Annotated in this window: 54 protein-coding genes and 1 pseudogene (1 of these 55 running past the window's edge); 11 read left to right on the top strand and 44 right to left on the bottom strand. The window is 52.9% G+C overall.

Annotation, left to right across the window (positions count from 1 at the left end):
- On the top strand, positions 1 to 82 hold the end of the coding sequence (locus DZE2538_RS19870) for a 4'-phosphopantetheinyl transferase family protein (RefSeq protein WP_019844262.1). The gene continues 659 nt to the left of window position 1, outside the view; the window shows 82 of its 741 coding nt (coding positions 660-741); the start codon falls outside the window, past its left edge; it ends in the stop codon at positions 80 to 82.
- 93 nt (positions 83 to 175) lie between these two features.
- Here the strand turns inward: DZE2538_RS19870 and DZE2538_RS19865 are convergent, their stop codons facing one another.
- Positions 176 to 1,513: an NCS2 family permease gene (locus tag DZE2538_RS19865; RefSeq protein WP_023641134.1), complete on the bottom strand. Its 1,338-nt coding sequence runs from the start codon at positions 1,511 to 1,513 to the stop codon at positions 176 to 178.
- A 273-nt stretch (positions 1,514 to 1,786) separates the two neighbouring features.
- On the opposite strand from DZE2538_RS19865, the gene yieH reads away from it, so the two are divergent.
- Complete coding sequence (gene yieH / locus DZE2538_RS19860) at positions 1,787 to 2,458, top strand: 6-phosphogluconate phosphatase (RefSeq protein WP_023641133.1); 672 nt, start codon at positions 1,787 to 1,789, stop codon at positions 2,456 to 2,458.
- 30 nt (positions 2,459 to 2,488) lie between these two features.
- Here the strand turns inward: yieH and DZE2538_RS19855 are convergent, their stop codons facing one another.
- The 8 genes from DZE2538_RS19855 to pstS form a co-directional block, all read right to left on the bottom strand.
- A complete protein-coding gene (locus DZE2538_RS19855; RefSeq protein ID WP_038917059.1) occupies positions 2,489 to 3,247 on the bottom strand; it encodes an amino acid ABC transporter permease in 759 nt (252 codons plus the stop codon).
- A 1-nt stretch (position 3,248) separates the two neighbouring features.
- The gene (locus DZE2538_RS19850; RefSeq protein WP_019844266.1) at positions 3,249 to 3,995 is read right to left on the bottom strand and encodes an amino acid ABC transporter permease; all 747 of its coding nucleotides are present in this window, start codon (positions 3,993 to 3,995) and stop codon (positions 3,249 to 3,251) included.
- A 114-nt stretch (positions 3,996 to 4,109) separates the two neighbouring features.
- Positions 4,110 to 4,946, bottom strand: coding sequence for an ABC transporter substrate-binding protein (locus DZE2538_RS19845; protein WP_012886781.1), 837 nt, complete (start codon positions 4,944 to 4,946; stop codon positions 4,110 to 4,112).
- Positions 4,947 to 5,183: 237 nt separating this feature from the next.
- A complete protein-coding gene (phoU, locus tag DZE2538_RS19840; RefSeq protein ID WP_023641131.1) occupies positions 5,184 to 5,930 on the bottom strand; it encodes a phosphate signaling complex protein PhoU in 747 nt (248 codons plus the stop codon).
- A 13-nt stretch (positions 5,931 to 5,943) separates the two neighbouring features.
- Positions 5,944 to 6,720 (bottom strand): phosphate ABC transporter ATP-binding protein PstB, encoded by a 777-nt coding sequence (gene pstB / locus DZE2538_RS19835; RefSeq protein WP_012886779.1) that lies wholly within the window; start codon positions 6,718 to 6,720, stop codon positions 5,944 to 5,946.
- Positions 6,721 to 6,809: 89 nt separating this feature from the next.
- Positions 6,810 to 7,697 (bottom strand): phosphate ABC transporter permease PstA, encoded by an 888-nt coding sequence (gene pstA, locus DZE2538_RS19830; RefSeq protein WP_016941644.1) that lies wholly within the window; start codon positions 7,695 to 7,697, stop codon positions 6,810 to 6,812.
- Entirely contained in the window at positions 7,697 to 8,656 is a 960-nt protein-coding gene (gene pstC, locus DZE2538_RS19825; RefSeq protein WP_019844268.1) for a phosphate ABC transporter permease PstC, read from the bottom strand. The genes pstA and pstC overlap by 1 nt, the downstream gene beginning before the upstream one ends.
- A 133-nt stretch (positions 8,657 to 8,789) precedes the next feature.
- Positions 8,790 to 9,830 (bottom strand): phosphate ABC transporter substrate-binding protein PstS, encoded by a 1,041-nt coding sequence (pstS, locus tag DZE2538_RS19820; protein ID WP_019844269.1) that lies wholly within the window; start codon positions 9,828 to 9,830, stop codon positions 8,790 to 8,792.
- Positions 9,831 to 10,444: 614 nt separating this feature from the next.
- Here pstS and DZE2538_RS19815 point away from each other — a divergent pair.
- A complete protein-coding gene (locus DZE2538_RS19815) occupies positions 10,445 to 12,760 on the top strand; it encodes a sensor domain-containing diguanylate cyclase (protein WP_038917058.1) in 2,316 nt (771 codons plus the stop codon).
- Positions 12,761 to 12,841: 81 nt separating this feature from the next.
- Here the strand turns inward: DZE2538_RS19815 and DZE2538_RS19810 are convergent, their stop codons facing one another.
- The 20 genes from DZE2538_RS19810 to glmU form a co-directional block, all read right to left on the bottom strand.
- Positions 12,842 to 14,071, bottom strand: a complete 1,230-nt coding sequence (locus DZE2538_RS19810; protein WP_038917057.1) for a beta-ketoacyl-ACP synthase — start codon at positions 14,069 to 14,071, stop codon at positions 12,842 to 12,844.
- Complete coding sequence (locus DZE2538_RS19805; RefSeq protein WP_038917056.1) at positions 14,071 to 14,802, bottom strand: 3-ketoacyl-ACP reductase FabG2; 732 nt, start codon at positions 14,800 to 14,802, stop codon at positions 14,071 to 14,073. The genes DZE2538_RS19810 and DZE2538_RS19805 overlap by 1 nt, the downstream gene beginning before the upstream one ends.
- On the bottom strand, positions 14,802 to 15,302 hold the full coding sequence (locus tag DZE2538_RS19800; RefSeq protein ID WP_038914928.1) for an ApeP family dehydratase: 501 nt from the start codon (positions 15,300 to 15,302) through the stop codon (positions 14,802 to 14,804). Before DZE2538_RS19800 ends, DZE2538_RS19805 begins: the two co-directional genes overlap by 1 nt.
- Before the next feature lie 7 nt (positions 15,303 to 15,309).
- Positions 15,310 to 16,467, bottom strand: coding sequence for a beta-ketoacyl-[acyl-carrier-protein] synthase family protein (locus tag DZE2538_RS19795; protein ID WP_038917055.1), 1,158 nt, complete (start codon positions 16,465 to 16,467; stop codon positions 15,310 to 15,312).
- A gap of 1 nt (position 16,468) precedes the next feature.
- The gene (locus DZE2538_RS19790) at positions 16,469 to 17,044 is read right to left on the bottom strand and encodes a DUF3261 domain-containing protein (RefSeq protein WP_023641126.1); all 576 of its coding nucleotides are present in this window, start codon (positions 17,042 to 17,044) and stop codon (positions 16,469 to 16,471) included.
- Positions 17,041 to 19,365, bottom strand: coding sequence for an MMPL family transporter (locus DZE2538_RS19785; RefSeq protein WP_038917054.1), 2,325 nt, complete (start codon positions 19,363 to 19,365; stop codon positions 17,041 to 17,043). Before DZE2538_RS19785 ends, DZE2538_RS19790 begins: the two co-directional genes overlap by 4 nt.
- Positions 19,337 to 19,921 carry a LolA family protein gene (locus DZE2538_RS19780; RefSeq protein ID WP_373565222.1) on the bottom strand — a complete coding sequence of 195 codons (585 nt, stop codon included), beginning with the start codon at positions 19,919 to 19,921 and terminating at the stop codon, positions 19,337 to 19,339. Before DZE2538_RS19780 ends, DZE2538_RS19785 begins: the two co-directional genes overlap by 29 nt.
- 59 nt (positions 19,922 to 19,980) lie before the next feature.
- Complete coding sequence (locus tag DZE2538_RS19775) at positions 19,981 to 20,409, bottom strand: acyl-CoA thioesterase (protein WP_012886767.1); 429 nt, start codon at positions 20,407 to 20,409, stop codon at positions 19,981 to 19,983.
- Positions 20,406 to 22,115 carry a glycosyltransferase family 2 protein gene (locus DZE2538_RS19770; RefSeq protein ID WP_038917053.1) on the bottom strand — a complete coding sequence of 570 codons (1,710 nt, stop codon included), beginning with the start codon at positions 22,113 to 22,115 and terminating at the stop codon, positions 20,406 to 20,408. Before DZE2538_RS19770 ends, DZE2538_RS19775 begins: the two co-directional genes overlap by 4 nt.
- The gene (locus DZE2538_RS19765) at positions 22,106 to 22,471 is read right to left on the bottom strand and encodes a 3-hydroxyacyl-ACP dehydratase FabZ family protein (protein WP_019844278.1); all 366 of its coding nucleotides are present in this window, start codon (positions 22,469 to 22,471) and stop codon (positions 22,106 to 22,108) included. Before DZE2538_RS19765 ends, DZE2538_RS19770 begins: the two co-directional genes overlap by 10 nt.
- Positions 22,458 to 23,855 carry an AMP-binding protein gene (locus tag DZE2538_RS19760; RefSeq protein ID WP_038917052.1) on the bottom strand — a complete coding sequence of 466 codons (1,398 nt, stop codon included), beginning with the start codon at positions 23,853 to 23,855 and terminating at the stop codon, positions 22,458 to 22,460. Before DZE2538_RS19760 ends, DZE2538_RS19765 begins: the two co-directional genes overlap by 14 nt.
- Before the next feature lie 47 nt (positions 23,856 to 23,902).
- Positions 23,903 to 24,493, bottom strand: a complete 591-nt coding sequence (locus DZE2538_RS19755; RefSeq protein WP_019844280.1) for a COG4648 family protein — start codon at positions 24,491 to 24,493, stop codon at positions 23,903 to 23,905.
- Positions 24,480 to 24,734, bottom strand: coding sequence for an acyl carrier protein (locus DZE2538_RS19750; protein WP_012886762.1), 255 nt, complete (start codon positions 24,732 to 24,734; stop codon positions 24,480 to 24,482). The genes DZE2538_RS19755 and DZE2538_RS19750 overlap by 14 nt, the downstream gene beginning before the upstream one ends.
- A gap of 21 nt (positions 24,735 to 24,755) precedes the next feature.
- A complete protein-coding gene (locus DZE2538_RS19745) occupies positions 24,756 to 25,022 on the bottom strand; it encodes a phosphopantetheine-binding protein (RefSeq protein ID WP_012886761.1) in 267 nt (88 codons plus the stop codon).
- Between the two features lie 33 nt (positions 25,023 to 25,055).
- A complete protein-coding gene (locus tag DZE2538_RS19740) occupies positions 25,056 to 25,841 on the bottom strand; it encodes a lysophospholipid acyltransferase family protein (protein WP_023641120.1) in 786 nt (261 codons plus the stop codon).
- Complete coding sequence (locus DZE2538_RS19735) at positions 25,834 to 26,571, bottom strand: beta-ketoacyl synthase chain length factor (RefSeq protein ID WP_038917051.1); 738 nt, start codon at positions 26,569 to 26,571, stop codon at positions 25,834 to 25,836. Before DZE2538_RS19735 ends, DZE2538_RS19740 begins: the two co-directional genes overlap by 8 nt.
- A gap of 74 nt (positions 26,572 to 26,645) precedes the next feature.
- Positions 26,646 to 27,713 (bottom strand): methyltransferase, encoded by a 1,068-nt coding sequence (locus DZE2538_RS19730; RefSeq protein WP_019844283.1) that lies wholly within the window; start codon positions 27,711 to 27,713, stop codon positions 26,646 to 26,648.
- Positions 27,714 to 27,791: 78 nt separating this feature from the next.
- Entirely contained in the window at positions 27,792 to 28,178 is a 387-nt protein-coding gene (locus DZE2538_RS19725; RefSeq protein ID WP_019844284.1) for a hypothetical protein, read from the bottom strand.
- A 295-nt stretch (positions 28,179 to 28,473) separates the two neighbouring features.
- Positions 28,474 to 30,309, bottom strand: coding sequence for a glutamine--fructose-6-phosphate transaminase (isomerizing) (glmS, locus tag DZE2538_RS19720; RefSeq protein WP_019844285.1), 1,836 nt, complete (start codon positions 30,307 to 30,309; stop codon positions 28,474 to 28,476).
- 234 nt (positions 30,310 to 30,543) lie between these two features.
- On the bottom strand, positions 30,544 to 31,914 hold the full coding sequence (gene glmU, locus DZE2538_RS19715; RefSeq protein ID WP_019844286.1) for a bifunctional UDP-N-acetylglucosamine diphosphorylase/glucosamine-1-phosphate N-acetyltransferase GlmU: 1,371 nt from the start codon (positions 31,912 to 31,914) through the stop codon (positions 30,544 to 30,546).
- Positions 31,915 to 32,306: 392 nt separating this feature from the next.
- Between glmU and pelX the strand changes: the two genes are divergently transcribed.
- Complete coding sequence (pelX, locus tag DZE2538_RS19710) at positions 32,307 to 34,511, top strand: pectate disaccharide-lyase PelX (RefSeq protein WP_038914916.1); 2,205 nt, start codon at positions 32,307 to 32,309, stop codon at positions 34,509 to 34,511.
- A 128-nt stretch (positions 34,512 to 34,639) separates the two neighbouring features.
- On the opposite strand, the gene DZE2538_RS19705 is transcribed toward pelX, so the two are convergent.
- The 15 genes and pseudogenes from DZE2538_RS19705 to ravA all read right to left on the bottom strand — a co-directional run bounded on the left by DZE2538_RS19705 (position 34,640) and on the right by ravA (position 49,241).
- Entirely contained in the window at positions 34,640 to 35,053 is a 414-nt protein-coding gene (locus DZE2538_RS19705) for a F0F1 ATP synthase subunit epsilon (protein WP_026357867.1), read from the bottom strand.
- Between the two features lie 29 nt (positions 35,054 to 35,082).
- Positions 35,083 to 36,465, bottom strand: coding sequence for a F0F1 ATP synthase subunit beta (gene atpD, locus DZE2538_RS19700; protein WP_019844288.1), 1,383 nt, complete (start codon positions 36,463 to 36,465; stop codon positions 35,083 to 35,085).
- A gap of 48 nt (positions 36,466 to 36,513) precedes the next feature.
- Positions 36,514 to 37,377 carry a F0F1 ATP synthase subunit gamma gene (gene atpG, locus DZE2538_RS19695; RefSeq protein ID WP_012886751.1) on the bottom strand — a complete coding sequence of 288 codons (864 nt, stop codon included), beginning with the start codon at positions 37,375 to 37,377 and terminating at the stop codon, positions 36,514 to 36,516.
- A gap of 53 nt (positions 37,378 to 37,430) precedes the next feature.
- Positions 37,431 to 38,972 carry a F0F1 ATP synthase subunit alpha gene (atpA, locus tag DZE2538_RS19690; protein WP_012886750.1) on the bottom strand — a complete coding sequence of 514 codons (1,542 nt, stop codon included), beginning with the start codon at positions 38,970 to 38,972 and terminating at the stop codon, positions 37,431 to 37,433.
- 12 nt (positions 38,973 to 38,984) lie between these two features.
- On the bottom strand, positions 38,985 to 39,518 hold the full coding sequence (atpH, locus tag DZE2538_RS19685; protein WP_038917050.1) for a F0F1 ATP synthase subunit delta: 534 nt from the start codon (positions 39,516 to 39,518) through the stop codon (positions 38,985 to 38,987).
- A gap of 14 nt (positions 39,519 to 39,532) precedes the next feature.
- A complete protein-coding gene (gene atpF, locus DZE2538_RS19680) occupies positions 39,533 to 40,003 on the bottom strand; it encodes a F0F1 ATP synthase subunit B (RefSeq protein WP_012886748.1) in 471 nt (156 codons plus the stop codon).
- 64 nt (positions 40,004 to 40,067) lie between these two features.
- Positions 40,068 to 40,307 (bottom strand): F0F1 ATP synthase subunit C, encoded by a 240-nt coding sequence (atpE, locus tag DZE2538_RS19675; RefSeq protein ID WP_004093904.1) that lies wholly within the window; start codon positions 40,305 to 40,307, stop codon positions 40,068 to 40,070.
- Positions 40,308 to 40,355: 48 nt separating this feature from the next.
- On the bottom strand, positions 40,356 to 41,147 hold the full coding sequence (atpB, locus tag DZE2538_RS19670; RefSeq protein WP_012886747.1) for a F0F1 ATP synthase subunit A: 792 nt from the start codon (positions 41,145 to 41,147) through the stop codon (positions 40,356 to 40,358).
- Positions 41,148 to 41,169: 22 nt separating this feature from the next.
- The gene (gene atpI / locus DZE2538_RS19665; protein WP_012886746.1) at positions 41,170 to 41,553 is read right to left on the bottom strand and encodes a F0F1 ATP synthase subunit I; all 384 of its coding nucleotides are present in this window, start codon (positions 41,551 to 41,553) and stop codon (positions 41,170 to 41,172) included.
- Between the two features lie 621 nt (positions 41,554 to 42,174).
- Positions 42,175 to 42,795 carry a 16S rRNA (guanine(527)-N(7))-methyltransferase RsmG gene (rsmG, locus tag DZE2538_RS19660; RefSeq protein WP_012886745.1) on the bottom strand — a complete coding sequence of 207 codons (621 nt, stop codon included), beginning with the start codon at positions 42,793 to 42,795 and terminating at the stop codon, positions 42,175 to 42,177.
- A 76-nt stretch (positions 42,796 to 42,871) separates the two neighbouring features.
- A pseudogene (gene mnmG, locus DZE2538_RS19655) lies at positions 42,872 to 44,762 on the bottom strand (tRNA uridine-5-carboxymethylaminomethyl(34) synthesis enzyme MnmG).
- Between the two features lie 379 nt (positions 44,763 to 45,141).
- The gene (mioC, locus tag DZE2538_RS19650) at positions 45,142 to 45,585 is read right to left on the bottom strand and encodes an FMN-binding protein MioC (protein ID WP_012886743.1); all 444 of its coding nucleotides are present in this window, start codon (positions 45,583 to 45,585) and stop codon (positions 45,142 to 45,144) included.
- 91 nt (positions 45,586 to 45,676) lie between these two features.
- Entirely contained in the window at positions 45,677 to 46,141 is a 465-nt protein-coding gene (gene asnC / locus DZE2538_RS19645; protein WP_012886742.1) for a transcriptional regulator AsnC, read from the bottom strand.
- Positions 46,142 to 46,263: 122 nt separating this feature from the next.
- Positions 46,264 to 47,739: an ATPase RavA stimulator ViaA gene (viaA, locus tag DZE2538_RS19640; protein ID WP_019844291.1), complete on the bottom strand. Its 1,476-nt coding sequence runs from the start codon at positions 47,737 to 47,739 to the stop codon at positions 46,264 to 46,266.
- A 5-nt stretch (positions 47,740 to 47,744) separates the two neighbouring features.
- Entirely contained in the window at positions 47,745 to 49,241 is a 1,497-nt protein-coding gene (ravA, locus tag DZE2538_RS19635) for an ATPase RavA (RefSeq protein WP_038917049.1), read from the bottom strand.
- 258 nt (positions 49,242 to 49,499) lie between these two features.
- Between ravA and kup the strand changes: the two genes are divergently transcribed.
- From kup to rbsR, 7 genes are all read left to right on the top strand, one after another.
- Complete coding sequence (gene kup / locus DZE2538_RS19630; RefSeq protein ID WP_012886739.1) at positions 49,500 to 51,368, top strand: low affinity potassium transporter Kup; 1,869 nt, start codon at positions 49,500 to 49,502, stop codon at positions 51,366 to 51,368.
- A 307-nt stretch (positions 51,369 to 51,675) separates the two neighbouring features.
- A complete protein-coding gene (rbsD, locus tag DZE2538_RS19625; RefSeq protein ID WP_016941663.1) occupies positions 51,676 to 52,095 on the top strand; it encodes a D-ribose pyranase in 420 nt (139 codons plus the stop codon).
- A gap of 7 nt (positions 52,096 to 52,102) precedes the next feature.
- Positions 52,103 to 53,608, top strand: coding sequence for a ribose ABC transporter ATP-binding protein RbsA (gene rbsA, locus DZE2538_RS19620; RefSeq protein ID WP_038917234.1), 1,506 nt, complete (start codon positions 52,103 to 52,105; stop codon positions 53,606 to 53,608).
- Positions 53,609 to 53,615: 7 nt separating this feature from the next.
- The gene (gene rbsC, locus DZE2538_RS19615; protein ID WP_012886736.1) at positions 53,616 to 54,584 is read left to right on the top strand and encodes a ribose ABC transporter permease; all 969 of its coding nucleotides are present in this window, start codon (positions 53,616 to 53,618) and stop codon (positions 54,582 to 54,584) included.
- Positions 54,585 to 54,610: 26 nt separating this feature from the next.
- Positions 54,611 to 55,501: a ribose ABC transporter substrate-binding protein RbsB gene (gene rbsB / locus DZE2538_RS19610; RefSeq protein ID WP_012886735.1), complete on the top strand. Its 891-nt coding sequence runs from the start codon at positions 54,611 to 54,613 to the stop codon at positions 55,499 to 55,501.
- Positions 55,502 to 55,583: 82 nt separating this feature from the next.
- Complete coding sequence (gene rbsK / locus DZE2538_RS19605; RefSeq protein ID WP_038917048.1) at positions 55,584 to 56,510, top strand: ribokinase; 927 nt, start codon at positions 55,584 to 55,586, stop codon at positions 56,508 to 56,510.
- A 3-nt stretch (positions 56,511 to 56,513) separates the two neighbouring features.
- Entirely contained in the window at positions 56,514 to 57,521 is a 1,008-nt protein-coding gene (rbsR, locus tag DZE2538_RS19600) for a ribose operon transcriptional repressor RbsR (RefSeq protein WP_201765535.1), read from the top strand.
- The last annotated feature ends 150 nt before the right edge of the window (positions 57,522 to 57,671 follow it).

Here is a 57,671-nt window from a genome sequence, read left to right as displayed (position 1 = left end):
CCAGCAACAACGTCAGTCGCGGCGCTATATCAAACTCAGCAGCCACGCGACGGAAAACGCGTCTGCGCAGTATGCGATGTGACAGGAAAGGAAATAACAGGAAAGCATTCGAGCAATGACATCATCAATAGCGAGCCGGGTTACCCCGGCTCACGGATGATTCACGAATAAATAATTAGTGGGCGTCGATAAACACGATCTTCAGCAGGAACAGTATCGCAACCACAATCACACACGGGCTGATGTCGCGCCAGCGACCCGTTGCCGCTTTCATCACCGCGTAGGATATAAAGCCCAACGCGATGCCTTCTGTGATCGAGAAGGAGAACGGCATCATCACGGCGGTCACAAACGCCGGTACGGCTTCGGTCAAATCATCCCAGTTGACGCGGGCCAGACTGGACGTCATCAGCACACCAACATAAATCAGCGCACCCGCGGCTGCATAGGCCGGTACCATCCCTGCCAGCGGCGACAGGAACATCACCAACAGGAACAATATCCCCACCACGACGGCCGTCAGGCCGGTACGGCCACCGATAGAAACACCGGAAGAGCTTTCGATGTAGGCGGTCACAGACGACGTACCGATAAATGACCCTACCACCGAACTGATACTGTCCACATACAGCGCCTGTTTCATCTGCGGGAATTTACCGCGCGCATCCACCAGGCCAGCTTTATCAGTCACGCCAATCAGCGTGCCGGACGAGTCAAACAGGTTCACCAGCATGAAAGAGAAAATCACCCCGGACAGACCGATATTCAGCGATCCGGCCAAATCAACCTGCCCGACGACATTGCTGACGCTCGGCGGCATGGAAAATACGCCAGTGAATTTCACATCCCCCAACAACGCGCCCAGCAGCGTGGTGACCGCGATGGAGATCAACACCGCCGCATGAATATTGCGCGATGCCAGCACCACGATAATGAAAAAGCCCAGCACACCCAACAGCACGCTGTGCGAGGTCAGCTTGCCAACCGACACCAGCGTTTCCGGGTTCGGCACGATAATCCCAGCGTTTTTCAGGCCAATCATGGCGATAAACAGACCAATACCGCTGGCGATACCCAAGCGTAAACTGAGCGGAATATTGGCGATCATCCAATAGCGAACCTGGAATACCGTCAACAACAGGAACCCTACCGAGCCCCAGAAAATAGCGCCCATCGCCACCTGCCACGGCAGGCCCATGGTGCCGACCACAACGAACGCGAAAAAGGCGTTCAGGCCCATGGCAGGTGCCAGTGCAACCGGCAGGTTAGCCAGCAACCCCATGAAAATACTACCAAAAGCGGCGATAAGACAGGTGGTAACAAACACCGCTTTGGTGTCCATTCCGGCCGCGCCCAGAATCTGCGGGTTAACGAAAACGATATACACCATCGTCAGGAAAGTCGTGAACCCGGCAATGGTTTCAGTACGAACGGTGGTGCCGTGTTGCTTCAGTTTGAACACGCGCCCCAACAGCCCTTGCTCAGCAACGGAACCAGACTGAGATTTATCCATGATAAATGACCCAAAGAGAAGAAAGGAAAGATAATCGCCCGGTATCCTATACCAAAATACGGAGCAGTTAACGCACCCGTCGGCTTTTTTTTCCCAGCGATAACTATTTTCTATATCTCCTGCCTGTTCGCTGCGTTTTCCCCTTACTTCACGACGGGAAAACGTTTGTCCGCTACAGAAGTCACAACCCGTCATCGGCTGATTTGCGCAAACATCGCATTCTGCGGTCAGTCAGGTAAAGTGAGGGTTTTGGTCCCCTGATAAGGAATGCCCATGTCCCGGATTGAATGCGTATTTTTCGACTGTGACGGTACGTTGGTCGACAGCGAAGTCATCTGCTGCCAGGCCTACGTTAATATCTTTATTCCCCATGGCGTACAGCTACCGCTGGATGAAGTCATCAAAACCTTTAAGGGAATGAAGCTCTACGACATTATCGACTGCATCAGTGAACGTTTTGGTCTGACGGTTTGCGTGGAAGACATGGAGCGTCATTTCCGTCAGGAGGTCGCGCGGCTTTTCGATCTTTCGCTACAACCGATCCCTGGCGTGAAAGAGGTACTGACAGCGCTTCGGACGCCGAAAGCGGTCGTCTCCAATGGTCCGGTCAGCAAAATGCAGCATTCACTCGGGTTAACCGGCTTGTTGCCGTTTTTTGGCGAGCACCTGTACAGTGGCTACGATATCGGGAAATGGAAGCCGGACCCGGCGTTATTGCATCATGCCGCACAACAGATGGGGGTAACGGTGGAAAACTGCATTCTGGTGGAGGATTCCGTCTCCGGCACACAGGCTGGCATCGCCGCCGGTATACCGGTGTTCTACTACTGTGCTGACGAGCATAACGCGCCTATCCATCACCCGTTGGTGACGATGTTTCACGACATGGCACAGCTACCCACGCTGTGGCAGGAAAAGGGATGGTCGTTGACGACAGCCCCCTGACGCTACCACAAGCCTGCCCTGACTGATGCGTCAGGCCACTTCACGCAATGGGGATTCGGGTACGCCAGTTGCCCGCCGTCGCCACACCAGCCAGCGACGGGCGGGTTTTGGCCCGGCGTGAAAACGCCGACTGACCCCCAGAGCCAGCAAATCCAGCGTCAGACAAAAAATAAAATAGACCAGCGCGATAAACAGAAACACTTCTGTCGGGTAAACCATACTACGGTTATTCACCTGCGTTGCCAGAAACGTCAGCTCACCGACACCGACAATGTAAGCCAGCGAGGTATCTTTAATCAGGGAAATCCACTGATTGATGAACGATGGCACCATCATGCGCAGTGCCTGCGGTAATACGATGTGCCACAGTGTTTGCCAGCGCCCTAACCCGAGCGACATCCCCGCCTGCCACTGACCCAGGCCTATCGCCATGATGCCCGCTTTCACGCCATGTGCCAGATAAGCCGACGCGATCAGCGCCAGTGCACATACCACCGTCGTGATTTCGGGGATATCGACACCAAACACGATAGGCAGCAGAAAGTAAGTCCAAAAGATCAGCATGATCACCGGAATTGCCCGGAAAAACCCCAACACCACAGCCAACAACCCGCCAGCCCAGCCGCGCAACATCGCCAGCGCGACCCCCAGCACCGTTCCCAGTGTTGCCGAGGTCAGTCCGGCCATCAGGCTAAGCACCAACGTCAACGCTGCGCCCCCCAATGGGCCATCAGGATAGGTGCCCCACATCAGGTAGCTAAAATTGTCGTGAATGATTGAAAAATCCATCTCAATGCCCCCTGACTGGCTGCCGATGTTGACGCCACTGTCCCCAACCTTCCATCAGGGCAATCACCGCGATATACAGCACCGTGGCAACGCCAAACGCCTGAAAGGTGCGCAGCGTTTCCGTTTCCACCTGCCGGGAGGCGTAAGACAGCTCTGCCACACCGATGGCCATCGCCAGCGATGAGTTTTTGACAACGTTCATATACTGACCGAGTAACGGCGGCAAGGCGATACGCAGCGCCTGCGGCAACACCACATAGCGCATCGCCTGCCAGCCGGTTAGCCCTAACGCGCAGGCGGCATACTTCTGACCGCGCGCCACACCCGCGATACCGGCACGCACTTCTTCAGCGATAAACGCCGCAGAATACAGCGTCAGGCCAAACAACCCGGCCAGGAACTCAAACGACGGTATGTTCAGCCCCACCAGCGGAATCACATGCGGGCGGTTAAGCCATTGCATTACTCCCTCTGGCAGCAACTGGGCCGCGCCGAAATACCAGAAAAACAATTGCACCAGCAGCGGGGTATTACGAAACAACGCGCAATACGCTATCACCGGCCAGCGTAGCCACCGCGTACGGCTGTCACGCCCGGCGGCCAGTATCAGACCTGACAGCGTTGCCAGCACCACAGTCGCCGCCGCAATACCCAGCGTGACCTGAAACCCCTGCCACAGCCATTGCAGATACTGCGGTGCCAGCAGCGCGTCAGCCAGCCATTGTTGGAAAGATTGAGCAGTTATCATCAGTAAGAAGGCCTCTGGGAGAAGACCAGAGGCGAACCATCATCAGGTAAGAAATCAGGGAAACTACCACCGAACAGCGCAGGCGGTTACCTCGAGCTTAATGTCATCACGAACTTAAGCCTTGGGCTGTTGTTCCAGCGGTGCAATCTTGAAGTCACCGCGCGGCTGGGCAGACGGTGTTTGCGGCCCAAACCAACGGTTATAAATCTTCACAGCGTCGCCCTGTTTTTCCAGATTCAGCAGGATATCGTTCACTTTCTGCGTCAGACGATCTTCCCCCTTCGGCAGGCCGATACCTTGATACTCTTTGGTGATGCTAAACGGAGAAATTTCAAAGTCGGCTTTCTGCGCCGGTGCCAGGTTACCCAGCAGACCAACCAGTTTGGCGTCATCCTGGGTGATGGCCTGCACGTTGCCGTTACGCAGGGCGGCGAATGCCAGCGGGGTATCGTCGTAGGAAATTACTTTTGCCGTCGGGTAATGTTCACGCAGGGTGATTTCCTGCACGGTGCCTTTATCCGCACCAATGCGCAGGTTTTTAAGGTCATCCGGCGTTTTCAACACGCCTTTGCGGGCGATGAATTTCTGCCCGGTCGCAAAGTAGGGCACACTGAAATTGACTTGTTTAGCGCGCTCATCGGTGATGGTGAAGTTGGCGGCGATCAGGTCGACTTTTTTCGAGGTCAGCAACGGAATACGGTTAGCCGGGTTGGTGGCACGCAATTCCACCTTGACGCCGAGCGCGTTACCGATGGCTTGTGCGACGTCGACATCGTAACCCACCAGTTTTTTACTCTGCGGGTCGACATAACCAAACGGTGGATTGCTGTCGAATACCGCGACTTTCACGACACCGGCTTTCTGGATGTCATCCAGCTTGTCAGCCTGCGCGTTACCGGCCAGAGAAACCAAACCCGCCAGAAGAGAAAATGCCAAAAGAGGTTTTTTCATTTTTTATCCGCCTGTAGCCGTTATTTATAAAGAATGATGAGTGGATAACCACTTGTTAATTCAATAAATGCAGGCTAACAGCGGCTACAGCGCGCCGGAAATAATATAAACACCCATAATATGAACTTATGTTATATCCGCTCCGTGGCCCCCCGCTGACAGCAACGCTGAACCACGTTACTTATGACAACGCCCCGAAAACGGGGCGTTGTGTCTACATCAGGAAACCAGCCGGGCTTATTCCGGTTGCTGCGTTTCCGATTTGTCGGCATCTTTCTGTGCCAGCATTTTTTCCAGTGCGTCGCCACCCAGATGACGAAAATCCTGGCCTTTGACGAAGTAGAAAATGAACTCGCAAATGTTCTGGCAACGGTCACCGATACGCTCGATGGAACGGGCGCAGAACAAGGCGGTCAAAACGCTGGGAATGGTGCGGGAGTCTTCCATCATGTGGGTCATTAACTGACGCACAATGCCTTCGTACTCTTTATCCACCTTCTTATCTTCCATGTAGATGCGTTTGGCTTCATCCAGATCCATACGGGCAAACGCGTCCAGCACATCGTGCAGCATCTGCACAGTGTGGTTACCCAGCGACTCCAGGCTCACCAACAGCGGCTGATGCTGATGAGAGAACTTCTCCAGCGCGGTGCGGCAGATTTTATCCGCCACGTCGCCGATACGCTCCAGCTCGGAAATCGTCTTGATGATCGCCATGACCAGACGCAAGTCACTGGCCGTCGGCTGGCGCTTGGCGATGATACGCACGCACGCCTCGTCGATAGCCACTTCCATCATGTTGACTTTAGAGTCACCTTCAATGACGCGCTGCGCCAGTTCCGCGTCGCGGTTATGCATCGCAGTGATGGCGTCGGTCAGTTGCTGTTCCACCAGCCCGCCCATGGTCATTACCTGGGTGCGGATGCTTTCCAGCTCGGCATTAAACTGACCGGAAATATGTTTGTTTAGATTGAGATTGTCCATGATACTCCCGTAATCAACCGTAACGACCGGTGATGTAATCTTCGGTCTGTTTCTGCCGTGGCGCGGTAAACAGAGTATCGGTATCACTGAACTCAATCAGCTCGCCCAGATACATAAACGCCGTATGGTCGGAACAACGCGCTGCCTGTTGCATGTTATGCGTCACGATCACCACGGTATAGTCTTTCTTTAATTCAGAAATCAGCTCTTCGATGCGGCCGGTAGAGATCGGATCCAGCGCCGAACAGGGTTCATCCAGCAGCAAAACGTCAGGACGAATGGCGATGCCGCGGGCGATACACAAACGCTGTTGTTGACCGCCGGACAAGCTGTAACCGCTCTGGTGCAACTTATCCTTGGTTTCCTGCCACAGTGCCGCTTTGGTCAGCGCCCACTGAACACGCTCGTCCATCTCTGCACGCGACAGCTTTTCAAACAGCTTCACCCCAAAGGCAATATTGTCGTAAATAGACATCGGAAACGGCGTCGGCTTCTGGAACACCATCCCCACCTTGGCGCGCAGCAACGCGATATCCTGGCTATCGGTCAGAATATTGTTGCCATCCAGCAGAATATCGCCTTCGGCACGCTGCTCAGGATAGAGCTGATACATTTTATTCAGGGTACGCAGCAAGGTAGACTTACCGCACCCCGACGGCCCGATAAACGCCGTCACCTGATTTTTGGCAATATCCAGCGTGATGTTTTTCAGCGCATGAAATTTTCCATAATAGAAGTTCAGATTGCGCACCTGGATTTTGCTGGCGGATGTCTCTGTGACCATACTCATCAAGACTTCTCTCTTCTGGCGAACGCCGCCTGTGCGACGCCCGGATATACATTTAATGTTGCGTTATTAATCTGTTTTTTAGCGCGCTGTTAATGCGATTTTTTGGCGAACAGTACACGCGCAAGAATGTTCAGCACCAGCACACACAAGGTAATCAGCAATACCCCGGCCCACGCCAGCCCTTGCCACTCTTTAAACGGACTCATCGCAAATTTAAAGATGGTGACCGGCAGGTTGGCGATCGGCTGCATCAGATCTGTGCTCCAGAACTGGTTCGACAGCGAGGTAAACAGCAGCGGTGCGGTTTCCCCGGCGATACGCGCTACCGCCAGCAACACCCCGGTGATGATGCCGGATACCGACGCTTTCAGGGTAATGGCCGAAATCATCTTCCATTTCGGCGTCCCCAGTGCGTAAGCCGCTTCACGCAGACTATCCGGCACCAGTTTCAGCATGTTTTCCGTGGTACGGATAACGATAGGCACCTGCAAAAGCGCCAGCGCAATCACCCCCGCCCAGCCGGAGAAGTGTTCCATTTTGGCCACGACCAGCGTGTAGACGAACAGCCCCACCACTATCGACGGTGCCGACAGCAGGATGTCGTTAATAAAGCGAATCACTTCCGCGATCAGCGACTTGCGGCCGTACTCTGCCAGGTAGACGCCCGCCAGAATCCCCAGCGGCGTGCCAAACAGGGTTGACCACAGAATTAACAGCCCACTGCCGACAATCGCGTTGGCCAGACCACCACCCGCCGTATTCGGCGGCGGCGTCATTTCGGTAAACAGCGACAGCGACATGCCGTCAATGCCTTTAGTCACGGTGGACATCAGAATCCACACCAGCCAGAACAAGCCAAACGCCATGGTCAGCATCGACAGAAACAGCGCGACGCGGTTTTTCTGGCGACGCCAGGCCTGCATCTTACGGCGGGTTTCCATCGTGTCAGAACGGTTTTCAATACCAATGCTTGCCATTAGCGTGCTCCTTCGTTTTTAGCCAGACGCATGATCATCAGCTTCGAACAGGCCAGCACGATAAACGTAATCACAAACAGGATCAGGCCCAGCTCCATCAACGCGGCGGTATGCAGCCCGGTATCCGCTTCGGCAAATTCGTTAGCCAGCGCAGAGGTGATACTGTTGCCCGGCATATAAAGCGAGAAACTATCAAACTGGTACGTGTTGCCGATGATAAACGTCACCGCCATGGTTTCGCCCAACGCACGACCCAGCCCCAGCATCACGCCGCCAATCACGCCGTTTTTGGTGAACGGCAACACGATGTGCCAGATAACTTCCCAGGTGGTACAACCGATGCCGTACGCCGACTCTTTCATCATCACCGGCGTTTGCTCGAACACATCGCGCATCACCGCCGCGATGTAAGGGATTATCATGATAGCCAGAATCACCCCAGCGGCCAGAATACCGATACCGAACGCCGGACCGGAAAACAACGTGCCAACCAGTGGGATACTCGATAACACGCTGCCCACCGGCTGTTGGAAATATTTAGCGAACAGCGGGGCGAACACGAACAACCCCCACATGCCGTACACAATACTGGGGATAGCGGCCAGCAATTCGATAGCCACACCCAGCGGACGTTTCAGCCAGCCTGGCGCCAGTTCTGTCAGGAACAATGCGATACCGAAACTGATGGGGATGGCGATAATCAGCGCGATCAGCGAGGTCACGATGGTGCCGTAAATCGGTACCAGCGCGCCAAATTGTCCAGCGGGCGCATCCCACTCTTTGGTCCACAGAAAGGAGAAACCAAACGTTTTGATGCTTGGCCATGAGGCAAAAATCAGGGAAACGATAATTCCGCCCAGCAGCAGCAACGTCAACAGGGCCGCCAGTCTGACCAGCGCCCCGAACAGTATGTCGCCCTGTTTTCCCGGAGGTGTAATAGTTGGCTTTTGCTCAGCCATACGTCTCTCTTCTTTCAGATAACTACGTCTTTGCGATAATTGGGGGAGCCCCCAACCAATGTCAGAGGTGGATACCCCGTTTCCGGTTTATCCACCTCTCGGTACTCACACAACCGATCCTGCCAAGCGCAAATTAATACAGCGCTTTATCACTGCCATCTTTCACCTGGCTTTTCCAGGCAGCGCGAATTTGCGCAACCACTTCATTCGGCAGGGTAGCGTAGTCCAGTGCTTTCGCCTGTGCGCCACCTTTGTTGTAAGCCCAGTCAAAGAACTTCAGCACTTCTTTGCCCTGCTCAGGTTTATCCTGCTTCTTGTACATCAGGATGAACGTGGTGGTCGTAATCGGCCACGCGTTGTCGCCTTTCTGGTTAGTCAGATCCTGAGCAAAAGACTTGCTCCAGTCAGCGCCTTTAGCCGCGTTGCTGAAAGACACTTCCGTCGGGGTGACCGCTTTGCCATCAGCAGAAATCAGTTTGGTGTAGGTCAGGTTATTCTGTTTGGCGTAAGCGTACTCAACGTAGCCGATAGACCCCGGCAGACGCTGAACAAACGCAGCGATACCGTCGTTACCTTTACCACCCAGACCGGTCGGCCAGTTAACGGTATTGCCCGCACCAATCTTCTCTTTCCACTCGCTGTTCACTTTCGCCAGATAGCTGGTGAACACGTAGGACGTACCAGAACCGTCGGCACGACGTACCACAGCGATATCCTGATCCGGCAGTTTCACGCCCGGGTTCAGTTTGGCGATAGCTTCGTCATTCCATTTTTTGATCTTGCCCAGGTAGATGTCGCCCAGCGTTTTACCGTCCAGCGTCAGTTCACCGGATTTCACGCCCGGCAGGTTCACCGCCAGAACCACACCGCCGATAACGGTCGGGAACTGAATCAAACCTTCCTGGGTCAGTTTGGCATCTTCCAGCGGGGCATCTGACGCACCGAAATCAACGGTTTTAGCCAGAATCTGTTTTACGCCACCGGAAGAACCGATACCCTGATAGTTAACTTTGTTACCGGTTTCTTTCTCGTAAGAGTCAGCCCACTTCGTGTAAACCGGGGCAGGGAAAGTGCCACCAGCACCGGTAATATTTGCTGCGGCAAACGCAGAAATCGCCGTCAGAGAAAAACTTGCTGCAACAATACTGGCAATAGTGGTACGCATGAGTTTCATAATCCCTCCTGTGGGATGCCTAAACGTGTAGACCCGGAGCTATTGTTTAATCAGAGTGTAGTTTGCTGGTGGAGAAAATAGGTCAATTCAGTGACAGTAAAATGTACGCAATATGACAGTTATGTGACAGACGAGTCGGATTCAGCGAATCATACGGGGGTAGCGCTCAATAAAAGCAGGTCGGCAGAACATTAATACACATTGATAATTAAAGAAAAATTACACATCAGCGCGTTTATTACGATACCCTCACTCACTCTTTTTCCAACATTCCCCGAAAACAGAAGAAAATGAAGCGGTGTCATAAACAAGAACGGAACGCCGCGTGTGATACGCATAATCGTTGTGTCATCCGTTCTCAGTTTACGTCGTCAGTGTCACCGATTTATGTCATCGCCTGATTTTTGTTTCTTCCCGGTACCGATCCCACTGGCGATAAAAAAACCTGTTCTATACTCAGATATGTAACTGAAAAAACACGCTCTCACGTCAGGATCCCGCTCCCCTACAGGATGTTTTCATTCTTTTATCACCGAACCTAATAGTCGCGTTTTTCTGTTCTGGCACCAGGAAACAATGCACTGATTTTATTTATATTTACAGGAACAGTGACAATGAAAAAATATAACGCCGACGAGCAGCGCGTCGCGAAAATCAATGAGTACCATTTGCTCGACTTACACTTACGGCAATCGTTTCAAAACCAGGTCATTTTATTTGCACGAATACTGAATTTTCCCGCGGCCTTTATTTCGATTATCGATCTGGAGAAGCAGTGGCTGATTTTCAGCGAAGGTATCAATATTGAATGCACCGACCGGGATCTGGCGTTTTGCAACACGGTGATTTCCAGCGCCGCCACCTTGTTTGTGCCTGATACCCTGACCAATAGCCTGTTTTGCAAACACCCATTGGTTACCGGAGCCCCGCATATCCGCAGCTACTTTGGCGTTCCTCTGGTGCTCGATGAGGTTGTGGTCGGCTCGCTGGCCGCCATTGACTATCAGCCGCGCATCCTTGACGAGGCGACGCGCGAGACCGCGGCCTTCGTTGCCAGCACCACCGAATCTCTGTTTAAGCTGCAAAATGAACGGCTGCATCGGGAGCAGGAAATCCGACTACTGAATAACTCATCCGTGGTGCTCATCAACTGGCAACAGGACAATATGCTGCACATTTCCTATATCTCGCCCAACGCGCAGCATGTGCTGGGTGTCAACCAGGAAGAAATCCGCCACCACTGCGCAATGATGGAAAGCTATGTCCACCCTGATGATTACGAGAATATGTTGTTTGCACTGGATAACCACAAAAAAGGGGTGGCGAATCTGGAATGTGAATACCGCTTTTTATCGCCCATGGGAAAAACCTTGTGGATTCGACAGCTTTCCACCGCCAGTTACCACCAAAGCGGCAGGCTGAGTCATGTACAGGCATTGCTGATCGATAATTCCCACCAGAAATACCTGCAAAAACTGCTGGTGGATACCAATAACCAGATGCGACTGGTGCTGGAGTCATCCAGCCTGGGCACCTGGGACTGGGATTTAGGACGGCACACCATTCGCGTTAATAAACAATGGTGTGAAATGATGGGGATTACACAAGACCAGTTCGACTCCTCACTAGACCACTGGCAGCAATTAATGCATCCACTGGATCGGGAAAAAATGGTCCTTGCGGCAGAAGCCTGCGCCACCGGCCAGGCTACGCTAATTAATGAACAATACCGGATGCGCCATAGTAAGGGCGATTGGGTATGGATTGAAACCTACGGCAAGGTGGTGGAACACAATGAAAAAGGCAAACCGATTCGGGTTGCCGGTACCCATCGTGATATCACGGAAAAGAAAAACAAAGAATTGCAGGAAGAGGCGGATAAACGCCTGCTGGAATTGATTAACCGCGCGCAAAAGATCTTTCTGGAAAAAACCGATATTCAGGAAGCCTGCATGTCCATCTTTGACGACCTGCTCTCTATTTCGGCGTCAGAGTTTGGTTTCATCGGCCAGGTCAGAGAGCATGAGAATAAGAAAGTGCTGCACATCGTCGCGATTTCCAATGTCAGTTGGAACGGCGACAGCAAAAATTCTTATAACACGTTCCTGCAAAACAAATTGCAGTTCACCAGCCTGGATAACCTGTTCGGGCATGTGGTAACCACCGGCAAACCGGTGATTACCAATACACCGCGCGCGCACTCCGCCTCACGCGGCGTGCCGAAAGGCCATCCCATCCTGCGTCAATTTATGGGTTTACCCATTTATTTTCGTAATGAAGTAGTCGGCATGATCGGACTGGGTAACCGCTTTGACGGCTACAATGAACAGCAATTACGCTTCCTCAGCCCGTTCGTGGATACACTGGGGTCACTGTTCTACGCGCTTGAGACCCAACGCGCCAGAGAAGAGCTGGAAGCCAAACTGCTGGAAATGGCGAATACAGACCCGCTGACCGGTATCCACAACCGCCGCGCCTACATTCTGGAAGCAGAGAAGTGCTACCGTAATCACGAGAAAAATACCGCGCTGGCAATTATCGATATCGACTTCTTCAAAAAGGTTAACGATCAGTACGGTCACCACGTCGGTGACGTGGCTATTTGTCGCCTGGCGGAGATCATTACCAGTAAACTGCGTACCGATGACTTTGTTGCCCGGCTGGGCGGCGAAGAATTCGGCCTGATTATGCACCACGCCAATCCCGATAATGTGGATGCCATTATGAATGGCATCCGTACCGAGGTGGAAAATACCCTGTTCACCGTCGACGGTTATTCTTTCCATTTTACTATCAGTATCGGTGCCACCTTTATCAAGCACCGCCATGTTCAAAACCTGAAAGATAATTTCGAAAGCGATATGAAGCGGGCCGATGACGCCCTGTACGAAGCGAAAAACGCAGGCCGCAATCGGGTGGTGTGGAAATAAAACGCACACCTTACCGAGGCATGATGTCAATAAGGCTCCCGATGGGAGCCTTATTCTTCGTGATTTTCTTGTAATAGCGGGTTATGACGGCCAGCGCCGGAAAATCAACGACGTATTGATACCGCCAAAGGCAAAGTTATTGGATTGGATGTATTCCACGTCAAGTTGCCGGGGCTCACCGATAATGTAATCCAGCACGCCGCAGTCCTCAGCGGGTTGGCGTAGATTCAAGGTCGGGGCGAACCATCCCGCGCGCATCATCTCAATCGACATCCAGGCTTCCAGCGAGCCACACGCGCCTAGCGTGTGTCCGAAATAGCTCTTTAGCGAGGAAATCGGCGTCGTATCACCAAAAATCGCCGCTGTTGCCTGACTTTCCGCGACATCACCGCGATCGGTCGCGGTGCCATGGGCGTTGATATACCCGATATCGGCAGGTGTTAATCCCGCCACCCGCAACGCCCCTTCAATACAGACCTGCATCGTTTCTCGTTGCGGTTGAGTAATATGGGCCGCATCACAGTTAGTGTAAAAACCGACCAGCTCGGCGTAGATGGTGGCACCACGTGCCTGTGCATGTTCCAGTTCTTCCAGAATCAGCGTTCCAGCACCTTCACCGATGACCAAACCATCGCGAGCGGCGTCAAAAGGCGCAGGCGTCGTTTCCGGCGCATCATTACGCTGACTGGTGGCAAACAACGTATCGAAAACCGCCGCCTCTGATGGACACAGCTCCTCAGCCCCCCCTGCCACCATCACGGTCTGATAACCATGTCGGATTGCTTCCCAGGCATAACCTATCGCCTGACTGCCCGATGTACAGGCGCTGGAGGTGGGAATAACGCGGCCACGCAAACCAAAAAACAGCCCGGCATTAACGGCTGTTGTATGCGGCATCATCTGCACATAGGTGGTGCCGGTAATATTGTTGGTATGCTTTTCCGTCAGCATGGTGGCGAATTCACTGACCGGGCCGGTGCTGCCGGTAGATGAACCGTAGGCAATGCCGGTTTCACCATTGGTGAGTACCGGATTACCCAGCAGGCCCGCCTGCTCCAGCGCCAGTTCCGTCGCACGGGTCGCCATCAGCGAAACCCGCCCCATTGAGCGGATTCGCTTGCGGGTATAGTGCTCTGGCAGTCGAAAGTCTTCCACCGGCGCACCCAGCAAGGTGTTAAGACCGTCATAAACCTGCCATTCCGGCATCTTGCGCACGGCATTGCGACCGGCAAGCAATCCACTGGCGACCTGCTCCCAGTTGTCGCCAAACGCGGTGACCCCGCCCATCCCTGTCACAACCACACGACGCATCACAGCATGCCTCCATTGATTGAAATCACCTGACGGGTCACATACCCAGCAATGTCAGACATCAAATAACTCGCCAGCCCGGCCACTTCTTCAACCTGCCCCATTCGCTTCATCGGGATGATTTTCAGCGCTTCATCAATCACAAGGGGTTCCAGTTGCGTCATACCGGTTTCAATTAACCCTGGCGCGATGCAGTTCACGGTGATCTTCCGTTTCGCCAGTTCTATCGCCAACGCTTTCGTCGCGCCGATGATCCCGGCTTTGGCGGCACTGTAATTCACCTGGCCACGGTTACCCATCATGCCGGAAACCGAAGACAGCGTAATAATTCGTCCCCCCTGGCGCAGACCAATCATTGGCATAACGCAGGGGTGGATAACGTTGTAAAAACTATCCAGATTGGTATGAATCACGCTGTCCCACGCCGGTCCATCCAGCGCCGGAAACGCGCCATCACGAGTAATACCGGCATTACTGACCACGCCATAGTAGGCACCGTGTTGCTCAATATCGGATTCGATCGCCACACGACACTGTTCCCGATCGGCGATATCGAACTGCATGCAGCGGCCTTGCCCCCCCAACCGGATCAGTTGTTCCACTGTCTCTTCGGCGCCGTTTCGGTCGCTGTGATAATGCACGACGACCAGAAAACCATCCTGCGCCAGTCGCAACGCAATAGCGCGGCCAATCCCCTTGCTGGCCCCCGTGACTAATACCGAACGCGTCATCAATCGTTTCCCTGCTCTAATAATCGTTGTAATTCAGTCTCATCTGGCTGATAGGTGTTTACCCTGCCTGATGCGAAGACGTCACCTGCAATGAGAATGTCGCCATCAAAGCTGCCGATCTTATCATCACGCATTAACAGCGTGACGTTGACTTCCAGCAGAGTGCCCGCTGGAAAAGCATCCTGCTGGCTGCGGTAACCGCGCCCCCCCAGCAACATACCTGGCCGGGGTTTTTCATCCTGATGCTGGCGATGATGCCAACCCGCCCACACCCCCACCGTCTGGGCGATAATTTCAATGCCAAACCAGGCAGGCAAATTCCCTTCGGCATTCAGAAACGGCCCCAGTGCGCCGTCGCGGCTAACCCGAACCCGGCAACAGGCACTGTTCTGATCAACCCGTACCACTTCATCCACCATGACCATAGGAGCGTGATGAGGTAAATAGTGGTGGGGCGAATAATAGTCGGCGCTATGATAGCCACTCTGATAGTCACTCATTCGAGAGTCACTCCTCGGTTTTCCCCAGAATCAGGCAGGCGTTATTGCCCCCGAACGCAAAAGAGTTAGACAGGATCACCGGCCGCATCAATGGTGCCGGTGCCGTAAGCAAACCACAGGCTGGCAGTGTGTCATCCGGCTCACAGTCTGAAAAATCCTGTGGTGGCAACGGCAAATCACGCGTCAGTAATAGCCAGCATAACGCGGCTTCACCAATCCCTGCGGCACCCAACATATGCCCGGTCAGATGCTTGGTTGAACTGCACGGCACCGTTTCGCCGAAAATCTGGTGGATCACCGCAGACTCGATTTGATCATTAAGCCGCGTCGCCGTTCCATGCAGGTTGATGTACCCCAGTTCGTGCGGCGCCAATCCCGCCTGCTCCAATGCCATGATAATGGCACGTTTCGCCCCGGCACCTTCCGGGTGTGGCGCAGACATGTGATGGGCATCGGACGATTCACCGATCCCCAACACTGCAACCGCCGCCGGTTCCCGACCGATGACCATCAACGCCGCCCCTTCACCAATCGAGATGCCGTCACGCTGGCGGCTAAAAGGGGTGCAACGACGGGCCGACAGCGACTCCAGACTATCAAAACCATTAACCGGCATGCGGCTAAGCGTATCCGCGCCGCCCACTATCGCCACATCCGCCAGACCAGCCTCAATCAGCCGTTTTCCACTGATAATCGCCCGCACACTCGATGAGCAGGCGGTAGAAAGGGTATACGCCGGACCGGTGGTTCCCAGATAAGCCGCCAGAAAACGTGAAGGGTCGCCCAGTTCCTGCTGCGCATAGTGGTAGGTGGGCAACCCATCGCTGACAAAACGATCGGCCTCATCCAACCCAGAGGTACTGGTACCCATGATAATCGCCACGCGATCGGCGCCAAATAGCGCAATAGCCTCATCGACCTGTGGGCGAATCTGCTCCAGCGCGGCCAGCAGTAGCTGATTGTTGCGGCTGTTATGTACGGCAAGAGACGGCGGTACCGTCGGGAGCGTCGCCAGCACATTCCCCGTCCAGCAAGTTTTGCCCTGCAACAACCAGCGATCGTCAGGCCGCATTCCCGGTGCACGCCCCGCCATCAGATTGCCGACGATATCATCGGCATCATCACCCAGTGCATTGAGCAAACCCACAGAATGGATATAAATCATACTAACCATCCAAATATTGAATAACGATGTGGTAGCCGAAGGCGAGGTGTTTCACACTGACGGGCTCCCGCTGGTTATTACGCTGCTGATAACGAATCTCGACGACCAAATCGCCGTGGTTATCACGCAGCTGGCGCGTATCGCCGTCGTCTTTTAACGTCCAGCCAGTCGGCAACTGTTGCTGCCAGGCCGACAATGGCCAGTGACTGAGCATGATATCTGCCAGCACCTGGCTGGCGGGCGGTAATTCGGGCAGTACCAGCGACTGCTCGGTATGCACGCCAGTGGCGTCATAGGTGATGCGGAACAAACGAATCCCCAGCGATGACAGGCCCGCCAGTGACAACTGACGTTGATCAGCATGCAACAGCACCAGTAAAGACTGTTGTTTTCCTTTATACGTGCCCGTCAACAGTTGTTGTTGTTCCACCGTCGGCGAGATACCCGGTGCGGGAAGCGTGACTTTAACGCCGGGTTTAAGCCATGCCTGAGGTCGGGGATCGGACGGCTTACCGGCACAGGCGCTCAGTAACACCATCACCACCGCCATCAGGATCAGCCTGGCAGATACTCTCATTTTCGTTTCCCTTTTGAATCCGGCAACGCCAGCGGCGCCAGTAAAAAAGCAATAAAAATACCGGCACACAACACAATGCCAAAACTACTGATGGCCTGAGTACTGCTGAACACCAGCATACCCAGCGTCAATAAGGTGGTGCACATCGCCAGCGTGACTGCCAGCAACGATGTCATCGGTGTAGCGCGCGGATTACCAAAGAACAGCGTGTAATTGATGCCGATACCCAATACCAGCACCAACGCCAACAGCGAAAACAGATTGAAGGGATGTCCGCTGAGCGATAGCACCGCCACACTCCCCAACAACGACAACACCGACGGCACCACACTCAGCAAACCGCGACGTATTCCCAGTCGCAGCACATAGCTCAACGCGATCACACCAACAGCAACCGCCAGCAATGCGCCAAGGATCATACGATACAGGCCAAATAACTGATCAAATGTGCCTTTACGATCGATCCACACCACCCCCGGTATATCCTGCGACAAGGCTTCCAGTCTGCTACTGTCTTTTACGCCGTTCACCGGCACCAATACGCCGCTAACGCCATTTGGCAACGTCAGCCACAACAACCGCCAGCCTTCGCTGAGTGGACTGTTAAGCCAGTCTTGCGGCGTTACCGTCATCGGGCGAATATCCGGTTCACCCAGACTGACGCCAGCCTCACGCAGGCGGGCCATCACCACCGGTGCTGCAGCGGCGATCAGCTGCGTATCCTGTTGCTGGCGCTGTAGTGCATTGAGCGGCAACAGACGATAAGACGCGAAATCATGGTGCTGCTGTGCCACATCCAGAGCGGGTGCCAGTTGTGCCAGCCGCTGTAGCGTCTGTTCCGGCGAGTCGCCATACACCATAAACCAGGTCTGGTCGGCCTGTTGCCCGGTCAGCGCGCTGATTTGGCGCTCCTGTTGTACCAGCGACGGCGGCAGCGATTGCAGCTGTGTGATATCGTCATTCACATCAATACGCCACACCCCAATCACACCAACGACCACAACCAAGAGCGGAATCCCCCGACGCACCCATGCATTACGACGCCAGGCCGCCAGCCATCGACCCATCAGCACCATCGCCGGTATCGGGCGCACCGGCAAGCCGCGTACCAAAAAGGGATACCAGACCATCACCGTCAGGCATGATGCGGTCAGTCCTGCGGCAGCAAACACCGATAACTGCCGCAAGCCGGGAAACGGCGCCAGTACAATAATCAGATAGGCCACGACCGTGGTACCCAACGCCAGCAGCAATGCTGGCAAGACCTTTCTCAGGCTATCGAGCGGCGATACCGCACCGCCATGCACCATACGCTCGGTCAGGTAGTACAGGGTGTAATCGGCAGAAATACCCACGATGCTGAGGCTCATCACCAGCGTCATCACATGGATTTCGCCAAACAGCAGCAACGTGCAGACGGTGCCGACCAGCGCGCCTATCGATACCGACAACGCACATAACACTAACGGCCTGACTGAGCGGAACGCGAAAAATACCAGCAGCAACACCCCTGCGACAGTGGCGCTACCCAGTGTGGAGACATCGTGTCGGGCCTGCTGGCTGGCGTAATCGCTGAATAACAACGTACTGCGGGTCAACACCTGTGACTGTGGAAACGCCGCGCGCAGCTCGCCCTGCAACCGGTCCAGTTTTTCCACCAGTTGGTGCCCGGCCGTCATATCAAACGCACTGCCGCCCGCCAGTTCGCCATGCAGGAAATACCAGGTACGCCCGTCCTTATCTTTGACCGTCAGCCACCCCTGCGCCAACATCATCTGGCTGGCCTGCTGTTGCAACGCCAGTTGCGACCCTCTCACCAGCAACAACGGGTCGTGCGTCAGCTCCAGGCTGCTGACACCGGCAAAAGCGGAATACAGCTGCGATAGCACCCAGTCAGCCTGAGCATCACCGCCCCGCTGCAACCGCTGGCGGGTAGCGTTATCGATCAACCCGTTGCGATGCTCAAACGCAAAGCGTCCCCACGCCTGTTGCTGCTGCGCGTCGACCGGTCCATTGACCTGTTTGAATTCAGGCAACGAACGTAATTGCTGTAACCAACGTTCGGCCACCGCCGGATTCGCCTGCTCACCCGCTGTTACCAGCCATACCATTTGCTGATCAAGACGTTGCATAAACCCTTGCTGAAGCGCAGGCGGTGCCTTACCCATCGACTGCCCCGGCAGCAGGGCCAGTACGCTGCTGTTAATTCTTGCCTGCGGCCATAGCAACGTCAGCGCCAGCAACAACGCGATGATAATGACGCCCCAGGCTATCGCCGCACGGCGATGCCAGTCAGAAAACGAATCGTTTTTGCTCGTCATCACTTAACGCCTGAGGGGTAATACGCTGATTGCTCAGCACAATGCGGGTCATATCCCCTTGACGATCGTTGATCACTATCTCATCGAGAAAGGCTTGTCCGTTCAGGGTAATAGCATTAAATAGCTTATCGAGCGGAGACACTTTCGGGGTCAACACCAGACGCCAGCGCTGTTGGCCAAGATCGCTAAAATCGATCTTGAAGTTTTGCTCCAGCACCTGACGGTCAGCCTGAAACAGCGCCCGTAACAGGTGGTTGAACTGGAACATCTGAGGCTGACTTTCTGCGGTGATAATTTGAGGCGGCTGGCCATTCATCACCTGCACCATGCGTTGGTCATCTAACACCAGCGTCATCGCAAAAGGCGTGGCCTGATGCCACCACAGCCCTTTCTGGCGGGCAATCAGCATCGCGCCGCTCGATTTCAGCGGCTGCGCCATGCCGCTGATTTGCCGTAGCTGGGTAAAATCAGCACGCACTACCGGCTGGCTACTAAAGCGTTGCTGCAACTCATCGAGTGTTACGGCCCGCGCCGTCAGGCTTAGGAGCATCATCATCGCCAGTAATACGACGGGTTTTATTATTTTTACGCTGAAAGTCTTCACGACGTTCGTTTTCATATCGTCACTCCCAGACGATCCAACAAAATTTTCGGCGAAACAAAACTCAGGGTTTTGCTGCCCTCTTCCACCGCCACCTGAATGGTGTAGCCAGTGGTAGTACGCTGCCCGCTTTCCACATCGAAAATCTGGTAAGCGATACGCAGGCGATTCTCCACTTCTTCAATCGTCGCCCGTACGCGAATTCGCTGCTCGTAGGTCAGCACCGAACGGTATTTCACCCGAGTATCCACCACCGGCCAGACGAAACCGGACGCTTTCATTTCCCGATAGCCGTAATTGAATTTCCCCAGTAACGCTTCCCGCGCCACTTCGAAAAAGCGGAAGTAATTGCCGTGCCAGACCACGCCCATCGGGTCACAGTCATGAAAAGAGACGACCAGCTCGACCTCATGGCTAAGATTGAGATCCGTTAACGCACTCATGTGTTTTCCCCATCAGTCGGCGTGTCATCCGACAACTGCCAGAAATCAAAAAAATTAAACCAGTCCAGCGGCGCTTTTAGCGCGTGGTGTTCCAGCCGTTCGGCGTAGCGATCCACCACGTGCTGCAAAGCGCTCTGACGCTGAGCTCGCGGCAACAAAATAGGGTCGGCGAACGGTTCGCAATAAACACGTAATTGGTCATGCTCACGGATGGCGAACATCAGCAGTACCGGGCAACGCAACGCTGCCGCCAGTACAAACGGCCCTTGTGGAAACGGCGCAGGCCGCCCCAAAAACGAACTCCAAATCACCCGACGTCCGCCACCGCGCTGCCGATTTACCGCCGTGCGGTCACCGACTATCGCCACCCACTCACCGGCATCCAGCTTCTGTTGCAACAACATCGCGGTATCCGGACCGATATCGCTGACCGGAATCAGGTTAACACCGGCTTCAGGCGTGACCGCTTCCTGAATCTGCCGAAAACGCTGGGCATTGTCGGTAAACACCAACGCATTGATAACCAGACCGCTGACCTGACGGGCCAGACCACGGCACACCTCGATATCGCCGAGATGAGAAGCCAGAATCAACTGTCCGCGCGCACGTCCATGATTGATAGTCTCCCGCGCACCGGGAGCAAAATCGATATCCCGCCCCCACTGCAAATCGCCGCGCCAGCTGGCGATTTTATCGATCATGGCATGACCAAAACGCAGAAAATGGTGATAGCTGGTTAACGGACGCGGCAAGCTAACCTGTTGTTGCCGGGCATACAAACGCACCGCCCGTAGCCAATCCTGCGAGGCTTTGCGCTGCGGGCCGCCAGTCAACCAGTAAAATGCGATCACCGGCCACAGCAGCAGGGTAAATGCCCGGCGGCCAAACCCTCGGTAAACCTGCAACATGAAACGCATTCCGAGCATACCTTTGCGTTCATTGATAGCGGCCCAGTGCGGTTCACGACGGCGTTTAAGTAATGAAGGAATGCGCGGCAACATGCCGAAAAACAAACGGGTATGCATCCAGGAAATACGCAGGTTGTCACGCAATGCATCGAAATGGGAAATCCCGTTTTCGGGGTAAACCACCCGTGTCGGGACAAAACGGCTGAAGGTGCCGTTCCAGTACAGACGCACCATCACTTCGGTATCGAAATCCATACGACGACCGATCGCCTGCTTTGCAGATAACGCCAGTGTCGGCGCGATAGGGTAAACCCGGAACCCGCACATACTGTCTTTTAGCGACAACGAGAGCGTTTCGATCCAGACCCAGACATGGGTGACATAGCGGCCGTACAGCCGTGAACGTGGTACCGACGCATCGTACAGCGGCCGCCCGGAGATCAGGCAATCTGGCCAGGCACGCGCTTGGGCCAGCATACGCGGCGTATCTTCGATGTGATGCTGACCATCCGCGTCAACCTGCAATGCATGGCTGTAACCGGCGTGCGTTGCCATTGCCAATCCGTGCATGACGGCCGCGCCTTTACCGCTGTTCTGTGCTAATCGAAACAGCCTGACATTGGCGAATTCATCCGTCAGGCGGGACAGTACCTGCTGTGTTGCGTCATCACTGCCATCATCGACAATCAGTACCGGTAACCCGAATGGGGCCAGCCGCGTCAGAACGCTGCGCATCGTCGCGCCATGGTTATAGCAGGGGATCACCACGCAGGGTGAAAAGGCTTGGGTCATCGACATAATCGAATTTTCCCGCTGCTGGCGGCCTGGCCGGTTTCAGTCGCCGCCTGCCCAGTAGCTATAATGTGGTAGCTGAAGGTCAGTTGCTGTTTTTCTTCCAGCCAGTTCAGCGTCAGACGCAGGGTTTTCCCCGGCAGAACCGGATGTTGGAACTTGATGTTTTCCACCGAGAGAAACCGCCAGCCAGGTGCCAGTATCTCCCGGCCGTAATGCAGCGCCCAGTCAAGCTGCGCCACCCCCGGCAACAAGGGTTGCTGTGGGAAATGACCATCGAACCAGAACAGGTTCGCGTCAATATACAGCAGCAATTCCGCCTGTGATGCAGAGCAGACGCGTGAAAGCTCAACCGGCCGCATGGAACAGCTCCTGAATCTGTGGCCAGGCGCGTTTGCTCTGACTGTTAACTGGGATAGCGTCGACAATACGCCAGAAACGCGGCATCGCTACCGGCTCCAGCCATTTGTGCAACTCATGACGCCACTGGCGTTTTAACGCTGGCAATACACTTGAGGTCGCCGGCGATTTCAGCACCAACACCACCCCAATACCGCTTCGGTCTTGCCGGGTCACCTGCAAGGCCACCGCATCGTCAATTTCTGGTAGCGATAACAGTCGGCGTTCAATCTCACTGAGCGAAATACGTTTGTCTTCAATCTTCACGATACGATCGTGGCGTCCGCACAGTTGGAAACAGCCTTGCTCGTCAAACGTGAGCTTATCATCCAACACCACGCCTTCCGGTTGTGGGATCAATGCGGAATGAATCCGCCAGCTACCGTCGCTGTCCTTCTTAAACGACACGTCAGAAAACGGCTGCCAGACGCTCTGTTCGTCTTGCCGGGAACGCCAGCCCACGACCCCCGTTTCCGTACTGCCGTAAATTTCATCCACCGCGTTTCCCAGCCACTGCTGTGCAGATTGCGCACACGGCCACGGCAGAACACCACCGGCCGACACAATCAATTCGCAGTGAGGCGCCTGAAGGGAATGGTCAATGCGGCGCAAAAACGCCGGACTGCTGATAAAAGCGTAACGCCGCTCAGATGAGTGTGCCGACAGTTGCTCGCTATACAGTACCTGACGGCTATCAAAACTCAGCCCCAGCGACATCGGCAACCAGATACGGAATGTCAGCCCGTACATATGCTGGTGGGTCACCGACGCCATGATATGGCAATCACGCAAACGCTCACCCCATAACCGGGCCAGCCAGCGCGCTTCTTCATCCATACAGCGTATCGGTTTATGTATCTGACGGGGTTTCCCGGTGGAGCCGGAAGTAAACAATATCAGGCAGGCGTCGTCAGAAATGGGCGGCAGTATAATGTCATGGTGGCAGTCATTACGGTGACAGGCATCATCATGCAACACATCATCGGTTGAAAGATAAAAGCAATGGCAGGACAGCGACATACGACAGTCTGTCAGTAACCCGTCAAACTCATCACACTGTTCACGCAGTACCGACTCCCGGCAATGGCCGTAAATGACCGGCGTTTTCCCCGCATGCAGCGCGGCCAGTAGCGCCACCGTGAACAGGTAGCTGTCTTCAAAACATAACGCCCAGCGTGATTCATCGCATGACATCAGTTGCCGACACAGCGATACCACCTGCCGACGCATCATCGTCAGCGTAAAGTTCCGCTTACCGTTTGTCGCAACAATGCGCGCGATAGACGTGATAGACATGTCGTCGCTGATTAACCAGTCACTCAGTGACCGGGTTGTCACATTATTCATTCCGTCACACTATTTTCTTTCATCGTCCTGTTTGTCGGCCATCGCGTTCAAACAGACTTCCTCAACCGCTGACGTACCAGCCATTCGCCACCCATTAATAACCCTATCAACAGATAGCTGATCATGCCGTTCCAGGCGGTCCACCACACCATGTTTCCCGACAGACAGGTCAGTAACGCTATCGTGCCGTTGCAAACAAAAAACAGGCACCAGACTTGTGTCACACGCCGGGTATAAGCAATGGCTCGGGCAGGCAGCTCCGGCTCCCGTAAACGGGCAATACGCTCAATAAACGGCATGCGGCTAAATAACGAGCTGAAAAACAGCGTCAGCATGACAACGTTCACCGCCACCGGATACCACATCAACCATTGCCGGTCACGCAACCACAGGCTGGCAAGACACAACGCCGCGCCTGCCGCTGCCAGTAACAGCCCGGTTTGGCGGTATAACCCCTGGCTGCTCTTTAACATCAACAAGCGAGCCAGAAAAACCAGCGCCAGCAGCGGTAATAACCAACGATGATCGGGATGCGTAATACTGAACCACACCAAAAATGGCCAGCCCAGCGTCATCACACTGACCAATACGCCGGTTACGCGATATAACAGGCGTCCTCTGGTCTCACTTGTCTTCATGACCCATCAGTTGTTCGATAGCGTTGACAACATCCTGCACGGTACGAACCGATTTAAAGGTTTCTGGTGAAATCTTACGACCAATCCGTTTTTGCAGGTGTACCACCATATCCACGGCATCAATGCTGTCTAATTCCAGGTCTTCATACAGCCGTGATTCCAGCGTGATGTCGTCTTCGTCGAGCTCAAACAGCTTTACCAGCAGCGTTTTGATTTCGTTATAAATTTCATTTTTATCCATGATCAACCCACCATTTTTCAATCAGGCGCCAGCCTGACGCTGAGACATAATGAATGACGCCAGCGTCGCGACGGAAAAGAAGTGCTGTCGCATTTCTTCGCTTTCGGCTGAAAGCACTACGCCATAGCGGTTTTTCACTGCCAGACCGAGCTCAAGTGCATCGATCGAATCCAGACCCAGCCCTTCACCAAACAAAGGCGCTTCGGTTTCAATTTCATCGACGCTGACTTCTTCAAGGTTCAGGGCATCGATAATCATCTGTTTGATTTCAAGGAAAAGATCTTCCATAACTCATACCTGTTTTATGATTTATTTTGCTTATTAAAGCGTTAGAGACTGCTGCAAAAAACGATTCAGACGGCGTGCCGCCAGCGGCAGCTCGTCTTCCCCGGTAATAAAAGTCTGACTACTGATGCGCTCGCGCACCCGAATGGTGAAACAGGGTTTTTCCGGCGGGATGTGATACCAGCGGCTCTGTTTTCCCAATGTCTGTTGGCTACAGAGAATGTGCACAATCCGTAAATCGCAGCCGCAACGAACAGCGATATTGGCAGCACCACGTTGCAATACGACGGGCTGCTGATAACGGGTACGGGTTCCCTCGGGGAAAATCATGATCACATCTCCCCGGTTAATCCGCTGCTGACAATGGGGCAATAATGTCTCGGACTGGCTGTTAACCAGATAATCCGCCGCCCGGATAACACCGCGGAAAAAAATGTTCTGGCGTAATTCCGCTTTCACCAGGCAATCAACATCCGGCATCACAGAAGCCAGCAGGACGTAGTCAATCAACGTCGGGTGGTTGGCCACCACCAGACAGCCGCGATCACGGCGTAGTGTTTCAATATCGTCAATGTGATAATCCAGCACACCGAGCGCACGCGCACTACGCAGGAAGCAACGGAAACTAAAGGCAATACTGTGACGCGCCCATGTCCGGCGTTTGGCTTCATCACGCTGAATCAGCAGCAGCACATTGAACCAGACCGTCGACAACAGCAAACCGCCCAGGCTAAATAACCCAAAGCAACACCCGGTCATCACCAGCCGCCAGCACCAGTTCAGGCGCGATGAACGATTCATGGACAACGAAGACTCAGACATGATGCGCTACCGTCCATTGCCAATGGTGGCGTTCGCCATCCACCGAAAATGCGGGCATGTCCGACAACAAACCGTGCAGGAATTGCAAACTTTGTGGTAATTCAGACTCCGAAGCGACGTCAGATCTCGGCTGGGCGTCACACGTCAGATCAGCGCCGGGTGCCAGCAACACCGCAACGGCATAGGGATAGCGCGGCATCCGACTGGAAACCTGAGCGTGGTAAAACTCGGGGATAACACCATCAAAATCCACCAGCAACACACGGGAATACCCTGCCGACTGCAAGGCCGCCACTTCCACCAGCCCTTGCTGGAAAGAGTCCATCCCCGCAGAAACCGATGTTGATACCAGCGGCATCTGGGCCGCAATGGTCAGGCTACCCACGGCCGCATTATGAACCGACATGGCAAAATCCGTAGGGGAAAGGCTTTCCTGCCGGGATAACGCCAGCAAAATACGCAGGTTACGTTCCAGTTCACCGTGACGACTGGTAAAGACAATCGCCTCAATGTCACTCTGACGCCGCAGCAATGCCAGCCCGTTGTTGACCGCCATCCGACTGCCGCTGTTAAGCCGACGCGCCGTCATCATCGGTAACTGATCGCATTTCGCCAACGGCTGAGTGGCGTCAATCAGCGCAGGTTGTGCGGCCCATTGTCGCCATGCCGACAGCTCGCCAAACCCTGGTGCGCTGGCTTGCCAGTCGAGGAGTGTAAAAGCCAATCTCATACCCGTGTATTCCGAATCATTGTGTTAAAACACGCGGACTATTCCATGCACTCTGCTAACTACCACATAACGCCTTATTTTTTCTTACAAACCAGCAAGGTATGACCAATACCCAATCCATCAACCTGCTGTTCGATATCAAGCCCCGCTTCCTGTAATAACGGCAAAAAACGGCTCGCCGCATAAAACCGACTATAGCCATTAGCCAGGCAGGTAAAATACAGCGACGCCATATTCAGACTGAATGCTCCCGCTTCCCACGGCTGACGATCCCAAAATATTTCCAGGATACAAATTCGAGCATCAGCCTTCATCGCCCGCACGATTCGCGTCAGAATCTGAACGATCTGCTCCTCACTGAAGCAATCCAGAAACTGGCTCATCCACCAGATATCCGCGTCTGAGGGCAGCGGGTCATCAGAAAGCATATCAACGGCAAGGCCGGAAATTCTGTCCGCTTTCCCCGCCAGCTCAACAGAACGGGTGGATAAGGCAATTTGCTCAGGTAGATCCAGGATAGTAATGCGCACATCCTGATCGTAATCGTGGCAACACATTGCCCATTTCCCCGTATTTCCACCAACGTCATAAAGCTGTGCGGGCTTGTGCTGAAATACATGGGGTAATACCGCAGTAAATGCGGCATCGGAATAAAAATGGTCAAAGGCAAACCAGCTTTCTTTCACTTTTTGAGGCAATTGACTCAGCGCTGGATAAATTGTCGACCAGTGGCCAAAAACCTGTAAACCAACCGGTTTTTTCTGCCTTAGAGATTCATCAAGATGAAACATGGCCTGATAGCAGACGTCCTGCGTAAAATCCATGTTGATGCGTGTCATTCTGTCGTGGATAAGATAATGACCAGTTTTGGCAATAAAATAGCGAGCGTCTTTCTTAACCAGCATCCGCCCGCTTAGACCGGCATCTAACAGAATTTCTACCGCGTAACGGTCTAAATCCGTCACGGCAACAATATCATCAAGCTCCGCACCTTTATTGCCGCACTCATCCAGAAATCCTAAAATACCGTGATCCCGAAGATTAACCGCCGCCTGAAACAAAATAGGAGCAAATGCGATGCGTTGCGCTTCTGTTATTGCCTCCAGCGCACTGGCATTATCCTGATCATATCCGTGAAACACGATGAATTCCCTGAGAAAAATAAATTCTAATGTAGAAAAAATCAGAGCCGAATAATCAAAGGCATTCGGCTCTTATAATTATTTGATTTGCTGGGAAGCCAGTTTTAATTGAATTTCGTGGTCCAGATTATTTACCCAACGGTTATACGTTTTATGAATTTTCCCGTCGTCAGCTTTCAGGTTATAGCTGTTAACATAATTAATCGTATAGCTGGTCGGCGTGTAATTAATGCGAATATCCGCCGAATGACCGCGATCATCAATGCGACCGTTAATGACGCCAGGAGCAACCGGTGTCATCACCCATTTGCGCTGCAAGCCAGCCTGCAAAATAGCCACTCTTACCTGATCAGACGTGTAATTCCCGGCAATTGGCGTCGTGGTATTCATCACCTGCGCAGTACGCGCACAGCCCGCTAATGCCAGAACACAAACCATACTTGCTAAAAAATGCTGCTTTTTCATAGAGTCCCTGTCAATAAAATCAACAATTACGCTGCCTGAAAAGCTCAAGGATCAGCTTCCGATACGACCTAAAAGGTGCGCATCATTGAAGCTATCTTACACAAAACAGGCACAAATTGACAAAATTTATCAGAAAACTAACTGATTAATGTCTCAAAAATAAGCTTCCAAAAATGAGAAAAGGTGGCCTGTTACCAGACCACCTTTTGTTGGTTTCACATCCTGAAAATGACGGCTTCCGTCATCAAGTCAGCGTGAAAAAAAGCTCAGATACGGGGAAAAACTGACGCTATGGTCACTCCACCGTCACCGATTTCGCCAGGTTGCGCGGCTGGTCTACGTCGGTGCCTTTAATTAAGGCGACATGATAAGACAGCAGTTGCAGCGGCACGGTGTAGAAGATCGGTGCAATCACTTCTTCTACATGCGGCAACTGGATGATCTTCATCATGTCGCTATCAGAGGTGAACCCAGCCTGTTCATCAGCAAACACGTAAAGTTCGCCGCCACGTGCACGCACTTCCTCGATGTTGGATTTCAGTTTTTCCAACAGATCGTTGTTGGGTGCGACCACGACGACTGGCATATCGGCATCGATCAATGCCAGCGGCCCGTGTTTCAGCTCACCTGCTGCATAAGCTTCCGCATGGATGTAGGAAATCTCCTTGAGTTTGAGCGCCCCTTCCATCGCAATCGGGTACTGGTCGCCACGGCCCAGGAACAATGCGTGATGTTTATCGGAGAAACCTTCCGCCAGCGACTCGATCAGCTTGTCTTGCGACAGCATCTGTTCGATACGTGCCGGTAATGCCTGCAACGCATGCACAATATCCTGCTCGATACGGGCTTCCATACCACGCAGGCGACCGATGCGCGCCACCAGCATCAGCAACACCGTCAATTGTGTTGTGAATGCCTTGGTGGATGCCACGCCAATTTCGGTACCAGCACGGGTCATCAGCGCCAGATCCGATTCACGCACCAGCGACGAACCCGCTACGTTACAAATCGCCAGCGACCCCAGATACCCCAGTTCTTTCGACAAACGCAATGCCGCCAGCGTATCGGCGGTTTCACCGGACTGGGACAGGGTAATCATCAGGCTATTGGGGCGGACTGCCGGTTTGCGATAACGGAATTCTGAAGCGATTTCCACATCACACGGAATCCCCGCCAGCGACTCAAACCAGTAGCGCGACACCATACCGGAGTTATAGGACGTACCGCAGGCAATAATCTGAATATGCTGAACCTGTGCCAGCAGCGCATCCGCTTGCGGGCCTAATTCGGACAGGTTGATCTCGCCGTGACTAAAACGCCCTTCCAGGGTGTTTTTAATCGCCATCGGCTGTTCGTAGATCTCTTTTTGCATGTAGTGACGGTACGCGCCTTTGTCGCCAGCATCGTACTGTACCTTTGATTCAATTTCTTCGCGCTGAACGTCCTGCCCCTGGCGGTTAACGATGCGCACGGTACGACGCGTGACTTCGGCGATGTCACCCTCTTCCAGGAAGATAAAGCGACGGGTTACCGGCAGCAATGCCAGCTGATCGGAAGCGATAAAGTTTTCACCGACACCACGGCCAATCACCAACGGGCTACCAGAGCGTGCAGCAACCAGTACGCTGGGGTCACGGCTATCCATCAGGACCATGCCATACGCGCCGCGCAGTTGTGGGATCACGCGCTGTACGATATCCAGCAACGAACCACCGTTCTGCTGCTGTTCCCAGTGCACCAGATGTGCCACCACTTCCGTATCTGTTTCGGAAACAAAATGATAACCACGGGATACCAGTAACTCGCGCAGCGGCTCATGATTTTCAATGATACCGTTGTGCACCACAATAATGTCGCCAGACACATGCGGGTGAGCGTTCTGCTCAGACGGTTCACCGTGGGTCGCCCAACGGGTGTGGGCGATACCGGTTCCGCCCAACAGCGGATGCTCTTCCGCCGCCTGAGCCAGCACCTGCACTTTACCCAGACGGCGCAGGCGGGACACAGACCCTTCACTATTCACCACCGCCAGACCGGCAGAGTCGTAACCACGGTACTCGAGGCGGCGTAGCCCCTCCAGCAGGATCTCAGCAATATCTCGTTGCGCAACAGCGCCTACAATTCCACACATCGGTTGTATTCCTGTAAACGTGACATATTGTGTCACCACGATGTCTTTAGACCTGATTGTTCCGGTTTTTTCCGGATTCCCCGAGCCTTGTAGAGAGTGGGGATTTTTATGTTTTGCCCTGAATTCCCACCAGGAACACAGGGCAAAACCGTCTTATACCAAGACGTGTTCTCCCTCGGATCGGTACGCCTTCATGCGACTGCGCAGAAAACCGAATCCGAGGGAGTAAGACGATTATTTTTTCTTTACCGGGCGTATCCAACCGCTGATATGGGTTTGCTTCACACGGCTAATGGCCAGCTCATTTTCCCCCACCTCACGGGTGACAGTAGTCCCAGCCCCAATAGTCGCGCCGTTAGCCACCTTAACAGGCGCTATCAACTGACTATCCGAGCCGACAAACACATCATCACCAATCACCGTCTGGTGCTTATTCGCGCCATCGTAATTACAGGTAATCACACCCGCGCCAATATTCACGCCAGAGCCAATGTCCGCATCGCCGAGATACGTCAGGTGACCGGCCTTCGACCCTTTACCAAGACGCGCTTTTTTCAATTCGACGAAATTACCGACGTGCGCTTCTTCTTCCAGCACAGCACCGGGTCGCAGGCGGGCGAACGGCCCAACAGTACAGCGCGCTTGCAACACCGCATTTTCCACCACGGTGTACGGGCTGAGTTCGCAATCATCGCCGATCTCACTGTTTTTAATCACACAGCCCGTACCAATTTTAACCCGATTACCCAGCGTCACCCGGCCTTCCAGAATGACGTTGGTATCGATAGTCACATCACGCCCGTGCACCAGTTCGCCACGTAAATCAAAACGAGCCGGATCCAGCAACATGACCCCCGCCAGCAGCAGCTGCTCCGCCTGTTCGCGCTGGTAAGTGCGCTCCAGCGTTGCCAGTTGCAGACGGTTATTGATGCCTTCCACCTCACTCAGACGCGACGGTTGTACCGCCACTACCCGCTGGCCTTCTTGTGACGCCATGGCGATGATATCGGTAAGATAATATTCACCCTGTACATTGTGATTATTGAGCTGGCTTAACCAACGCTTCAAATCACGACCGCCGGCCACCAAAATACCGGTGTTGATTTCCGTAATGGTACGCTGCTGCTCGGTGGCATCTTTGTGTTCCACGATCCCCACCACGTCGCCGTTCTCGCGCACAATACGGCCATAACCGGTAGGGTCAGCCAGATTGACGGTCAGCAAGCCAATCCCGCCTTGCGGTTTGGCGGCGGCCAGGCGCTGCAACGTGGCAGGAGAGATCAGCGGCACATCGCCGTACAGAATCAGAATGTCTTCGTTATCGTCAAACCCATCGGCCGCTTGCTGCACCGCATGGCCCGTTCCCAACTGCTCGGCTTGCAATACCCAATTCAACGATGTTTCCGTCAGCGTTTCGCGAATCAGGTCCGCACCGTGTCCGTACACCAGATGAATACACCGGGCACCGACACCTTTCGCCGCATCGATCACATGCTGAACAATCGGTTTACCCGCCAGAGGGTGAAGCACTTTGGGAAGATCGGAATACATGCGGGTTCCCTTGCCGGCGGCAAGGATAACCACGCTCATTGCACTGTTTGACATAGGCATCCTGACTAAAAACTGAATGGTGTCCAATTGAGTACGGACGAACGAAAGTAAACCCGTTATTACCCCGGATTACTACATATTTTTCAGCGAAAAATACGTCACCACACCTACTCCAGGCTGAAAAAACGTATTAACGTGAGTTTACCCAACCCGGCAGGATTTAGGTAATGCAAAACGTCCCCCCCTCAATGTCTCCTGCAATAACAAGAGTCTGTACATGGCATAACAACGAGCGATCGTTTCATCGAACCGGGACATATACGACAAAATGAAACCAAGTGTTTCATTAAGTGAATTTCATCGTTCGGTTTGTGAAGCAACAAAAGAAACAGCGTTTCATTTTTTGAGATAATGCGTTACTCAAAACAAATAATGATGGGGAAAATATGAAATACGCTACTTCGGGGCTACTCTCTGTCGCCCTTAATTCGCTTTTGCTTCTGGGTTCCCACACCGCCTTTGCCACCACTCAGGATGCCGCACCAGTGTGGCACAGCATCGCGTTTGGTCAGTCTACCGATGTGAACTTCGCCACCAACGTAGTGCCGGGAAAAGTAGGTGTCAATGACGTTACCATCAACGGTAAAAAGCTGACCGTTAATGATAAAGCCAGTCTGGCTTCTCCGGTTACTATCGAAAGTCGGGGAGGAAAAATCGCCAACACCCATGACGGCCTGACCTTTTTCTATACGCAATTGCCTGCCAATGTGAATTTCACATTGCAATCTGACGTCACCGTCGATCAGTTCGGTCCGGAAAACGACGCCAAACCCAATGCCCAGGAAGGGGCCGGTCTGTTAGTTCGCGATATCCTTGGCGTTCCCCGGCAGGAGCCGTTGAAAGAAGGGTATGAAGAGTTTCCCGCGGCATCAAACATGGTGATGAACGCCATTATGACGCAGGACAAAAAATCGAAAACCGATGTAAAAATGCAGCTCATTAGCCGCGATGGCGTAACGCAACCCTGGGGTAATACCAACGCAGAAATTACCCGCACCAGCTATCAGGAGAAAATTAATCTGGAGCAAACCCCGACATTTCGCCTGAAACTGGAACGCACCAACGATGGCTTCATCACCTCTTATGCGCCTAAGGGCAGCGACCAGTGGGTCAGTAAAACCATAAAAGGGGCGGATCTCGTTACCCAGCAAGATAAGAACCACTACTACGTGGGATTCTTCGCCTCACGTAATGCGAAAATAACCATCAGTAACGCCAGTCTGACCACCAGTCCAGCCAACACGATACCTTCCGCACCATTCAAAGCGGAAACCACGGCGCCGTTGTTGCAGGTTGCCTCCTCGTCACTTGCTACCAGTGATACCTATCCGGTACAGGCGCGGGTGAATTACAACGGAACGATAGAAGTATTTCAAAACGGCAAATCGTTGGGTAAACCACAACATGCTCGAGCCGGGGATTACTTCTCTCTGACGACCAGGCTGACGCAGCCAAAATCTGATTTCAAACTGGTCTATATTCCTGACGAAGGTGAAGACAGAACCGCGAAAGACACCTCGTTCAGTGTAGAAAAAATTACGCTGGCCGACGCCAAAAACCTGTATGTCTCACCGGAAGGTAAAGCGGGCAACAATGGTAGCAAGAACGCACCATTGGATATTAAAACAGCCATTACTGCGTTACCTGCTGGTGGCACAGTATGGCTGATGGATGGCGATTACAGCGCGACCGTTATCCCGGTCAGTGCCAGCGGTAACGCCAGAGGCATTAAAACGCTGATGCCAGCAGACAAAAAAGTGGTTTTCCACGGCCTGCAACTCAACGCCAGCTATTGGAAAGTCAAAGGGGTCGAAATCACAGAAAAGAGTTTCCGCATTGAAGGTAGCCACAATCAGATTGAACGGGTACTGGCACACCACTGCGATAATACCGGTATTCAGGTTTCGTCCAGCGATAACGTAGGTCGTCCGTTATGGGCTAGTTATAACCTGATCCTGAATTCAGAATCCCACAGTAATCAGGACCCGAGTAAAAAAGACGCCGATGGTTTCGCAATAAAAATGCGGGTTGGCGAGGGTAACGTCATTCGCGGTGCCTTCTCCCATGACAACGTTGATGACGGCTTCGACCTGTTTAACAAAATTGAGGATGGCCCGAATGGCGCGGTGTTGATCGAGAATTCCATCTCGCTCAACAACACCAGCAATGGCTTCAAGCTGGGTGGTGAAGGCCAGCCTGTCGCACATCAGGTGAAAAATAGCATTGCTATCGGTAACCACATGGACGGGTTTAGCGACAACTTCAACCCCGGCGCACTGCAGGTCACCAACAATATCGCGCTGGATAACGTGCGCTTTAACTTTATCTTCCGGCCAAGTCCTTACTATGGCCCGGAAAAACAAGGCATTTTCAAAAACAATATTTCACTGCGCACTCACCCTGGCAAATATGATGACGCTGTCGTCGGCAGAGTAGATGCCAGCAATTACTTCATCAAAAATAACCGTTCGCTCAACAGCGAGGGGAAAGAGATCACAACGGCCAATTATAAATCCGTCGCGATCCCTGCGGTATTTAGCCGTGATGAAAAAGGCAATCTGCAGTTGGGTGATTTCCTGAAAAAGAAATAATTGCCGCAACCGATAAAAACAAAGAGACGGAGTCTTTCAACAGCCGTCTCTCTGCTCCCAGCCATAAAAAAAGCCAGCTTGAATCAGCTGGCTTTTTTACATCTGCATGATAGTTACATCAGCATCTGTTACATCGCTTTTTTGGTCAGCTCAATGACGCGCAGTTTGGCAATGGCTTTTGCCAAATCGGCAGAGGCTTGAGCATAATCCACATCACCGTGTGAATTGCGGATATGCTCTTCGGCTCTGCGCTTCGCTTCCAGCGCACGCGCTTCATCAAGATCCTGCCCACGAATGGCGGTATCGGACAGCACGGTCACCATATTCGGTTGTACCTCAAGGATACCGCCGGACAGGTAGATATACTCTTCTTCGCCGTGCTGTTTAACAATGCGCACCATACCAGGCTTAATGGCCGTGAGCAGGGGGGCGTGGCCAGGATAAATTCCCAGTTCGCCTTCGCTACCGGTCACCTGGATTTTCTGCACCAGACCGGAAAACATTGCCTGTTCCGCACTAACGACATCCAGATGGTAAGTCATAGCAGCCATATCACCCTCCTATCAAGGCGTTACAGTTTCTTGGCTTTTTCCACTACTTCATCAATGGAACCAACCATGTAGAACGCCTGTTCCGGCAGGTGGTCGTATTCGCCTTCCATAATGCCTTTGAAGCCACGGATGGTGTCTTTCAGCGACACGTATTTACCCGGAGAACCGGTAAATACTTCAGCTACGAAGAACGGCTGAGACAGGAAGCGCTGGATCTTACGTGCACGGGATACCACCAGCTTGTCTTCTTCAGACAGCTCGTCCATACCCAGAATCGCGATGATATCCTTCAGTTCCTGATAACGCTGCAGAATAGACTGCACGCCGCGCGCCACATCGTAGTGCTCCTGACCCACGATCAGCGGATCCAGCTGACGGCTGGTGGAATCCAGCGGGTCAACGGCCGGGTAGATACCCAGAGAGGCGATCTGGCGGCTCAGTGTTACTGTCGAGTCCAGGTGCGCAAAGGTGGTTGCCGGTGACGGGTCAGTCAAGTCATCCGCTGGCACGTAAACGGCCTGGATAGACGTGATAGAACCGGTCTTGGTGGAGGTAATACGCTCCTGCAACACACCCATTTCTTCTGCCAGTGTCGGCTGATAGCCTACAGCAGAAGGCATACGGCCCAACAGTGCGGATACTTCCGTCCCCGCCAGGGTATAACGGTAGATGTTATCCACGAACAGCAGAACGTCACGACCTTCGTCACGGAATTTTTCCGCCATGGTCAGACCGGTCAGCGCCACACGCAGACGGCTACCCGGCGGCTCGTTCATCTGACCATACACCAGCGATACTTTGTCGATAACGTTGGAGTCGGTCATTTCGTGGTAGAAGTCGTTACCTTCACGGGTACGTTCACCCACGCCCGCAAACACTGAGTAACCGGAGTGCTCGATCGCGATATTACGAATCAGCTCCATCATGTTTACGGTTTTACCTACACCCGCACCACCGAACAGACCGACTTTACCGCCTTTAGCAAACGGACAAATCAGGTCGATAACCTTGATACCGGTTTCCAGCAGTTCCTGGGAGTTGGACAGTTCTTCGTACGTCGGGGCTGCACGGTGAATAGCCCAGCGCTCTTCTTCGCCGATCGGTCCTTTCATGTCGACCGGCTCACCCAGTACGTTCATGATACGACCCAGCGTCGCTTTACCAACCGGTACTTCGATCGGGTGCGCCAGGTTAGTGACTTTCAAACCACGGCGCAGGCCGTCGGAAGAACCCATTGCAATACAACGAACCAGGCCGCCACCTAACTGCTGCTGCACTTCCAGCACCAGTTTCTCAGCCCCGTTCTCTACCTCAATCGCATCGTACACATTCGGTACGGCTTCCTGAGGGAACTCGACGTCCACCACGGCGCCGATTACCTGGATAATCTTTCCAGTAGCCATCTTGAATCCTCTACGTAATTCGACAATACGTAATTCGTAAAACCTGATTTAAACCGCGGAGGCTCCCGATACGATTTCGGTGAGTTCCTGAGTGATGCTTGCCTGACGAGCCTTGTTGTAAACCAACTGCAGCTCTTTGATCAGGTTGCCGCCGTTATCTGTTGCGGCTTTCATCGCTACCATTCGCGCGGCCTGTTCACTGGCCAGGTTTTCTACGACGCCCTGATAAACCTGAGACTCCACATAGCGGCGCAACAGGGTATCCAGTAGCGACTTAGGATCGGGTTCATACAGGTAATCCCAGGATTTCTTCGTCAGCTCGCCTTCTTCTGCCGGGGGCAATGGCAGCAGCTGAACAACTTGTGGAACCTGAGACATGGTATTGATGAACTTGTTGCTCACCACGTACAGTTTGTCCAGACGACCTTCGTCGTAGGCCTGCAGCATGACTTTCACCGGCCCGATCAGTTCGGACAACGAAGGGTTATCCCCCATGCCGGTAACCTGAGCAACAATGTTTGCGCCTACAGAACCGAAGAAAGAAACCCCTTTGGAACCAATCATCGCCAAATCAATCTCGGCGCCTTTTTCGTTCCAGGCTTTCATATCACCCAGCAGCTTCTTGAACAGGTTAATGTTCAGGCCGCCGCACAGGCCACGGTCGGTAGACACCACCAGATACCCGACGCGTTTAACGTCACGCTCTTCCAGGTACGGGTGTTTATATTCCAGATTCCCTAACGCAAGGTGACCAATCACTTTGCGTATGGTTTCCGCATAAGGACGGCTGGCCGCCATACGATCCTGCGATTTACGCATTTTGGAAGCGGCGACCATTTCCATCGCTTTGGTGATCTTCTGCGTGTTCTGGACGCTTCCGATCTTACTACGTATCTCTTTTGCGCCGGCCATCTTAGCTTCTCCTCAATGCCTAGCGGCCTGCCGTTAAGGCAGGCCACGGGGCGTTACCAGGACTGGGTTGCCTTAAAGGTATCGAGGATGCCTTTGAATTTACCCTCGATCTCATCGTTATAAGCACCAGTCTGGTCGATCTGCTGCAGAAGCTCGCCGTGCTCACGGCTGGCGTAAGCCAACAGTGCGGCTTCGAAGCTGCCAACTTTCGCCAGTTCAACGTCTTCCAGATAACCGCGTTCCGCCGCGAACAGCACCAGAGACTGCTGCGCAACAGACATCGGCGCATACTGTTTCTGTTTCAGCAGCTCGGTCACTTTCTGACCGTGGCTCAGCTGTTTACGGGTTGCATCGTCCAGATCGGAGGCAAACTGGGAGAACGCAGCCAGTTCGCGGTACTGTGCCAGCGCGGTACGAATACCACCGGACAGTTTCTTCATGATCTTGGTCTGTGCAGCGCCACCCACACGGGATACGGAAATCCCTGGGTTAACCGCCGGACGAATACCGGAGTTGAACAGGTTGGATTCCAGGAAGATCTGACCATCGGTAATCGAGATAACGTTGGTCGGAACGAACGCGGACACGTCGCCAGCCTGCGTTTCGATGATCGGCAGAGCAGTCAAAGAACCGGTTTGTCCTTTCACTTCACCTTTAGTGAAGGCTTCCACGTACTCGGCGTTAACACGCGCAGCACGCTCCAGCAGACGGGAGTGCAGGTAGAATACGTCACCTGGATAAGCTTCACGACCTGGCGGACGACGAAGCAGCAGGGAAATCTGACGATAAGCGACAGCCTGTTTAGACAGGTCATCATAAATAATCAGCGCATCTTCACCGCGGTCACGGAAGTATTCGCCCATGGCGCAACCGGCATACGGTGCCAGGTATTGCAACGCAGCGGATTCAGACGCAGTTGCCACCACAACGATAGTGTTGGCCAATGCGCCGTGCTCTTCCAGTTTACGCACCACGTTAGCAATGGTGGACGCTTTCTGGCCGATAGCGACATAAATACATTTGATGCCGGAATCACGCTGGTTGATGATGGCATCAATCGCCAGCGCGGTTTTACCGGTCTGACGGTCACCGATGACAAGCTCACGCTGACCACGACCGATTGGAATCATGGCGTCCACGGACTTGTAACCGGTCTGAACCGGCTGATCAACGGACTGACGATCGATAACACCCGGTGCAATAGTCTCTACAGCAGAGAAGCCATCATGTTCCAGCGGGCCTTTACCGTCGATGGGTGCACCCAGCGTGTTGACCACACGGCCTAACAGGCCACGGCCAACCGGCACTTCCAGAATACGGCCGGTGCATTTAACCTTCATGCCTTCAGCCAGATCCGCGTACGGACCCATAACTACCGCACCAACGGAGTCGCGCTCCAGGTTCAGTGCGATCGCGTAACGGTTGCCCGGCAGGGAAATCATTTCACCCTGCATTACATCGGCCAGACCGTGTACGCGAATGATCCCGTCACTAACGGAAACAATCGTACCTTCGTTATGAGCTTCGCTCACAACGTTGAACTGAGCAATCCGCTGCTTGATCAGTTCACTGATTTCGGTGGAATTCAGTTGCATGCTCCAGTCCCCTTAAGACTGCAAGACGTCTGCCAGACGTTCCAGACGACCGCGAATACTGCCGTCTATCACCATATCGCCTGCGCGAATTACCACGCCGGCCATAACAGACTTATCAATTTTGCAATTCAGCTTCACTTTACGTGACAGACGTTGTTCCATTGCAGCGGTTATCCCTGATAACTGCTGCTCGCTCAACGTGGCGGCGGAAATGACCTCGACATCCACGGTCGATTCCAGCTCCGCACGCAATTGAACAAACTGTTCCAGTACTTCAGGCAGCACCGGCAAACGTCCGTTTTCAGCCATCACCCGGATCAGGTTCTGGCCCGCTTCATCCAGTTGTTCACCACACACGGTAATGAATGTCTGCGCCATGGTCTGGGGAGCGATAGCTCCGGCCAGCATGCCGGCAATATGTTCATTACGCGCAACTTCGGCAGTGAACGCCAGCATCTGCTGCCAGCGATCAAGCGCCTGGTGTTCAACGGCAAAGTCAAAAGCTGCTTTGGCGTAGGGGCGAGCTACCGTGACAAATTCAGACATCAGCCCCTCCCTCCTTACAGTTCAGCGACCAGTTTATCAACGATGTCGCTGTTAGCAGCTTCATCCACGGAACGTTCAATAATTTTCTCGGCACCGGCAATAGCCAGAATGGCAACCTGCTTACGCAACTCTTCACGGGCACGTTTGCGTTCGGCTTCGATTTCAGCCTGCGCCTGCGCCACGATTTTGTTGCGTTCCGCTTCCGCTTCCACTTTAGCTTCGTCCAGAATCAAAGCACGCTGTTTGTTTGCCTGCTCGATGATCACCTGAGCTTCCGCTTTGGCTTTCTTCAGTTGGTCGGTCGCATTGGCCTGCGCTAAGTTCAGATCTTTTTTGGCACGTTCAGCAGAAGCAAGACCGTCAGCAATTTCTTTCTGACGCTTTTCGATGGCTGCCATAATCGGCGGCCATACATACTTCATGCAGAACCAGACAAACAGGACGAACGCAATGGCCTGGCCGAGGATTGTTGCGTTAAGATTCACAGCACAATGCCTCTTTCATGAGTTAAATGAGTCGATGTCTTTAACCTGGCAAGCTCACGCCTGCTTAGGCCACCGCAAACATCACGTACAGACCCAGACCTACCGCGATCATCGGGATAGCATCCACCAGACCCATAACGATAAAGAACTGTGTACGCAGCAGAGGGATCAGGTCAGGCTGGCGGGCAGCACCTTCCAAGAACTTACCACCCAGAATGCCGATACCGATTGCAGCACCGATTGCCGCCAGGCCCATCATCACAGCGGCAGCCATGTACAGCAGATCCATACTCAGGTTTTCCATGACAGTCTCCAGTTTGTTTCAGTTAAAACGTTGTAGTGTTGTGAAAAATTAATGCTCTTCAGATGCCATCGAAAGATAAACAACTGTCAGAACCATAAAGATAAAAGCCTGCAGCGTGATAATCAGAATGTGGAAAATGGCCCAAGGCACATTCAGAATCCACTGTGACCACCACGGCAACAAGCCTGCAATAAGGATGAAAATCAACTCACCCGCATACATGTTTCCAAACAGTCGCAAACCAAGAGATACCGGTTTGGACAGCAGGCTCACCCCTTCAAGAATCAGGTTGACGGGAATAAACACAGGGTGATTGAACGGCTGCATGGTCAGTTCTTTAACGAAACCGCCCACACCTTTCATCTTGATGCTGTAGAACAGAATCAGAATGAATACGCCAAGCGCCATGGACAGCGTAACGTTTACGTCAGCGGAAGGTACCACACGCAGATAAGCATGGGCAGGGTCATGACCGAGAGCGCTATAGATATGCGCCCAGATTTGCGGTAGCAAATCGATAGGCAGCAGATCCATCAGGTTCATCAGGAAGACCCAGACGAAAACGGTCAACGCCAATGGTGCGATAAGTTTGCTCTTCCCGTGGAACATGTCGCGAACGCTGCCATCGACAAATCCCACAACCAGTTCGACCGCCGTTTGAAGTTTACCCGGTACGCCACTGGTCGCGGTCCTGGCAACCTTGTGGAAGATAGCCAGAAAGAGTACGCCGAGGACCACGGAGAAAAACATCGAGTCGACGTTAATCGACCAGAATCCCGAGCCCACCTGCAAATGGGTCAGGTGGTGACCGATATACTCTTGCGGAGTAGATGCAGACATGATGTCTCTTACCCTTTTGTTGTTAACTACGGTAACGGTTAATTACAGCCGGTGCCACGATCTGCGTGATCAGCACCACTAAGTACGTCAGGCCAAGCGGAAAAAATGCCGCATGAAACACGCCTAACGCCACCACCAATAGCACGATGGTGAAGAGCATTTTCAGCGCTTCCCCAACGGCAAACGACCAGGCTACCCGACCTTCCGGTGGCTTGTCTGCCTGATGCCGTACGGCAAACAGTATAAACACCATGCTCGGCAGCCAGGCTGCCAACCCTCCAGCCAGTGCGGAAGCGCCCGCTCTGAAGCCACTCGCGCAAAACGCTGCACCGGCAACAAAAATCACCGCCAGCTGCAATAACAGCGATAACCGGGCGAGTTTCCCACTGTAAAGGGATACAGACATGATGATTCTCCGTACCTTTTCAGAGGTATGCTGAATGACCGTATAAAACTGCCTTTGCAGTACCGAGTCAAGCAGCGAAAAACGAGCAAATTATACGGGTCATCCATGCGAATTCAATCGATAAGTAGCAAAAAGGTGAACGATTATTTAAATTTATTTCCGAAGCCTTATTTTCACTAACTATCCCCAAAGTTGATTAGAGAGACCCCATACATCTGACGTCAGCAATATGTGATATTTCTCACATAAAATTAAACTAAGGCTTTTACATCTGAATTGATTTTTTTTTGCTCTCAGTAAAAAAAGCCAGATATATTTTTTAATTTCAATAATTTAAAAACAAGGCACTCACAAAATCGCTCGAATACCGCCACAAAACCATCTATTGACAAGCTGGATATTTTTTTCCCATGTTTTTAACACAACGGGTCCACCAAACCCGTCACCGAATCATGCAAATAGTTTGCTGATACGTCACTTTCCTCCCCTCAACCAGAGAGGTTATACCACCGAGTTGTAAAATTACGGTGAACGAAAAGGTGATAAAGGTCATTATTTCACTTTGAGCTATCAGTCTGAAAAGTTTACAACTATTCATGATTTTTTTGATAAATGACAAAATTAATTGGGCTTAAGCACCACCAGGTGCCGCTCCCCGTCAAGCTCAGGAACCGACAGGGGAACGACCTTCTCGACCGTGACACCTTGTGGCAGTAATCCCATTTCGTCATGCGGTACCGTGCCTTTGAGGGCATAAAATCGGCCCTGTGGGCGGGATGGCAGGTGATGACACCAGTTGACCATGTCTTGCAACGACGCAAAGGCACGACTAATCACACCATCAAACGGCGGTTCGGCAGGAAAATCCTCAACCCGACTCTGCACCGGTTCAATATTGCTTAGGCCCAGCTCATGTTGCACCTGACGTAAAAAACGCACCCGTTTTCCCAGGCTATCCAGCAGGACAAAATGCGCATCGGGACGAGCAATAGCCAGCGGCACACCAGGCAACCCCGGGCCAGTACCCACATCGATAAAACGATTTCCGCACAGGTGGGGTTCCACCACCAGACTGTCCATGATATGCCGAACCAACATCTGTTCCGGCTCACGAACCGATGTCAGGTTATAGGCTTTGTTCCATTTGTGGAGTAACGCTACATACTGAAGCAGCTGGTTTTTTTGCTGATCGGTCAGCGCCATTCCAGCACGCTGCATCAGGCTGTTGAGTCTCTCTAGCACGAATAAATCCTGTTGTCGGTTAAGGCAACATGGCCGCGATAAGCGGCCATGCGTCAACGTAAGCGAGCGGTCTTTGTCAGGCGCTGCGGCGCAGCATACCTTGTTTTTTCAGCCAGACCAGCAGAATTGAGATAGCGGCAGGGGTGATGCCGGAAATACGCGATGCCTGACCAATCGACCCCGGTTTGTGATCGTTGAGTTTAGCGATCACTTCGTTCGACAAGCCACTGACCTGCCGATAGTCCAGATCCGCGGGCAGCAATGTGTTCTCGTTGCGTAGTTGCTTTTCGATCTCATCTTGCTGGCGAGCAATATAACCTTCGTATTTGACCTGGATTTCCACCTGCTCAGTCGCCTGAACATCAGGTAACGCGGGAGCAAACATCGGCAGCGCTGTCAGTTGCGCATAATCCATTTCAGGGCGTCGTAACAGATCTTCCCCATTGGCTTCGCGCGATAAGGGCGATTTTAACAGGCGGTTGATCTGCTCTACGCCTTCGGTGTTCGGGTGAACCAGAATATCGCGCAGACGCTGGCGTTCTTTCTCGATATTTTCCAGTTTCTCATTAAAACGCGCCCAACGTTCATCATCGACCATCCCTAATTCGCGACCAATCGCGGTCAAACGCAAATCGGCATTGTCTTCACGCAGCATCAGGCGGTATTCAGCACGAGAGGTAAACATTCGGTAGGGCTCTTTCGTTCCCAACGTACAGAGATCATCCACCAGTACGCCGATGTAGGCCTGATCGCGGCGTGGCGTCCAGCCTTCCTGATCAAACGCCAGACGCGCTGCGTTTAGCCCTGCCAGCATGCCCTGGGCCGCCGCCTCTTCATAGCCAGTAGTACCGTTGATCTGCCCGGCAAAAAAACAGGTTGTGGATAAACTTACTTTCCAGCGTAGGTTTCAAGTCACGCGGGTCGAAATAGTCATACTCGATGGCATAACCGGGGCGGACGATACGTGCATTTTGCATACCGTCCATCGAACGAACGATTTGCCACTGCACGTCAAACGGCAAGCTGGTCGAGATACCGTTCGGGTAAATCTCGTTACTGGTTAGCCCTTCCGGTTCCAGGAAAATCTGGTGTGCATTGCGATCGGCAAACCGCATCACTTTGTCTTCAATCGAGGGGCAATAACGTGGACCGATCCCTTCAATGACCCCAGCGTACATCGGGCTGCGATCCAGATTGTTACGGATCACGTCATGAGTACGTTCATTGGTATGGGTGATATAACACGGCATCTGTGCCGGATGCTCACTGGCGTTCCCCAGGAAGGAAAATACCGGCATGGGGTTATCGCCATGTTGTGGCGTCAGTACGCTAAAATCGATAGTACGGGCGTCAATACGCGGCGGTGTACCGGTTTTCAGACGGCCGACACGCAGGGGAAGTTCACGTAAACGGTGAGATAGTGCGATCGAAGGCGGATCGCCCGCTCGACCACCGCTGTAGTTATCCAACCCGATATGGATCTTGCCGTCCAGGAAAGTCCCCACCGTTAACACCACTGCTTTAGCGCGGAATTTCAGCCCCATTTGGGTTACCGCACCAACGACCTGATCGTTTTCGACAATCAGATCTTCGACAGCCTGTTGGAAGAGGGTCAGATTCGGCTGATTCTCCAGCGCGGTACGCACGGCCTGACGGTACAGTACCCGGTCAGCCTGAGCGCGTGTGGCGCGGACAGCTGGGCCTTTACTAGAGTTTAGTATCCTAAACTGAATACCACCACGATCGATCGCACGAGCCATCAGGCCGCCCATCGCATCGATCTCTTTTACCAGATGGCCTTTCCCAATACCGCCGATCGCCGGGTTACAGGACATCTGCCCTAGCGTATCAATGTTGTGTGTCAGTAAGAGGGTTTGACGTCCCATTCGGGCAGAAGCCATCGCGGCTTCAGTACCCGCATGACCGCCACCGATCACGATGACGTCAAAAGGATCTGGATAAAACATGGTGCTACACCTCGCGTGGTTGCGAATGATCGTTACTTGCCCTGGGGTGGGGGATTCTACTTAAGTTTGTGCCGCCGACCAAGTCTGTTGGATCGTCGGGTAGTTAAAGAAAGATCTTTTTTATTTAAAGATCTCTTTATTAGATCTCTTATTAGGATCGCCATGTGCTGTGGATAAGCCGGGATCCAAAAAGAAGATCAATAGGTTATTGTCGATCATTAGCTGTGAATGATCGGTGATCCCAGTCTGTATTAGCTGGGATCTGAAAGGGTAATTATACACAGCTCAAAAAAGCATCTGTAGTTGTTATCTGGATAACTACGGGTTTTACCCGGCATTTCAAGCCATTTATCCACAGAGGCTCGTGAAAAAAATAATTTTATTTGAGTAATTTTATCCATGATCCCAGCCAGACCTCAGCCGGATCTTCCGGAATGTCATGCTGGGTAATGTCGATCTTCAACATATCGCCGATCCGATGCGCGCCCAGATCCTGTAATAGCTGATCCAGTTTTACGATCGCACCACAGAAGGTGTCGTACTCACTGCTACCGATGCCGATGGCACCATAACGAACAGCGGATAAATCAGGACGTTTTTCCTGTAGGTCTTCATAAAAGGGCTGCAGGTTGTCAGGTAGATCGCCGGCACCGTGGGTGGAGGTGACCACCAGCCACACATTTTCAGGCGTAACCTCATCCAGCTCCGGGCCATGCAGCAGCGTGGTAGTGAAATTATCCTGTTGCAGCAATGATTCCAGGTGCTCGGTAACGTACTCTGCGCTACCCAGTGTGCTGCCGCTAATAAGGGTAATGTCTGACATGCGTGATCCCGCCTGATTGAATGACGGCACATTGTACGCTGTGATCTTGGTGGGATCTACCTGTGGATAATAGGGGGATAGTAAAAAAGCATCAGGGCACGATGGTACGCATAATGGGGTTCTGCAACGAGATCAGCGTTTCGGTGGATTGAATTTCATCAATTGTCTGAATCTTGTTGATAAGTACGTGTTGCAAGGCGTCGATAGAGCGGCACATGACCTTAATGAAGATGCTGTAATGGCCGGTGGTGTAATACGCCTCGACCACTTCTTCCAGGTTGTTGAGTTTCTCCAGCGCGGACGGGTAGTCTTTGGCGCTTTTCAGGATGATGCCGATAAAACAGCAGACGTCGTAGCCCAGCTGCTTAGGGTTCACATCCAGTCGTGTTCCCAGAATGATGCCAGCCTGTTTCATCTTTTCCACACGAACATGGATAGTGCCGGGGCTAACCGAAAACTGTTTCGCCAGTTCGGCATAGGGCGTGCGGGCGTTATCCATCAGGGCGTTGAGGATGCCGCGATCGAGTTCGTCCATCGAGTATGTGTCTGCTGCCATAGTGCTGCTCCGTAAAGGGCTGTCTGAAGCGTTTTACTGATTATTGCCGAATGAATCAACGACCAAAAACGGCTGCCCGTTCAGGTAAGGTTCGCTCATAAGAAGGATATCAGGATGAGGTATCAGACTTTTTCGTGCTGAAAACGGCGCAACAGACGGCTTTTCAGCCCAGTATCAAAGCGCCAGATATGATCGAAGATGCGCAGAATGCCAGGTTTGCCGTGTGCTGACATGGCGACAGCGTGAAAACGGTGCTGTAACCGGTGCTGGCGGCGTTTGACTTCGTTGACCAGATCGTCTGGCAGACGCTGGGCGATAAAGTCTGAAATGATGACGGCATCAGCATCCTGCCAGGAGGCGGTGTCCATTTTTTCCAGCAGCGACGACAGGCAGCTTGCCAGATCGGTGCCACCGCGGAAGGTCTGACTAAGAAAACGTATGGCTTCTTCCAGTCCGTTTTCTGAGGTCAGGTCATAACTGACGATACCGGTTGAAAACAACATAATGTAGCAGCGGCGGTTTTCTGCCAGAGCAATTCGCATCAGCGCCAGACAGAAGGCTTTAGCGCAACGCTCGTTAAACCCGCCCATCGAACCGGAGGTATCCACACAAACGATAAACGGCCCTCGTGGTTGTTGCTCGTTGTGCTGATGGACGACCGGCCGTTCAAGCGTTTTTTCCCGCCAGCTTTCCCCTTGCAGCCGGTATGTCAGTAACCGGTGTTCGGCCAGACGGCGGTAAAATTCGAACTCCAGTTCATGGATCCCGAGGGTAGAAAGCTCGGTGGGCAGTAACCGAAGAATGTCATCGCTCTGGTGGATGCCGCTGACTTGTTCCGGAGCAGACGCTGGTTCACGCACCATCACCTGAAAGGATTCTTTCGGCGCCTGATGGCTGAGAACCGATTTTGTCTCCCGGCTACGACCCAGACGTTCTGCCAGGCGCTGCAGTTCAGGCTGTTGTTGCAAAAATGCCCCGGTCTCCAGTAACGCATTGAAGGGTTGTTTCATGCGTTTACTGGCGCTGAGATCCCACAGTCTGCCAGCCGCCGTATCGTTTTCAGCCAGAATGGGTTCCAGTGCTCCGCTTATCGTCAGGCGTTTTTGGATCTCGTCGAGTAGCTGATCCCGTTCCTGTTCCATGATCTGGTGGTGCAGATTCATCGTTTGCAGCGTCAGACTAAGGCGCCAGCGCTGCATGAACAGGCTGTGCTGGCTGGCGCTGATGCGGCGTTCTGAAGAGGGTGAGACGGAACTGATCAGCTTTTCTGCCTGATTAAGGAAAGGGGAATCCACATGATGCAAGGTGGACATAATGTCCGGCAGAGTAGACTGAAAGGTATGCTCGCTGACTAACTGGGTCTGCTGATAACAGGTAAATTCTTTTTCCAGCTCGGGAGGAGCCTGGGTGCTGCGCAACCGTTGCCGGAGGTTTTCTTTCCACTCCGGTAAATCACGCATGATGGCATTTTTCAGACGCGGATACTTGTCGAAGAACATCACCAACTGAGGTGTTGCCATCAGGGCCACAATCACGTCATCCAGCAGATCGTTTTCATCGATGGATAACAGCATCTCCAGGGATTCCAGCGTCAGCATGATCGTTACTCCCGTTGTGACTGATCTATTTGTTCATCGACCTGCTGAAGGCTTTCTTCAATTTTGGCAAGCCACTCTTTAGGGACAAACAAACAAGGCTGGTGACGCTCAAACAATCGGCGTTGTTCACGTAACTGGATTTTCAGCGCGTCATATTCTTTAACTATCTCTTCCGGCAGGTCGCCTTTTATCACGCCAGGCAGCGATAACACCGTGCTTTGTAAACTGATATCGCGAATGATCAGATACTGGCGTTCATCCACTTCCATATCAAGATGCTGGCTAAACCCGACGCCGTTGAGCTTCCCACGGATTTCGCCCCCCTTCTGCAGCCAGCTCGCTAGCGCTTCCCGGTCGATAACCACATGGGTGACGGTATAGTCGTTTAGCAGCAGTGGTTTTTGTAGCATCAGCGTTATTTCGGCGGCGGTCAGGCTTTCAGGTAACGAGTTATGGGGTTTCCGGCCAAAAAAATTGACCTGGCGTTCAACCTTAAATGCCTGCTGCTCGCTTTGCTGCTGCTGGTATTGCTGGCGTTTCACATTCAATTGTTGCAACCGGAACAGCAACGTCCGTTGTTGATAGGCCTGTTCGCCCATTAACTGCTGTAATTGCTGTTCCACCAGATTATGGGTATCCAGATCGTGCCATAGGCAGTCTTTGAGGAGGATCAGATCGACTGGGGTGATCGTTTCTCGTCCGCTAAAGAAGGCGCAGGCCTGCAGCAGCCGGATAGCTTTCTTCCAGCGACGATCGGAAACATACGGCGAACCTTCCTGCGTATCCAGACGCTGGCGCAGTTGATAAATCAGTTCGAAGCAATTTTCCGGTAACGGTATATGATCGATATGAGACTGCCACTGTTGATACTCTTCGTCGCTGACGCTCAGTGCCGGGCTGATAAGGTTATCCTGCTCGGCAGGTGAAGCGGTGAGCATCGCGCGGAAATTGTGTTTATCCTGCACCCGGTCAAGCCAGAGGCGGATCAGCATACGGTCATACAAGGCTTCCAGACTGCTGTCGGCTTCAGGCAGTTCGTTGGAGGCGGTGACCAGTAGTCGCATCGGGATGGGCTCTTCGCTGTTACCGTTACGAAATCGCCGTTCGTTAATGGCGGTCAGCAGGGTGTTCAGGATGGCAGGACCGGCTTTCCAGATTTCATCCAGAAAGACAATTTCAGCTTCTGGCAGGTAGCCGGTCGTCAGACGCTGATAGCGTCCTTCGTCTTTCAGTGCCTGGATGGAGAGTGGACCGAAGACCTCTTCCGGCGTTGAGAAACGCGTCATCAGGTATTCAAAAGCACGTGCGTTCCTGAATGCGTATTTCAGGCGGCGGGCAATCAGGCTCTTGGCAATCCCTGGCGGCCCCAACAGGAAGACGCTCTCGCCGCTGAGCGCTGCCAGCAGGCAAAGTCGGATGGCGTGTTGCCGTTCGTAAAGACCGTGTTCGAGAGCATGGCTCAGGCGAGAAATACGGTCGGCCAGCGCTGTGGGTTGCATCATAATAGATCCGTCATTGCGGTAAATTGCCGTCAAGAGCGTGTAATAACGCTAGAAAGACTACGTTTTCTTCATTAGCCATACATTAATTATTGTCACCATTGCTGGTGTTAATCAACAAAGGTGCCAGCCCCGAACAGAACCAAGGTAGTATTAAAAAATGGGCTTTTAACGTGATTTGTGCATACTGTGCGTTTTCGGGCTACTCCAACCAGAATAAGGCCCGATTTGTTAATGAATTGATAACAGAAGACAAGGTTTATGAATTCAGAACATAAACGTTCACTTCCAGCGGTCACGCTGGCTGCCATCGGTGTAGTGTATGGCGACATCGGCACCAGCCCGCTCTATACGCTCAGGGAGTGTCTTTCCGGGCAGTTTGGTTTCGGGGTTGAACCCGATTCCGTCTTTGGCTTTCTCTCACTGATATTCTGGCTGCTGGTGCTGGTCGTATCCCTTAAGTATCTCAGCTATGTCATGCGTGCGGATAACGCCGGTGAAGGGGGGATTCTGACGCTGATGTCGCTGGCCGGACGCAATACGTCCGACAAGATGACCGCGATAGTGGTGATCATGGGATTGATCGGCGGCAGCTTCTTCTATGGTGAGGTGGTGATTACCCCAGCGATTTCGGTGATGTCGGCAATCGAGGGGCTGGATATCGTTGCGCCGTCGCTGGATACCTACATCGTCCCTATTTCAATAGTGGTACTGACGCTATTGTTTATGATTCAAAAGCACGGTACGGGTCGGGTAGGTAGCCTGTTTGCGCCGATCATGATGCTGTGGTTTTTGTCGCTCGGTGTGCTGGGGGCTCGCAGCATTATCGCCAATCCAGAGGTATTGCAGGCACTCAATCCCCAATGGGCAATTAACTTTTTCATTCAATATAAATCGGTGTCCTTCTTTGCGCTGGGGGCGGTAGTACTGGCGATCACTGGGGTTGAGGCGCTGTATGCCGATATGGGCCACTTTGGCAAACTGCCGATTCGTATCGCCTGGTTTTCAGCGGTTTTACCGTCGCTGGTGCTCAACTACTTTGGCCAGGGCGCGCTGTTGCTGAAAAATCCGGAGGCTATCAAAAACCCGTTCTTCCTGCTGGCGCCGGATTGGGCACTGATTCCGCTGTTGGTGCTGGCTACGCTTGCCACCATCATTGCTTCTCAGGCGGTTATTTCCGGGGTGTTCTCGCTGACCCGTCAGGCGGTTCGTCTGGGGTATCTGCCGCCGATGCGCATCGTGCATACGTCAGATATGGAGTCTGGACAGATTTATATCCCGTTTATCAATTGGTTGCTGTATGTGGCGGTGGTAATCGTTATTATCAGCTTTGAACATTCCAGCAATCTGGCTGCCGCTTACGGTATTGCGGTGACCGGCACGATGGTGCTGACCAGCATCCTGTCTTGTACGGTGGCGCTGAAAAACTGGCACTGGTATCGCTATCTGGTCTGGTTGCTGCTGGTGGCTCTGCTGGCTATCGATTTGCCGATGTTCCTGGCCAACGTGGTGAAGATTATTTCTGGTGGCTGGCTGCCGCTGGCGCTGGGTATGGTGATGTTTATCATCATGACGACCTGGAAAAGCGAGCGTTTCCGGCTGTTACGCCGTATCCATGAGCATGGTAATTCGCTGGATGCGATGATCGCGTCGCTGGAGAAGAACCCGCCAGTGCGTGTAACAGGAACGGCTGTCTATCTGTCGCGTGCTACCCATGTCATTCCGTTTGCTTTGCTGCACAATCTTAAACACAACAAGGTACTGCATGAGCGCGTGGTGCTGCTGACCATGAGAACGGAAGACGCGCCTTATGTGCACAACGCCCGGCGTGTTTCGGTGGAGCAACTTTCCCCCACCTTCTGGCGGGTGGTCGCCAGCTATGGCTGGCGTGAAACGCCGAATGTGGAAGAGGTATTCCATCGCTGCTGGCAGGATGGATTGACCTGCCAGATGATGGAAACTACGTTCTTCTTGTCGAATGAATCGCTGATGATGGGCGCGCGCCCCTGGTATCTGCTTGTTCGCGGTAAGTTGTTCATGATGCTGAGCCGCAATGCGCTGCGCGCGGCGGATCAATTCGAAATTCCACCTAACCGGTTGATTGAATTGGGTATTCAGGTAGAAATCTGATTCCGGGCGAGTAGATAAATAAGCGGGTGAGGTCTAACAGGATCTCACCCGCTGTGGTATTGGTGGCCGTCTTCTTCCCGCCTACGGTTATCCTTGCGCGGATATAACATTCAATCTCCCCTAAAACCCTCCGGTTTTGTCCTGTCGCGTCTTTTTTATTGGTTTTAATAACTTAAAATCTTCCTTTTATTACGCCAACGAAACGTTTCGATAACGATCACATTTTCATAAGATAATCGTTGCCTTCTCCGGTTCTTTTTCTACACTTGCTCTATAAGCGAAACGTTTCGCTCTCAGGATAAACAACATGAAAAAAGGTGTGTTACTTCATTCCGATATCTCGTCGGTGATTTCCCAACTGGGACATACCGATCAGATTGTCATTGCTGACGCCGGTTTACCGATTCCAGCGACGACGGCCCGCATCGACCTGGCTTTGACCCATAACGTTCCTGGCTTCTTGCAGGTGCTGGATGTGGTGACGGCGGAAATGCAGGTAGAAGCGGCGATTTTGGCTCAGGAAATCATTGAGAAAAACACCACGCTCCATGAAGCGTTATTAAAACAGTTAGCACAACTTGAACAACACCAGGGAAATACTATTTCACTGCATTACGTCAGCCACGAAGAGTTTAAAAAACAAAGTGGTCAGAGCCGGGCCATTATTCGTACGGGGGAATGCTCTCCTTACGCGAATGTGATCCTTTGTGCTGGCGTCACCTTCTGAGGTAGCGATGCAACCTTTACTGCAATTGCAAGGCATCACCAAAACGTTCCCCGGCGTTAAGGCGCTGTCCGGCGCGGCATTGAATGTCTATCCGGGCAAAGTCATGGCGCTGGTGGGGGAAAACGGTGCCGGTAAATCCACCATGATGAAAGTGCTGACGGGCATTTATCGTCGGGATGCCGGTAGTATCCAGTTTTTGGGTAAGGATGTGGATTTCAGTGGTCCCAAAGCCTCTCAGGAAGCTGGTATCGGCATTATCCATCAGGAATTGAACCTGATTCCCCAATTAACCATTGCGGAAAATATTTTCCTCGGCCGTGAATTTACCAACCGCCTGGGGCGTATTGACTGGAAGCGTATGTATGACGAGGCGGATAAGCTGCTCAAGCGTTTGAACCTGCGCTATGACAGTCGCCGCCTGGTGGGGGAATTGTCGATTGGCGATCAGCAGATGGTTGAAATCGCCAAAGTGCTGAGCTTTGAGTCTCGGGTCATCATTATGGATGAACCCACCGATGCGCTGACGGATACCGAAACCGCCTCGCTGTTTAGTGTTATCCGGGAATTGCAGGCCCAGGGCTGCGGCATTGTCTATATCTCCCATCGACTCAAAGAGATTTTCGAAATCTGCGACGATGTGACCGTGTTCCGTGATGGCCAGTTTATCGGCGAGCGTGCAGTGAGTGAATTACAGGAAGATTCGCTGATTGAAATGATGGTGGGACGTAAGCTGGAAGATCAGTACCCCCGTTTGAATCAGGCGCCCGGTGACGTGCGTTTGCAGGTCAGCGAATTGTCTGGGCCGGGGGTGAATAACGTGAGCTTCACCCTGCGCAAAGGCGAGATTCTCGGGGTGGCCGGGCTAATGGGGGCCGGTCGCACCGAACTGATGAAAGTGTTGTATGGCGCGTTGCCACGTACCCACGGTAGCGTCTCCTTAGACGGGGAGAACATCGTGGCGCGCAGTCCACAAGACGGCCTGGCCAGCGGTATTGTGTATATTTCCGAAGACCGTAAGCGAGACGGACTGGTGCTCGGCATGTCGGTAAAAGAAAACATGTCCCTGACGGCACTGCGTTATTTCAGCAACGCAGCGGGTTCGCTGCGGCATGGCGATGAGCAACAGGCGGTGGGCGATTTTATCCGCATGTTCAATATTCGCACTCCGTCCATGTCCCAGCCGATCGGGTTATTGTCCGGTGGTAATCAGCAGAAAGTGGCGATCGCCCGTGGGTTGATGACCCGTCCCAAAGTGCTGATTCTGGATGAGCCGACCCGTGGCGTCGATGTCGGGGCAAAAAAAGAAATCTATCAGTTAATCAACCAGTTCAAGCAAGAAGGGTTAAGCATCATTCTGGTATCGTCGGAAATGCCTGAAGTGCTCGGGATGAGCGATCGCATTATCGTCATGCACGAAGGGCGCCTGAGCGGTGAGTTCCCGATTGAACAGGCTACACAGGAAGCGCTGATGGCTGCGGCCGTTGGTAAGCAATACGGCGTAAAGCAGGAGTAAATCAGATATGAGTTCTCAAACTATCACAGCAAAGCGCTGGCTCAGCAAAGAGTGGCTGATGGAGCAAAAATCATTGATCGCCCTGCTGATTCTTATCGCTGTGGTGTCTTCAATGAGTCCCAACTTTTTTACCCTGAACAACTTGTTCAACATCCTGCAGCAAACGTCGGTAAACGCCATTATGGCGGTGGGAATGACGCTGGTTATCCTCACCTCCGGCATTGATTTGTCGGTAGGGTCGTTGCTGGCGCTGACAGGGGCGGTTGCCGCGTCTATCGTCGGGCTTGAGATCAATGCGTTGGTGGCAGTATTCGCGGCGCTGGCGCTGGGTGCGGTCATTGGTGCGGGGACGGGGATTATCATTGCCAAGGGGCGGGTTCAGGCCTTTATTGCTACGCTAGTGATGATGTTGCTGCTACGTGGCGTCACGATGGTCTACACCAACGGCAGTCCTGTCAATACCGGTTTTTCCGATGCGGCAGATGCGTTGGGGTGGTTCGGCATCGGACGTCCTCTGGGAGTACCTACGCCTATTTGGATTATGGCAGTGGTATTCCTGGCAACCTGGTACATGCTGCACCATACCCGCATTGGTCGCTATATCTATGCGTTGGGCGGTAATGAAGCGGCAACCCGTCTTTCCGGGATCAGCGTTGATAGAGTCAAAATCGTTGTGTATTCGTTGTGCGGTTTGTTGTCGGCATTGGCAGGCATTATTGAAGTGGCCCGTCTGTCTTCAGCACAGCCAACGGCAGGGACGGGGTATGAACTGGATGCCATTGCAGCGGTAGTGCTGGGTGGTACAAGTTTGTCAGGTGGTAAAGGACGCGTGGTGGGAACGTTAATCGGTGCCTTGATTCTGGGGTTCCTGAATAACGGGCTTAACCTGTTAGGGGTTTCTTCTTACTACCAGATGATCGTCAAGGCGGTGGTTATTCTGCTGGCGGTTTTGGTAGATAACAAAGGCAGTAAATAACTTTTCATTCACACAGGAATTGAAATATGAACTTGAAGAAGATTGCTACTCTGGTTTCCGCTGTCGCGCTGAGTGCAACGGTCAGTGCCAATGCGCTGGCAAAGGATACCATTGCTCTTGTTGTTTCCACGCTGAATAACCCGTTCTTTGTGTCGTTGAAAGATGGCGCTCAGAAAGAAGCGGACAAACTGGGCTACAACCTGGTGGTGCTTGATTCCCAGAACAACCCGGCCAAAGAACTTTCCAACGTGCAGGATTTGACCGTTCGTGGCACCAAGCTGTTGCTGATCAACCCGACGGATTCCAACGCAGTAGGTAACGCGGTGAAACTGGCTAATCAGGCTAAAATTCCGGTTATCACGCTGGACCGTGTTGCTGCCAGTGGTGAAGTCGTTAGCCACGTAGCTTCCGACAACGCCTTCGGCGGTAAAGTTGCCGGCGATTTCATCGCTAAAAAACTGGGTGAAGGCGCCAAAGTTATTCAACTGGAAGGCCTGGCAGGTACGTCTGCCGCTCGTGAACGCGGCGCTGGCTTCATGAAGTCTGCCGAGAAGAACAAATTCAACATGCTGGCAAGTCAGCCTGCAGATTTCGACCGTACCAAGGGTCTGAATGTGATGCAAAACCTGCTGACCGCTCACCCGGATGTCCAGGCGGTATTCGCCCAGAATGACGAAATGGCGTTGGGTGCTCTGCGTGCCCTGCAGACCGCAGGTCGTGACAATGTGATGGTTGTTGGTTTCGATGGTACTGCTGATGGCTTGAAAGCGGTAGAAAGCGGCAAGATGGCGGCTACCGTGGCTCAGCGTCCTGATCAGATCGGTGTCATCGGTGTGGAAACGGCTGACAAGGTGCTGAAAGGCGAAAAAGTACAGGCGATCATCCCTGTCGACCTGAAACTGGTTACTAAGCAATAACATCATCAAAACGTAATACCGCACGTGCAGTACGGCGCCACCCCTGGTGGGTGGCGCGTAATCAACATCGGGGTTCATGTTAATGAAATCAGGCAAGCTGGTAGTCTTGGGAAGTATCAATGCGGATCATATTTTGAATCTGGCTCAGTTTCCCCGCCCGGGCGAAACGGTGATCGGTAAACAATATGGTGTGGCATTTGGCGGTAAAGGCGCGAACCAGGCGGTGGCTGCCGGGCGTAGTGGCGCAGATATCGAATTTATCGCTTGTGTCGGCGCTGACGATATCGGCGAACGTATTCGCCAGCAACTCATCAATGACCGAATTGATGTTTCCGCCGTTGAAGCCATTACCGGCCAGACTACCGGGGTAGCATTGATTTTCGTTAACGGTGAAGCTGAAAACATGATCGGCATTCATGCGGGGGCCAATGCGGCCGTAACGCCTGATTACCTGCATCGCTATCAGCAGAAAATTACTGATGCCTCCGCGCTGTTGATGCAACTGGAGTCTCCGCTGGAAACTGTGATAGCAGCTGCTCGCCTGGCGCATGACAGTGGCACTAAAGTTATTCTCAACCCGGCTCCAGCTTGTTCTCTGCCTGACGAGTTATTGTCATTGGTGGATATGATCACGCCGAATGAGACGGAAGCGCAGATCCTGACTGGGGTGAGCGTAGAAACCGAAGAAGATGCACAGCGTGCCGCACAGGTCCTGCATGATAAAGGCATCTCAACAGTACTGATTACCCTTGGCAGCCGTGGTGTCTGGTTAAGCGAACAAGGGCAGGGTCAGCGTATTCCCGGTTTCCGGGTCAAAGCGGTTGATACCATTGCGGCGGGTGATACCTTCAATGGCGCGTTGGTGACGGCTCTGCTGGAGTCACGCCCTATGGAGGCGGCGGTTAAGTTTGCTCATGCGGCGGCGGCTATCGCGGTGACTCGCCATGGCGCTCAGCCTTCTGTTCCCTGGCGTGAAGAGATTGATGCCTTCCTGAATGCACAGGAGTAATCCTTGGCGACAATGAAAGACGTGGCCCGTCTGGCTGGGGTATCCACATCAACGGTTTCTCATGTCATCAACGATAACCGCTATGTCAGCGATGCCATTCGCGACCGGGTAATGAAAGCGGTGGAACAACTGAACTACGCGCCGTCCGCGCTGGCGCGTAGTCTCAAAATCAACCAGACCCGTACCATTGGTATGTTGCTGACGGCAAGTAGTAACCCGTTTTATGCCGAAGTGGTGCGTGGTGTGGAACGTTGTTGTTACGAACGTGGCTATAGCCTGATTCTTTGCAATACCGAAGGCGATCACCACCGTCTGAGCCGCAGTCTGGAGACGTTGCTGCAAAAGCGGGTGGATGGGCTGTTACTGATGTGCACAGAGAGCCATCTGCCTTCACCGGATATTATTCGTCGCTATCCCTCTATTCCTGTGGTGATGATGGACTGGGCACCGTTTGAAGGCAGCAGCGATATCATCAAAGATAATTCGCTGCAAGGCGGCGAAATGGCGACTCACTACCTGATTTCTCAGGGCTATCGCAAAATTGCCTGTATTGCAGGTCCGCAAGATAAAACCACCGCACACAATCGTCTGGAAGGTTATCGCAAAGCCATGAATCAGTCGGGCTTGTCGATTCCTGCGGGTTTCGAGGTGATCGGGGACTTTGAGTTTGAAGCTGGTTTTCGCGCCATGCAGCAGTTACTGGCGCTACCGGAGCGCCCGGACGCTGTCTTTACCAGTAATGATGCGATGGCGGTAGGCGTTTATCGCGCCTTATATGAGGCGGGGCTATCCATTCCTGACGATATGGCCGTGGTGGGCTACGACGACATTGAACTGGCTCGTTATCTGTCGCCGCCCTTGACGACGATACATCAGCCTAAAGGTGAGCTTGGTGAACTGGCCATTGATACGCTGCTCCACCGGTTAGAGCACCCGGATGCTGAACATAATGTTCTGGTATTGACACCCGAGTTAATCGTTCGGGATTCCGTCGGCAAAATCCACGCCTGATTGACCTTTCTCCTTTCTTTCTGGCGTTTATGCCGCAGAAAAGCGGCATATTGACCATTTCCCACCCGGTTTGCCTGAAAACCATCCAGTTGATAATTATTTTGTATTTATCGCTTGTCAGGCCGGAATAACTCCCTATAATGCGCCTCC

Source organism: Dickeya zeae NCPPB 2538 (genome assembly GCF_000406165.1).
GTDB lineage: Bacteria > Pseudomonadota > Gammaproteobacteria > Enterobacterales > Enterobacteriaceae > Dickeya > Dickeya zeae.
Note: the sequence above shows the minus strand (reverse complement) of the source record. Positions and strands in the feature narration are given on the sequence as shown.

Coding starts and splice junctions, on each gene's coding strand:
- DZE2538_RS19865 (WP_023641134.1), bottom strand. CDS start 1,513: ATGGATAAATCTCAGTCTGGTTCCGTTGCTGAGCAAGGGCTGTTGGGG.
- yieH (WP_023641133.1), top strand. CDS start 1,787: ATGTCCCGGATTGAATGCGTATTTTTCGACTGTGACGGTACGTTGGTC.
- DZE2538_RS19855 (WP_038917059.1), bottom strand. CDS start 3,247: ATGGATTTTTCAATCATTCACGACAATTTTAGCTACCTGATGTGGGGC.
- DZE2538_RS19850 (WP_019844266.1), bottom strand. CDS start 3,995: ATGATAACTGCTCAATCTTTCCAACAATGGCTGGCTGACGCGCTGCTG.
- DZE2538_RS19845 (WP_012886781.1), bottom strand. CDS start 4,946: ATGAAAAAACCTCTTTTGGCATTTTCTCTTCTGGCGGGTTTGGTTTCT.
- phoU (WP_023641131.1), bottom strand. CDS start 5,930: ATGGACAATCTCAATCTAAACAAACATATTTCCGGTCAGTTTAATGCC.
- pstB (WP_012886779.1), bottom strand. CDS start 6,720: ATGAGTATGGTCACAGAGACATCCGCCAGCAAAATCCAGGTGCGCAAT.
- pstA (WP_016941644.1), bottom strand. CDS start 7,697: ATGGCAAGCATTGGTATTGAAAACCGTTCTGACACGATGGAAACCCGC.
- pstC (WP_019844268.1), bottom strand. CDS start 8,656: ATGGCTGAGCAAAAGCCAACTATTACACCTCCGGGAAAACAGGGCGAC.
- pstS (WP_019844269.1), bottom strand. CDS start 9,830: ATGAAACTCATGCGTACCACTATTGCCAGTATTGTTGCAGCAAGTTTT.
- DZE2538_RS19815 (WP_038917058.1), top strand. CDS start 10,445: ATGAAAAAATATAACGCCGACGAGCAGCGCGTCGCGAAAATCAATGAG.
- DZE2538_RS19810 (WP_038917057.1), bottom strand. CDS start 14,071: ATGCGTCGTGTGGTTGTGACAGGGATGGGCGGGGTCACCGCGTTTGGC.
- DZE2538_RS19805 (WP_038917056.1), bottom strand. CDS start 14,802: ATGACGCGTTCGGTATTAGTCACGGGGGCCAGCAAGGGGATTGGCCGC.
- DZE2538_RS19800 (WP_038914928.1), bottom strand. CDS start 15,302: ATGAGTGACTATCAGAGTGGCTATCATAGCGCCGACTATTATTCGCCC.
- DZE2538_RS19795 (WP_038917055.1), bottom strand. CDS start 16,467: ATGATTTATATCCATTCTGTGGGTTTGCTCAATGCACTGGGTGATGAT.
- DZE2538_RS19790 (WP_023641126.1), bottom strand. CDS start 17,044: ATGAGAGTATCTGCCAGGCTGATCCTGATGGCGGTGGTGATGGTGTTA.
- DZE2538_RS19785 (WP_038917054.1), bottom strand. CDS start 19,365: ATGACGAGCAAAAACGATTCGTTTTCTGACTGGCATCGCCGTGCGGCG.
- DZE2538_RS19780 (WP_373565222.1), bottom strand. CDS start 19,921: ATGATGATGCTCCTAAGCCTGACGGCGCGGGCCGTAACACTCGATGAG.
- DZE2538_RS19775 (WP_012886767.1), bottom strand. CDS start 20,409: ATGAGTGCGTTAACGGATCTCAATCTTAGCCATGAGGTCGAGCTGGTC.
- DZE2538_RS19770 (WP_038917053.1), bottom strand. CDS start 22,115: ATGTCGATGACCCAAGCCTTTTCACCCTGCGTGGTGATCCCCTGCTAT.
- DZE2538_RS19765 (WP_019844278.1), bottom strand. CDS start 22,471: ATGCGGCCGGTTGAGCTTTCACGCGTCTGCTCTGCATCACAGGCGGAA.
- DZE2538_RS19760 (WP_038917052.1), bottom strand. CDS start 23,855: ATGAATAATGTGACAACCCGGTCACTGAGTGACTGGTTAATCAGCGAC.
- DZE2538_RS19755 (WP_019844280.1), bottom strand. CDS start 24,493: ATGAAGACAAGTGAGACCAGAGGACGCCTGTTATATCGCGTAACCGGC.
- DZE2538_RS19750 (WP_012886762.1), bottom strand. CDS start 24,734: ATGGATAAAAATGAAATTTATAACGAAATCAAAACGCTGCTGGTAAAG.
- DZE2538_RS19745 (WP_012886761.1), bottom strand. CDS start 25,022: ATGGAAGATCTTTTCCTTGAAATCAAACAGATGATTATCGATGCCCTG.
- DZE2538_RS19740 (WP_023641120.1), bottom strand. CDS start 25,841: ATGTCTGAGTCTTCGTTGTCCATGAATCGTTCATCGCGCCTGAACTGG.
- DZE2538_RS19735 (WP_038917051.1), bottom strand. CDS start 26,571: ATGAGATTGGCTTTTACACTCCTCGACTGGCAAGCCAGCGCACCAGGG.
- DZE2538_RS19725 (WP_019844284.1), bottom strand. CDS start 28,178: ATGAAAAAGCAGCATTTTTTAGCAAGTATGGTTTGTGTTCTGGCATTA.
- glmS (WP_019844285.1), bottom strand. CDS start 30,309: ATGTGTGGAATTGTAGGCGCTGTTGCGCAACGAGATATTGCTGAGATC.
- glmU (WP_019844286.1), bottom strand. CDS start 31,914: ATGTCAAACAGTGCAATGAGCGTGGTTATCCTTGCCGCCGGCAAGGGA.
- pelX (WP_038914916.1), top strand. CDS start 32,307: ATGAAATACGCTACTTCGGGGCTACTCTCTGTCGCCCTTAATTCGCTT.
- DZE2538_RS19705 (WP_026357867.1), bottom strand. CDS start 35,053: ATGACTTACCATCTGGATGTCGTTAGTGCGGAACAGGCAATGTTTTCC.
- atpD (WP_019844288.1), bottom strand. CDS start 36,465: ATGGCTACTGGAAAGATTATCCAGGTAATCGGCGCCGTGGTGGACGTC.
- atpG (WP_012886751.1), bottom strand. CDS start 37,377: ATGGCCGGCGCAAAAGAGATACGTAGTAAGATCGGAAGCGTCCAGAAC.
- atpA (WP_012886750.1), bottom strand. CDS start 38,972: ATGCAACTGAATTCCACCGAAATCAGTGAACTGATCAAGCAGCGGATT.
- atpH (WP_038917050.1), bottom strand. CDS start 39,518: ATGTCTGAATTTGTCACGGTAGCTCGCCCCTACGCCAAAGCAGCTTTT.
- atpE (WP_004093904.1), bottom strand. CDS start 40,307: ATGGAAAACCTGAGTATGGATCTGCTGTACATGGCTGCCGCTGTGATG.
- atpB (WP_012886747.1), bottom strand. CDS start 41,147: ATGTCTGCATCTACTCCGCAAGAGTATATCGGTCACCACCTGACCCAT.
- atpI (WP_012886746.1), bottom strand. CDS start 41,553: ATGTCTGTATCCCTTTACAGTGGGAAACTCGCCCGGTTATCGCTGTTA.
- mioC (WP_012886743.1), bottom strand. CDS start 45,585: ATGTCAGACATTACCCTTATTAGCGGCAGCACACTGGGTAGCGCAGAG.
- asnC (WP_012886742.1), bottom strand. CDS start 46,141: ATGGCAGCAGACACATACTCGATGGACGAACTCGATCGCGGCATCCTC.
- viaA (WP_019844291.1), bottom strand. CDS start 47,739: ATGCTGACGCTGGAATCCCTGGAGATGCTGTTATCCATCGATGAAAAC.
- ravA (WP_038917049.1), bottom strand. CDS start 49,241: ATGATGCAACCCACAGCGCTGGCCGACCGTATTTCTCGCCTGAGCCAT.
- kup (WP_012886739.1), top strand. CDS start 49,500: ATGAATTCAGAACATAAACGTTCACTTCCAGCGGTCACGCTGGCTGCC.
- rbsD (WP_016941663.1), top strand. CDS start 51,676: ATGAAAAAAGGTGTGTTACTTCATTCCGATATCTCGTCGGTGATTTCC.
- rbsA (WP_038917234.1), top strand. CDS start 52,103: ATGCAACCTTTACTGCAATTGCAAGGCATCACCAAAACGTTCCCCGGC.
- rbsC (WP_012886736.1), top strand. CDS start 53,616: ATGAGTTCTCAAACTATCACAGCAAAGCGCTGGCTCAGCAAAGAGTGG.
- rbsB (WP_012886735.1), top strand. CDS start 54,611: ATGAACTTGAAGAAGATTGCTACTCTGGTTTCCGCTGTCGCGCTGAGT.
- rbsK (WP_038917048.1), top strand. CDS start 55,584: ATGAAATCAGGCAAGCTGGTAGTCTTGGGAAGTATCAATGCGGATCAT.